The sequence below is a fragment of the Epilithonimonas zeae genome, from assembly GCF_023278365.1.
GTDB classification, from domain to species: domain Bacteria; phylum Bacteroidota; class Bacteroidia; order Flavobacteriales; family Weeksellaceae; genus Epilithonimonas; species Epilithonimonas zeae_A.
In genome coordinates, this window is record NZ_CP075338.1 from 2,594,308 (window position 1) to 2,651,978 (window position 57,671).

Genomic DNA, 57,671 nt, shown 5'->3' on the forward strand with positions numbered 1-57,671 from the left:
CCCAATCCGACCTTACTTTGCCCTATAAATGGCTAAATATCGAAACCGGTTTGAAATATACTTTGCTTGACAACAAATCGGATGTCGGATATTTTGACTTCGATGGAACCGGCTACGTTCTAAATCCCGATAACACCAATGTTTTTCATTACAAAGAACATAATTATGCCGCTTATGTCAGCTTCCAAAAAGATTTTGGTGAAAAATGGTCGGCAAAGGCAGGACTGCGCTATGAATATACTTCTCTTCAAGGATTTACACCAAATGATGAAAGCAGCAAAATCGAAAAGCAATACGGTAAAATTTTCCCGACCGCCTACATCAGCTACAAGCCAAATAGCAATCATTCGTTAACACTGAACTACTCGAAAAGAATTGACCGCCCCGATTTTCAGTCACTGAATCCATTTCGCTGGTATACAAATCCGTATATGTATTATACAGGAAATCCAGCTTTGCAACCTTCATTTAACGATAATGTAGAACTGAATTATTCCTACAAAGGAAAACTGACTTTTGGACTTTACAACCAATACACCCAAAACAAAACTTCCAATATTGCCCGATTCTCAAATGGAATTTACAGTAACCTTACAGAAAACGGCTACGACCAGAACAGGACAGGAATAAACATTGGTTATTACAATACCTTCTTCAAAATCTGGGAAACATCTGTAAACGCCAATGGTTCTTATACTAAAACAAAACCAACAATTCCTGAATTGGAAAAACTGAAAGTATATTCAATGTCCTATTCTTTCTATAACACCATCACATTGAACGAGAACAAGACCTGGTTTCTGATGCTGAATTTCTGGCATTCGCTTCCTTTTACCTATGCCAACATAAAGCTAAAAGACCAATTAGAATTTTCACCGGGAATAAAAACCTCATTGTTTGATAAAAAATTGCAGGTAAATTTTGTTATCAGTGATGTGTTCAAAACACTCAAAAACAATGGATACTCATACAATGGCAACTTTCGTTCGGAGTTTAACCAATATAATGATTATCGAGGTTTCAAGCTGAGCTTAACTTATTCTTTCGGAAATAAAAAAGTAAAAGGAGTAAATAAAAATATTGATTTTAAAGAGCAAAGCAGGGCGAATTAATTTATTGTAACCTTCATCCATCCGCAATAAATTCTGTGGTTTAATTTTAAGTATATAAAGTAATAATTACTTATTTTTACCATCAGAATGGCTTTCAAATTACCAAACTCCAAACTTCCTGATGTGAAAACGACAATTTTCACAGAGATGAGCTTATTAGCACAACAGGAAAATGCAGTCAATCTTTCACAGGGATTTCCGGATTATCAGCCTGATGAAAACCTCATCCGATATCTCGGAGACTTTGCAAAGCAAGGTCATAACCAATATGCACCTTTGTTTGGAATCAAGGAACTGCGGGAAGAGATTTCCAGGAAATTCAGTATTCAATATCAGGTTGATTATCATCCTGATTCTGAGATTAATGTAACTGCTGGAGCGACACAAGGGATTTTTACCGTCATTTCTTCATTCGTGGAAAAAGGCGATGAAGTCATTATTTTTGAACCGGCTTACGATTGTTACGAGCCTGCAATTATCCTGAATGATGGAATTGTAAAAAGTGTCAAAATGCTTTATCCAGATTATGAAATCAACTGGAATGAAGTTAAAAATCTGGTTTCCGAAAAAACCAAGATGATTATCATCAACAATCCAAATAATCCTTCCGGGAAAACCCTAAAACAGAAAGATATTGATCAATTAATTTCGATTGTAAAAAATACAGATATCATTATTTTAAGTGATGAAGTTTATGAAAGTATCACCTTCGACGAAAAACCTCATCTGACATTAGCCAGATATCCTGAACTGAAAGAAAGAACATTCGTAGTTGGCTCTTTTGGAAAATTATTGCACATCACAGGCTGGAAAATCGGTTATGTTTGTGCGCCTTCGGAATTGATGAATGAGTTTAGGAAAGTTCACCAGTTTAATGTGTTTTGTGTGAATACACCGGCACAATTTGCAATTTCTAAATATTTACAGAATATTGATGATTTCAAATCCATCTCAACATTTTTCCAAGCCAAAAGAGATTATCTTAAAAATGCTTTGAAAGAAACACCTTTCCAATTATTGGATTGTGAAGGAACTTATTTTTTGTCTGCTAATTTTGGCGCAATTTCTGATAAGCAAGACAAGGATTTTTGCTACTGGTTAACTAAAGAACACAAAGTCGCAACCATCCCGTTTTCTGCATTTTACAAAGACAAAACCGATGAAAAAGTGATTCGTTTTTGTTTTGCTAAAGAACAGAAAACTTTGGATAAAGCTATAGAACAATTATTAAAAATAAAATAAATCTTAATGAAAAAATTAATTTTAGTCGCTTCATTATTAGTTGGAGTTAGCGCATTTTCACAAGCGAAAATCGACCCAACCAAACTGAATTATATGCCAGTTGACGTGAGTCCAATGGATGCAGTTTACTATCCGCTTCAGGTGGCTTCATCCAAAACGGAAACGCCGAAAGTGAAAGTAGAATATTCCCGTCCGCAGAAAAAAAACAGAGTCGTTTTCGGGAACCTTATCAAATACGGAGAAATCTGGAGATTTGGGGCAAATGAAAATTCTGAAATCAAATTTTACACGCCTGTGAAAATTGGTGGAAAAGAAATTCCTGCTGGAACTTACAGTATTTTCGCAATCCCATTTGAAAAAGAATGGACAATTGTTCTTAATTCTGATACAGATAAATGGGGAGCATATTTCTACGACAAAAGTAAAGATGTTGTGAGGTTCAATGTTCCGGTTGAGAAAACAACTTCTCCAATTGAGTATTTTTCCGTGACTTTTGTACAAACAAAAACGGGAGCAGATTTGTACGCTGGCTGGGATAGTACACAGGTTAAATTCCCGATTGAGTTTAAATAATTTTATACTTGATTTTAAAATCAAAAAAACCTCCTCAAATTTTTGAGGAGGTTTTTTTGTACACTAAAGTTCTAATAAATCTTCGAATTTTTCTATCTGTTGCTCGGAATTTTCTACGTTTCCAAAACCGTAAGCAGCATAAATAAAGTCAACGCCAGCTTTTTCGGAAGATTCTTTGTCCCAAATAGTGTCGCCAACATAAACTGGATTTTGTAGATTATTTCGTTCAACAATGAGCCGTATATTCTTGTCCTTTGGTAAACCGTCGTTGCCAAAACATTCGAAATCTTGAAACAAATCTTCAAAACTAAAAAACCCGATGAAATTCTCGATGTAACCTTTCATACAATTGCTGACAATGAAAAGTCTATGATTTTCTGCTAATTTTTCAAGTGTTTCTTTGACTTTTGGAAACAATTCTCCACCATATTTTTTAAGATATTGGCTTTCTTTCTTTGCATAAATTGTTTCAAATTCCTTTAGCTTTTCTTTCGGAACAAAACTGAAATGTTGCGCAAAAATATCGTCCATTTTCATCCCAGAAAAATCTCTCACGGTTTGAGACGTAATATTGATATCAAATCCAATTGCCTGAATGCTGTCGTTAAAAGCTCTGACAACGGTTTCCGAAGCATTCCAGAGTGTTCCGTCTAAGTCAAAAATAATGCTATCTCTCTTCATAATCTAAATCATAAACCATTCATTTACAAGACTTGCGGCTAATCTTGCGGTTCTTTCCTGTATATCAAAATTGGGGTTGACTTCTGCCACATCCAATGCTTTTGTTTTCTTTGATGATAAAATATGATGGTAAATCTGCATAAATTGACGGTCAGCAAAAATCCCATTATAAGCAGGCGCACTGACACCTGGCGCAATAGACGCATTGAAAACATCCATACAAACCGTGACGTAAATAACATTCACATCTTCTAAAAACGAGTTGATTGTAAACATTAAATTCGGAAGATTTTCGGAGTAAATTTCGTCAGCCAAAATATATTTCATCCCAAAATCATCTGCAATCTCGAACAATTTTCTAGTGTTACTATCTTTCTGAATCCCAATATGCAAAGAATGAATCTCGCCTTCCTTTGCAATTTGCCAAAAACCGGTTCCAGAACTTGCCAATCCGTTTTCTGGTTCACGATTATCAAAGTGAGCATCGAAGTTGATGATTCCTATTTTTTGATTGGGAAAAGCTTTTTTAATTCCTGAATAATGAGCAAAAGTGACTTCGTGTCCACCTCCTAAAACAACAGATTTCCCTTGTTTTGATAACACTTTCGAAACTTTTTCGGCTAATAAATTCTGAGTTGCTTCGAGGTCATTATTTTCACATTTGATATTTCCGAAATCTTTCAGTGAAAATTCGAAATTAACAACAGGAAAGTTGGACATATTTTTTCTAATCAAATCTGGTGCTTCCTGGGCTCCTACTCTACCTTTATTACGTTTCACGCCTTCATCTACAGCAAAACCGTGTAAAACGAAATCATTAGGATTAATAGTTTCATAACCCGTTTCTCTTTTCACTCGTTGGAAAATTCTGTGATACGATTCTTCTTCGCCATCAAAACGGCCTGTCCATTCAAACATAATTTAGATTTTTTCTCCGTTGATATAAACACTTTTCGGCTTCAAACTTCCTTGGTGATAAAGGATGTTCTGGAAATTATCTGTTTCGTAAGTGATAAAATCTGCCTTTTTCCCTTCTGCTAAAATCCCTCTGTCCTCTAAACCCAAAGCATAAGCTGCTCGGAAAGTTATTGCAGCTAAAACTTCCGCTGTAGTCAACTTCTGATATGTCGCCAAAATCGAGGCTTGAGTAACGAGATTTCCCATTGGCGCTGAACCCGGATTCCAGTCGGTTGCAATTGCTAAAATCCCTCCTTTATCCAGAATTTCTCTTGCCGGAGCAAATGGTTCGCCTAAACCTAAACTTGCACCTGGCAAAGCAATCGCCACCGTATTTGAATTAGCAAGAAACTCAATATCTTCATCGATAGTCGCTTCCAAATGGTCAGCAGATTTTGCACCAACTTCCACAGCAATTCGTGAACTTCCAGCCGTAAACTGGTCGGCGTGAACTGTGATTTGAAAGCCTAATTCTTTAGCTTTCAAAAGGAAAGTCTTGCTTTCTTCCGGCTGAAATGCTGATTTTTCAATAAAAATATCAACACGGCTAGCAAGGTTTTCTTCTTTTACTTTTGGTAGAATTTCATCCAAAATATAATTAAGATAATCTTCCGATGAACCTTCGAAATCTCTTGGTTTTAAATGAGCGGAAAGGCAAGTGGGAACCAAGGTTGCTTTGGTTTTTGCCTGAGCTTTTTTTATAGCTCTCAACATTTTCAGTTCTTCTTCCACATTCAATCCATAACCACTTTTTATTTCAATTGTTGTGATGCCTTGATTTAACAAAATATTGACACGTTCAAGGATTCCATCAACCAAATTATCTTCCGAAGCTTGTCTTGTATGCTGAACGGAACTCCAGATTCCACCACCAGATTCTGCAATCTCAAGATAAGTTTTACCTGCATTTCTCATCGCAAAATCATTCGCCCGATTTCCTCCAAAACAGATATGCGTATGTGCATCTACAAAAGCTGGAAGTGCGATTTGCTCATTATCAATAAAATTGATTTCAGAATCAGGAAACTTTTGTTTCAGAAAATCGAAATCGTTGACGTCTAAAATTTTTCCATTTTCTGTTAAAATTCCGCCATTGGGAATTATTTCTAAAGATTCGTCTTGTAATTTTCCTTTGAGTGGAAGATTATTGAGTGTAATGATTTGCTTGAATGGACCAATTAGTTTCATATATAATCTTGAATCGTAAAATTAAAAAAAGAGATGCAATTGACATCTCTTTTCTTTTTAAAATATTTCTCTTCCTATCTTGAGAATATTATCACTTTTTCCCATTGAATAAAAATGCAGAACAGGAATTCCAAAATCTAAAAGTTCCTTGCTCTGGTTAATCGCCCATTCTATTCCAACTTCGCGAACATCATTATTGGTTTTGCATTTTAAAACTTCATTAATGAGAGTTTCTGGTAAATCGATTTTGAAAACCTGTGGCAACATTTGCAAATGTGTTTTGGTAGCAATCGGTTTGATTCCCGGAATAATCGGAACGTCAATCCCAATTTCTCTGGCTTGCTTTACAAAATCGAAGAATTTCTGGTTATCAAAGAACATTTGAGTTACAATATAATCTGCGCCTGCTTCTACTTTTTTCTTCAACATCTGAAGGTCATAATTCATAGAAGGTGCTTCAATATGTTTTTCAGGATAACCCGCAACACCAATGCAAAAACTGTTATCAACGTCCGATTCTATCTTGCCGTGAAGATATTCTCCGATTCCCAAATCGTGAATCTGTTTTACCAAATCCGAAGCATATTTGTGTCCGCCTTTTGAAGGTTCAAAATATTTTTCCCCTTTCATCGCATCACCTCGCAAAGCAACAATGTTATTGATTCCCAAATACATACAATCCACCAAAAGATATTCGGTTTCTTCTTTAGTAAATCCACCACAAAGTACGTGTGGAACGGTATCAACATTATATTTATTCTGAATTGCCGAACAAATCCCTAAAGTTCCGGGACGCATTCTTGTGATTTTTCGCTCCATCAAACCGTTTCCTCTTTCCAGAAAAATATATTCTTCTCGGGAAGTTGTAACATCTATAAATGGCGGTTTGAATTCCATCAACGGGTCGATATTCTTATACAAATCGGCGATTCCAACACCTTTTTGAGGCGGAACAATTTCAAAAGAAAAAAGCGTTTTGCCGTTGGCGTTTTTTATATGATCAGTAATTTTCATTTAATAATTTTAAATAGTATTAATCTGCTAAGTTTGGAGCCAGCCATTTTCTAGCATAATCTAACTCAACATCTTTTCTTTCAGCAAAATCTTTTAATTGGTCTTCATCAATTTTTCCTACTCCGAAATATTTAGATTTTGGATTCCCAAAATAATAACCTGAAACTGCAGCAGTTGGCCACATTGCCAAACTTTCGGTTAAAGTCACGCCGATATTTTCTTCAACTTTAAGTAAATCCCAAATGGTCAGTTTTTCTAAATGATCGGGACAAGCTGGATAACCTGGAGCCGGACGAATTCCGAGATATTTTTCTTTGATTAATTCCTCGTTATCCAGCGTTTCATTTTCAGAATAACCCCAGTATTCGGTTCTGACTTTTTTGTGAAGATATTCGGCGAAGGCTTCTGCAAAACGGTCTGCCAAAGCTTTTACCATAATGGCGTTGTAATCATCATTTTGGTCTTCATATTTTTTTGACAACTCATCAGCTCCGAAACCTGTACAAACACAGAAAGTCCCAATATAATCCTGTTTTCCGGAATTTTCAGGCGCAATAAAATCACTTAAAGCAAAATACTCTTTCCCTTCGGATTTCTTATGTTGTTGTCGCAGAGTTCTAAAAGTCGAAATCACATTCTGATTTTCATCATAAACCAAAATATCGTCCTGTTCATTTGCATTCGCTGGAAAAATTCCGAAAATCCCTTTGGCTTTGAAACTCTTTTCTTTCAGGATTTTTTTGAGCATTATCTTAGCTTCATTGAACAAAATCGTCGCTTGTTCACCCACAACATTATCAGTCAAAATCTCAGGGAATTTTCCAAACAATTGCCAGCTTCTGAAAAACGGTGACCAGTCAATAAACTCAACTAATTCATCCAGATTTTGGTCTTCGATAATAGTAACTCCCAATTTTTTAGGTGTTGGAATATTTTCGTTTTTCCAATCGATTTTGAATTTTTTCTCACGAGCTTCTGCAATCGGAACATACTCTTTATCAACTTGTCGGTTCAGGAATTTTTCACGGAATTCATCATAATCTTTTCTGATTTCCAAAGCATAAGCATTGGATTTATCTCGATTCAAAAGAGAACTCACAACACCAACCGCTCTGGAAGCGTCATTCACGTGAACAACTGTACTGGAATATTTTGGCGAAATTTTTACCGCTGTATGTGCTTTGGAAGTGGTTGCACCTCCAATCAATAAAGGGAAATTAAGATTCTTACGTTCCAGTTCGTCTGCAATATGAACCATCTCGTCCAGACTTGGTGTAATCAATCCGCTTAATCCAATCACGTCCACTTTTTCATCAATGGCCGTCTGAATGATTTTTTCTGCCGGAACCATCACGCCCAAATCCACAATCTCATAATTATTACAACCCAAAACCACGCTTACAATATTTTTCCCGATATCGTGAACATCGCCTTTCACTGTTGCCATAAGAACTTTTCCGTTGGATTTTTGAGTCTGGTCTTTTTCTGCTTCGATGAAAGGCTGAAGATAAGCCACCGCTTTTTTCATTACTCTCGCCGATTTTACAACCTGAGGCAAGAACATTTTTCCGCTTCCGAAAAGGTCGCCGACAACGCCCATTCCTGTCATCAGATTTATCTCAATCACATCAAGCGGTCGTTTTGAAGTTTTTCTAGCTTCCTCTGTATCTTCTTCTATAAAACGATCAATTCCTTTGACTAAAGCGTGTGTAATTCTCGATTGTAAATCCTGTTCTCTCCAAGCGAGGTCTTCTGTTTTTTCTTTTTTAGTTGATTTATGTTTTTCCGAGTAATCCAGAAGTTTTTCTGTCGCATCGTCTTTTCTGTCTAGCATTACATCTTCAACCAATTCCAATAAATCTTTCGGAATTTCGTCATAAACTTCCAGCATTGTCGGGTTCACGATTCCCATATTCATCCCAGCTTTTATGGCATGGTAAAGGAAAACAGAGTGCATTGCTTCTCTCACAGAATCATTTCCACGAAAGGAAAATGAAACATTGGAAACGCCTCCACTTACTGAAGCATTTGGAAGATTGGTGCGAACCCAACGTGTTGCTTCGATAAAGTCAATCGCATTTCTGCGGTGCTCATCCATTCCGGTTGCAACAGGGAAAATATTGAGATCGAAAATAATATCTTCGGAAGGAAAACCAACCTGATTCACCAAAATATCATAAGACCTTTTGGAAATTTCGATTCTTCTTTCGTAATTATCGGCTTGTCCAACCTCATCAAAAGCCATAATAATGGCCGCTGCGCCATATCTTTTAATCGCTTTTGCCTGCTTGATGAATTCTTCTTCTCCACCTTTCAAACTAATGGAATTCACAACTGGCTTTCCCTGAACAACCTGTAATCCGGCTTCCAGAATTTCCCATTTTGAAGAGTCAATCATAATCGGGATTCTGGCAATGTCTGGTTCGGAGGCAATCAGATTCAGGAATCTGACCATTGCGGTTTTGCCGTCCAAAAGCCCGTCATCCATATTAACATCAAGAATCTGAGCACCGCCTTCTACTTGGTTTCTTGCAATATCCAGAGCTTCGGCATATTTTTCTTCTTTAATGAGACGAAGAAATTTTTTGGAACCGGCAACATTGGTTCTTTCCCCAACGTTGATAAAGTTGGATTCGGGTGTTATAATTAAAGGCTCGAGACCTGATAATTTCAGATATTTTCTTTTACAATCTGTTTCCATAATTTAATTTACAATGTAAAAATTACCAACAATAAAATGAGATTCTTCACTTCGTTCAGAATGACACTCTGTCTGATAATCGGTAAATAGATACATTGTTATGCTGTTATATTAAGTTTTCTCGGATGGTAAGCTTGTGCCAAATCCGCAATCGCTTTGATATGGTCCGGCGTTGTTCCGCAGCAACCACCAATAATATTGATTAGACCTTTCTCCAAATATTCCTTCACCTGCTCTGCCATTTGACCGGCTGTTTCGTCGTATTGGCCGAAAGCGTTTGGTAAACCTGCGTTTGGATAAGCCGAGATTCCGAAATCTGTGTGATTGGCAAGAATTTCCAGGTAAGGCGTCAATTGTTTTGCTCCTAAAGCACAGTTGAAACCAACACTTATCAAATCCATATGTGAAACAGAAATCAAAAATGCATCAGCCGTTTGCCCACTCAAAGTTCTTCCAGAAGCATCGGTAATCGTTCCTGAAACCATAATTGGAATAGTGATATTGCGTTCTTCTCTTATTTCATCAATGGCAAAAAGTGCCGCTTTTGCATTCAAAGTATCGAAGATTGTTTCAACCAAAAGGATGTCTGAACCTCCATCGAGCAAAGCTTCTGCCTGTTGTTTGTAAGCGATTCTGAGTTCGTCAAAAGTGATAGCTCTGTAACCTGGGTCATTGACGTCCGGACTAAGGCTTGCCGTTCTGTTGGTTGGTCCGATTGAACCTGCAACAAATCTTGATTTGTCGGGATTCTGAGCGGTAAATTCATCACAGACTTTTTTAGCAATTTTGGCAGATTCATAGTTAAGTTCGTAAACCAGATCTTCCATATGATAATCCGCCATTGCAATGGTTGTTCCGGAAAATGTATTGGTTTCGATGATATCTGCGCCTGCCAAAAGATATTTTCTATGAATTTCTTCAATAGCTTCAGGTTGCGTGAGAGACAGCAAATCATTGTTTCCTTTCAATGGCGATTTCCAGTCTTTGAATCGCTCGCCTCGGTAATCTTCCTCGGTGAAATTGTAGCGCTGAATCATCGTTCCCATTGCTCCATCGAGAATGAGAATTCTGTTTTTCAGTGCGTTGTATAGTTGTTCTGAATTATTCATTTTTTAATTTAATTTTTATCGTCGATTGAAAGACCAATCTTCAACATAGCCCCGATAGGAACGGCATCCTTTTTTGTTTTTCTGAAAATTTTCTATTGATGACAAAACGTCGTAAACAAAAAAGATATAGTGGATAGCGGGTTGGGAACTTGTTTCGAAGACGAAAACTTGTTGCTCCTAATTCCTTCGATTCCTTTAGTCTAAAGCTTGTTTTAAATCATTAATTATATCATCAATATTTTCTAAACCAACGGAGCATCTCACCAATCCGGTAGTAATTCCAACTTCACTTCTTTCCTCATCGGAAAGTTTGGAATGCGTTGTGGAAGCAGGATGTGTAACAATCGTCCTTGTGTCTCCCAAGTTGGCGGAAAGGGAACACATCTTAATTCTGTTCAGGAAATTTCTACCGCCCTCGGTACCGCCTTTGATTTCGAAAGCAACGATATTTCCACCTAATTTCATTTGTTTTTTGGCGATTTCATAGCTCGGATGAGATTTCAGGAACGGATATTTTACCAATTCTACATTGGGATGATTTTCCAGAAACTCAGCCACTTTCAATGCGTTTTCGCAATGTTTCTCTACCCGAATCGCCAAAGTTTCCAAACTTTTGCTCAAAACCCAGGCATTGAATGGCGACATCGCCGGACCAGTGTTCCTTGCAAACAGATAAATCTCACGAATTAAATCTGCTTTTCCAACCGCAACACCGCCTAACACTCGCCCTTGACCGTCAATCAATTTCGTTGCTGAATGAACCACCAAATCTGCCCCGTATTTAATCGGTTGCTGCAAGTAAGGTGTTGCAAAACAATTGTCAACTATGAAAATCAGATTGTGTTTTTTAGCAATCTGTCCGAAAAACTCCAAATCCAACACTTCGATTGCGGGGTTCGTCGGCGTTTCCAGATACAAGATTTTTGTATTTGGTTTGATGTATTGTTCTACGTTTTCCGCATCTTCTGCTTTGAAATAAGATGTTTCGATATTCCACTTCGTGAAATATTTTGTGAATAATGTGTGAGTAGAACCAAATACCGACTGACAACTCACAATATGGTCGCCCGCATCAAGCAACGCTGCAAATGTTGAATAAATCGCCGCCATTCCTGTTGCAAAAGCGTAACCGGATTCCGCACCTTCCATTTTCGTGATTTTATCAACAAATTCTGTGACGTTTGGGTTGCTGAAACGGCTGTAAAGATTCTTGTCTTTTTCTTCTGCAAAACTTGCACGCATATCTTCCGCATCTTCAAATACGAAGCTTGACGTGAGATATAACGGCGTGGAATGTTCGTCAAACTGAGTTCTTTCGGTTTGAGTCCTTATGGCTTGTGTTTCAAAATTTTCCATAAAATTTTAATTTACCAATGCAATAATCTACCAATGTAACAATGAGATTCTTCACTTCGTTCAGAATGACACTGCTTATAAGAATTGGTAAATTGCTACACTTTTATATTGTTACATTGATTTTATTTTGTTTCGCTAAGTCTTAAAATATCTCCGAAAACGCCTCTTGCAGTCACCTTGGCTCCGGCTCCGGCTCCCATAATGACAATTGGATTCTCGCCATAACTTTCTGTGTAGATTTCGAAAATAGAATCGGAACCTTTAAGTTGTCCTAATGCCGAATTGGCTGGCACAGAAATTAATTTGACATCCAACTCTCCTTTTTCTTTTTGTAAATCGCCGTGCAAATCGCCGACATATCTTAACACGTGGTCTGGTTGCTGATTTTCTTTGATGTTCTGGTATTCTGAATCCAGTTCTTGCAATCTTGAAAGGAATTCTTCTTTGGAAACTGACAATAGAGTTTCCGGAACAAGATTCTGAATATTGATGTCATCAAATTCATTAATCAAATCCAGCTCTCTTGCCAGAATCAACAATTTTCTTGCAACATCATTTCCAGATAAATCTTCGCGTGGATCCGGTTCGGTGTACCCTTTTTCCAAAGCTTCGTTGATAATGGTTGAGAATTTATCGTTACGAAGCGAAAAATTATTGAAAACATAACTTAATGTTCCGGAAAAAACACCTTTGATTCTTGTAATATTTTCTCCTGAAAGATGCAATAATTTAATGGTGTCAATTAGAGGTAAACCAGCACCAACATTGGTTTCATAGAGGTATTTCTTTTTATTTTTTTCTAATAATTTCCTGAAATTCCGATATTCTGAGATGGGTAATGTGTTGTAGATTTTGTTAGAGCCAACGACATCAAATCCGTTCTCTACAAACACAGGATAATTTTTAACAAAATCTTTGCTCGCCGTGTTATCTACCATCACCAAATTTTCCAAATGATGTTCATTTACAAAATCTACCAAAGACTGGACACTGGATTCTGTTTGAGAATATTTAATTTTCTGTCTCCAATCGCTTCCGAAACCGGCTTTGTTGAAAGCTACTTTTCTGGAATTGGCAATTGCAACGATTTTCAAATCCACTCTTTTACGATTCAGAATATCGTAAGCTGAATCCAAAATCTGCTCAACCAAAGTCCCGCCAACATTACCGTGACCAATCAAAGCGAGATGAACGGTTTTCGGTTTTCCGTAGATTTCGGTTTCGATGATATTTTTTGTGATTTCGGTTTGGTTATCGGTTACGACGATATTCACTCTTCCAGCAGAAGCGATTTGACTCAACAACAATGGGAAAATTTTATTACGCTGAAGTTCTGATAAAATCTTATTGTAATTTTCCGAAACAAATCCGATCACACTTAGGTTTTCGATGCTATAAATATTGCTGACTTGTCCATTGTTTTTTTCTTTTTCGAATTCTTTATTCAGAAAATCAACTGCATCAGAAGCATCATTCTCATCTACAAGAACAGAAATTCCATTTTCAATCGCTTGTTGGGAAATAACGCCCACACTGATTCCTCCTCCATTCAAAACCTGAAATATGCGTGAATCAACGCCAATCTGTCCAAGAAAGTCTTTCCCTTCGAAATTCACCAAAGCTTTGTTTCTATAAATATTAATTGCATTCTTGTCTGTCATCAGTTCAAAAAAATAGGTTTTAAAATGGTGTTCAGTTGCTCATATTCCATTAGAAAAGCGTCGTGGCCGTGGATGGAATTAATCTCGTGATACTGAACGTTTTTGTTTTTATTTTGTAAAAATTGGTAAGTATTTTTAATTTCAAAAGCCGGATAAAAAAGGTCCGAATCTACTGCTACTAAATGAATCTCTGCATTGATATTTTCCAATTCATTTTCCTTTCCATTAATGTTCATCAGAAGATGATTAACAAGCTTGTAAGCCTTTAAACTAAACCTTTCGTTTAATCGTTTTCCGTGGAAATTGAGCCAGTCGTGAGACTTTAAAATCTGCTTTTCAGAATCTATTTCTCTATTGAATCTTGAATTAAGAGATTCCGGCGTTCTGTAGCATAACATTGCGTGAACTCTGGCTTTCTCAAGCGGTTTCTCCTCTGATTCCAAAAGAAATTTCTGAACCAGACATTGAGAATGTAACCAATCCGACGTTTTGAAATCTGTTGCAATCGGGATGAATCTTTCTGCTAAATCATTCTGCAAAGTCAACATTTCCCAACCGATAGAACCGCCAACAGAACCGCCAACTAAAGCAAATAGTTTTTTAATATTCAGGTTCTTTAATCCTTGCAGAAAAATAGATGCAATATCCTTCGTTGTGAAATCTTCGTAATTCTCAATGAAAAATCCGTCAAAACCATTACCCGGAATATTGAAACAAATTATTGTGAATCGATTTGTATCAATTACTTTCCCTTCTCCAACCAGAGATTTCCACCAGCCGTTTTCTCCGGCAACATCAGAGTTTCCTGTCAAAGCGTGATTAATCAAAACAATGGGAGCAGAATACAATTCTTTTCCAAAAAGCTGGTAGCTTAATTGGATATCGAGAACTTTTCCGTTCTTAGTTTCGAAATGTCGAATGTTGATATGTTGTAGCCTGTTTTCCAATTTTGTCTTATAAAAATTGAAAATGCTACGGGAAATGTAGAATAAATGTCTAGGTTATCTTTTCCGCCATTGCGGATAGAATTTAGCACCTTCTTCGTTCCCGAAGGGTTGCCAAGGTTTCACAGAGTCTAATCTCTCCACCTTTCTCGATAACATTTTCAATATGTGAATGAACAAATTCGACTGCAAATATAGATAACAAATTGCTGTTTTTCCAAATAAACTGAAAAAAGTCAGTATAAATTTTTTATTAACAATCCAATTTAAGAAATTTATAACAGCAATTGTGTACAATATTTGCTTAACCAACTTCATCAAAAAATAAACAATGAACATTAATCTTAATAAACAAGTGGCCATTGTAACTGGTTCCAGCAGCGGGATAGGGAAAGGAATTGCTATCAGTTTGGCAAAATCCGGAGCAATCGTTATTGTAAACCATTCATCCGAACATTCCAGACCGGAAGCTGAAGAAACACTAAAAACCATTGAAGAAAACGGTGGCGAAGGTTTGATTATCCAATGTGATGTGAGTAAGGAAGACCAAGTTTTGGCGATGTTTCAAACCACAATTGACAAATACGGAACTGTAGATATTCTCATCAACAATGCAGGCTTGCAACAAGACGCTGCTTTTATTGATATGACTCTCGAACAATGGCAAAAAGTAATCGATGTGAATCTTACGGGGCAATTTTTATGTTCAAGAGAAGCAATTAAAGAATTCCTGAAGCGTGGAATGACCGAAAAGTCCAAAGCGCTTGGAAAAATCATCAATATCAGCAGTGTTCACGAGACGATTCCGTGGGCTGGGCACGCCAATTACGCTTCCAGTAAAGGTGCGCTCAGAATGCTGATGCAAACGCTGGCTCAGGAATATGGAAAACAAAAAATCCGTGTGAATAATATTTGTCCGGGCGCCATCCAAACACCAATCAACAAATCCGCTTGGGATAACAAGGAATCTTTTGATTCTCTGATGACCTTGATTCCGTATGACAGAATCGGGCAGCCGGAAGATATTGGAAATTTAGCCGTATTTTTGGCGAGTGATTATTCGGATTATATTACCGGAGCGAGCATCTATGTGGATGGTGGGATGACGACGTTGGAAAGTTTTGCAGACAACGGATAATAATTATTAATGATGAATTATATAATTATTAATGATTTTTTGTTGAATGTTAATGCAAAGATTTTGAAGGGCTAAGGATTTTAATAAGGCTGAAAATCGATATATTTTTATTTTGTCATTTATCTATTTCGCCAATTATTTATGGTTGAAAGAATGGAAAATCGTCAACATAGCCCCGATGGGAACGGCATCCTTTTTTGTTTTTTTAGATTCCTGACTTTGTTCGGAATGACAAAGCGCCTGAAAAACAAAAAAGATATAGTGGACAGCGGGTTGGAATGTTCTAACAAATGTACAACCGTGTTGCTCCTAATAAAAAAGAATAATTATTCTTGAAAAATAATTATAAAAATGAATGAAGAAGAAAAATTAAAAAATCCAAATTGGAAAAAGTGGGGACCTTACGTGAGCCACCGTCAATGGGGAAATGTACGTGAAGATTACAGTACCAACGGTGATGCTTGGGGATTTACCGGTCACGATACAGCGGAAGCGTGGACTTACCGCTGGGCTGAGGAAGGCATCGCAGGAATCTCGGATGAGAAGCAACAGATGTGTTTTGCACTTTCTTTTTGGAATAAAAACGATTGCAGAGTCAAGGAACGTTTTTTCGGACTGAGCAATTATCAGGGAAATCACGGCGAAGATATCAAGGAGATTTTTTATTATCTGGACAATACGCCGTCTCATAGCTATATGAAGATGGTTTACAAATACCCCATCAATGCATTTCCGTACGATGACCTCATCAATACGAATGCGCAGCGCTCCAATAAAGATCCCGAATACGAAATCATTGATACAGGAATCTTTGATAACGATGAATATTTTGACATTTTCATTGAATATGCAAAAGCTGGCGAGGATGATTTTTTAATCAGAATTGATGTTCATAACAGAAGCAATCAACCCGCTCCAATAGTAGTATTGCCAACACTGTGGTATAGAAATAACTGGATGTGGGGTTATAATGATTACAAAGCGAAACTTGGCTTTTCTAAGCCGGGCGAAATTGATGTTCATCACGATAGTCTGAGCATCAAAAAATTATATTCCAGAAACAGAAATGTGGATGCTTTGTTTTGTGAGAATGAAACGAATAGAGCAAGGTTATTCAATCTTCCGAAAACAGAAGGTTTTTTCAAAGATGGAATCAATCAATATATTACAAAAGGTTTAGATACTATTAATCCATCTAAAACCGGAACAAAAGCGTCTCTTCATTGTGAAGAAATCATAGAAGCAAATAGCAACAAGGTTTTCGAATTCCGATTGTCACCTCATATTATGGATGATGCGTTTTGGGATTTCGATGAAATCGTTTCGAGACGAAAGCAGGAAGCCGACGAGTTCTATGCGAATATCCAAAAAGATATTGAAAATGAGGATGAGAAGAATGTCCAGAGACAAGCGTTTGCGGGTTTGCTTTGGAACAAACAATTCTATCATTACAATATCGGGAAATGGCTAAAAGGTGACCCTAATTTTCCAATCCAAAGAAAAGGTTTTGTACGAAACAGCAACTGGGAACATCTTCATAACAAAGATATTATCTCGATGCCCGACAAATGGGAATATCCTTGGTATGCGACTTGGGATTTGGCGTTCCATTGTGTGAGTTTTTCTGTAATTGACTCAGAATTCGCTAAGAATCAATTGATTACTTTGACGAAAGAATGGTATATGCATCCGAACGGACAAGTTCCGGCTTACGAATGGAATTTTGACGATGTTAATCCGCCGGTTCACGCCTGGGCAACTTTCCGAGTTTTCAAAATCGATGAAAAAAACAATGGAAAACCTGACTTGGCTTTCCTTGAAAGGGTTTTCCAAAAATTACTACTGAATTTCACCTGGTGGGTTAACCGAAAAGATTACAACGGGAAAAATCTTTTTGGAGGCGGATTCCTTGGTCTGGATAACATTGGAGCGTTCGATAGGAATATGGAATTCAATGAAGGTGAACATCTCGAACAGGCCGACGGAACCAGCTGGATGGCAATGTACGCCCTGAATATGATGCGTATCGCAATGGAACTTGCGACTTACAATCCGGTTTATGAAGATATGGCGATTAAATTCTTTGAGCATTATCTTTATATCGCCGAAGCAATGGAAAACATTGGGGAAGACAAGCAAGGACTTTGGAATGAAGAGGACGGATTTTTCTACGATTTGCTCCAATTGTCTAACGGCGACAGTGTGAATCTGAAACTGAGAAGTATTGTTGGACTGATTCCGATGTTTGCCGTAGAAGTGGTGGAACATAGTATGTTGGAAAAACTTCCGGAATTCAAGAAAAGAATGGAATGGGTTCTGAAAAATAAACAGGATTTGACCAAATTGGTTTCTCAATGGTATGTTGAAGGCGAAGGCAACAAACATCTTTTAAGTATTCTAAGAAAAACAAGATTAGCGAAAGTTCTGACCAGATTGGTGGACGAATCTGAATTCTTGAGTGATTACGGAATCCGTGCGATGTCTAAAGTTTATGAGGAAAATCCTTTCAGATTTACCGTTCACGACCAAGAACACGTAGTTTATTACACGCCTGCAGAAAGTGATAGCCGCATGTTTGGTGGCAACAGTAACTGGCGCGGACCAATTTGGTTTCCGATTAATTTCCTGATTGTAGAAAGTCTGCAACGTTTTCATTTCTTTTTTGGCGATGCTTTGACGATTGAATATCCAAAAGGAAGTGGTGTTCAGAAGAATCTGGAAGAAGTTTCAAAAGATATCAGCGACAGACTTTGTAATATTTTTCTGAAAGACGAAAACGGAAACAGAGCCTTCAATGGTGGTGTAGAGAAATTTAACCAAGACCCGCATTTCAAAGATTATATTATGTTCTTCGAATATTTCCACGGTGACAATGGTCGCGGTGTCGGCGCTTCCCATCAAACCGGATGGACTTCTACGGTGGCGAAGTTGATTCAGCCGAGACTTTCTAGTCGATAAAATAAAAACCTTATCAAAATCGGATAAGGTTTTTTCATTTATTCTACAACTTGTCCATTGACGCTGACTTCATAAGTGATTTCAACATTTGGCTCAAGCGTTTTTGAAACAGAACAATATTTTTCAAAAGATAATTCTGCTGCTTTTTTTGCTTTTTTTGGATCGATTTCACCTTCTAGGAAAAATTTCACTTTGATAGATTTGAAAGGCTTTGCTTCATCTACCTGAACTCTTTCGCCTTCTACTTCCGCTTTGAAATCTGTAATCGTCTGACGTTGTTTTTTCAAAATCGAAACCACATCTATTCCGCTACAACCGGCAACCGCCATCAAAACAGATTGCATTGGAGAAACTCCTTTTGCATTTGGTAAAGTCGTATTGTCTAATAAAATAGAATTTCCTTGTTCGTTGGAACATTCAAACAAAAAATCATCATTGATTCTATTAAGTGTAATTTTCATTATGTTAAATTAAAATCAAAATTACAAAATCATAAAACAGCATCGGTTAATTTCATTCGCTATTTTAATATATTTGACAAAACTTTTAATCCTATAAAATGAGAGCTTTCTTATTGATAATTGCTTTATTGAGTAGCAATGTCGCTTTTTCACAATCCGAAGCAACCAAAACATCAACATTAGCAGATTCCAAAGCAGAATTTCCTGGCGGACAAGAAGCCTTCCGAAAAGAATTTATGAAAATGGTTCACGCTTATGTTGATATTACGGCTTACGCTGTGAACGGAAAATTTTCTTTTATCATTACGATTGACGAAAAAGGGAAAATGAGCGAGATGAAAATCTATCCAAAAGTCAGAAACGATGAAGAATTCAAACAGGATATGAATTTTGCGATGAAACGTATTAAGAAAAAATGGAAACCCGCAATCACAAATGGCGTTCCTGTAAGCTCTAATATTATTTTTGATATCAATTTCACCTCAGAACATTCTGATGAGGAATTTTAATTTTTTGACATCAATAGAATTAATCTGTTTATATTATTGACTGCCATTCTGTCACAATATTTTGTATCTTTGCAGACTTAAACAGTTCAAAGTTTTAGGTTCAAAGCTCATTTAGCATTGGATTTTAAATACTGAGCTTTAAATATATATGTAGTGCAGGAAAAATATATAGACGAGACCAAACAAGGAGAAGCCTTCGCCATAGCAGAAAGACCAGAAAATGGTAAAAAACTGTTTTTGGAAAGTTATGGTTGCCAGATGAATTTCTCTGATTCCGAGATTGTTGCATCCATTCTCAACGAGCAAGGTTATAACACGACTCTGAAACAGGAAGAGGCAGATTTGATTTTGCTTAACACTTGTTCTATCCGTGAGAAAGCAGAGCAGACGGTTCGTATGCGTCTCGCTCAATTCAAAAATCTTAAAAAAGAAAAACCCAATCTTACTGTTGGTGTTCTTGGCTGTATGGCTGAGCGACTGAAAACCAAATTCTTAGAAGAAGAACAATTGGTTGACTTGGTTGTTGGACCGGATGCTTACAGAGATCTTCCAAATCTTTTGAAAGAAACCGATGACGGAAGAGACGCCATCAACGTAATTCTTTCAAAAGAAGAAACTTACGCAGACATCAACCCTGTTCGTCTTGGCGGAAATGGTGTTACAGCTTTTGTTACGATTACAAGAGGTTGTGATAATATGTGTACTTTCTGTGTCGTGCCTTTTACAAGAGGAAGGGAAAGAAGCCGCGACCCACATTCTATCATAGAGGAATGTCTTGACCTTTGGAATAATGGCTACAAAGAAATCACACTTCTTGGACAAAATGTTGACTCTTATCTTTGGTACGGCGGCGGACCTAAGAAAGACTTCGCAAAAGCAACTGAAATGCAAAAATTAACTGCGGTAAATTTTGCACAATTGATGGAAATGGTTGCAACTGCAGTTCCGAATATGAGAATAAGATTCTCAACTTCTAATCCTCAGGATATGAGCTTGGATGTTTTCCGAGTGATGGCAAAATACAATAACATTTGCAAATATGTTCACCTTCCTGTTCAAAGTGGAAGTGACAGAATTCTTGATTTGATGAATCGTCAGCACACACGCCAGGAATATTTGGACTTAATTAAAAAGGCTAAAGAAATTGTTCCGGACATTTCTTTTTCACAAGATATGATTGTCGGATTCTGTACGGAAACTGAGGAAGACCATCAAGATACATTATCATTAATGAGAGAAGTGGAATACGATTACGGATATATGTTCGCTTATTCTGAAAGACCTGGAACGCCTGCTCACAAAAAGATGGAAGACGATATTCCTGCAGATGTTAAACAAAGACGTTTGGCAGAAGTGATTGCTCTACAAGGTGAATTATCCAAAAAGAGAATGGCTTCTTACGTTGGAAGAGTTCACGAAATTTTGATTGAAGGCATTTCCAAAAAGAATAAAACCCAATGGAAAGGAAGAAATTCTCAGAATGCGGTTTGTGTTTTCGATATGTTGGAAGGACAAAAAATTGGTGACATTGTTTCAGTTTTCGTTCACGGGAATACGCAAGGAACACTTTTGGGGGAAACAGTTTCGTAAATTCATCAAGCACAAATGAAAAAACAGATTCTTATTATTTTTCTTCTACTTTCTTTGGGGATTTCTGCCCAAATGGATAAAGAGAAGTGGACTGAAGATATAAAATATCTGCAAAGTAATCTGACCAATAAACATTACAATCTTTTTGCACTCCGTTCGGAAGCGGATTTCACGAAAGACATTAATAATATCATTTCTAAAACGGATGAACTTAGTGATTTCCAAATCGCATTGAAACTACAACAAGCGCTTGCAAAACAAGGCGACACACACACCAATTTATCATTAAAAAAGTTCATCGATAAAAATCAAGTTTTGCCATTGAGCTCTTATTTCTATGGCAATGACTTGTATGTTACCTTGACCAATTCTGAAAACAAAGAATTATTAGGTGGAAAGATTTTAGCCATTAATGGTTTTGATATTAAAACAATAACAGACAGCTTATCTACTTTGTTCCCAAATGAAAATTTGGGTATTTTCAGAACCCGAATTCCTGAGATTTTGCCTTTTAATCAAGCTCTCAAGAATTTTGGTTTTTCTAAGACTGATGATGTAAAGATAAAATATGAAAAGGATGGAAAAATATCAGAGAAAACAGTTATTCCATCGGTTATAACCAAAGAAAACAGAGTAAAGATCACTCTAAAAGCGTTGACTTTTCCACAGGAAAACAAGCGTAAATATTTCGAGAAAAAATATTTTGACCAAGAGAAAATCCTATACATTCTTTACAATGTTTGCACGACCAACGAAAAAAATAATCCAGCTTCTGATAATCCTTTAAATTTTGGAGAATTTGAGGATTCAGTTTTCAAAATTATCAAGGACAATAAAGTTGACAAGTTGATTTTCGATATGCGATATAATGGTGGTGGAAGTTCCAAACAAGGCAGAGAATTTGTTGAAAAGCTTGCAGCCAATAAAGAAATCAATAAAAAAGGTCATCTTTTTGTCGTTTTAGGGCGTGATACTTTTTCTTCCGCAATCCTGAATGCCTCAGATTTTCAAGACGAAACCAAAGCTATATTTGTGGGAGAAGAAACATCCGGAAAGCCTAATCATTATGGGGAACTTCAGAGTCTTGAGTTACCTAATTCAAAATTAAAATTGACCTATTCCACATTTTATTTCGTAAGAACTAAAAAGAAAAACGTCAATACTATAAAACCAGATTATCTGGTAGAAACATCTTTTAATGATTATGTTAATGGCATAGACCCCGTTTTTGAATTTATAAAAAATTATCATTGATGAGTGTTCAACGACAATTATTTGACGAAATCTCCCAATTATTAGAATTGGCAAGAAAACGTGTTGTGACCAGCGTAAATCAAACGATGGTCATTACCTATTTCGAGATTGGAAGAATGATTGTAGAAGATGAGCAAAATGGAGAAAATCGTGCAGAATACGGAAAAGCGATTTTAAAAGATTTGTCTTTGCATCTGACAGAGAGATTCGGGAAAGGTTTTTCTCAAAGAAATTTGGAGCAAATGAGACAATTCTATTTGTCTTATTCAATTCCGCAAACACCTTCTGCGCAATTGAAAATTTCAACGAATACAAATCCGCAGACAGTGTCTGCGGAATTACAAAAACCTAATAATCAATCTTTTGAAATTTCAGAAACAACTTCCCGAAATTTTTCTTCAAAATTAAATCTTTCTTGGTCTCATTATCTAAAATTAATGAGAATCAAAGATTTAAATGAGAGGAAATTCTACGAAATCGAGGCATATAAAAATAATTGGAGCTTACGAGAATTACAAAGACAATATTGATGTTGAAAATTTTCTACATATTATTTCTTCTACCTGTATTTTTCAGTTGCCAATCTGGGAAAAGTGTAACCATATATCCGAATAAAGTTGGGAATATTGTTTTTGATAAAAACATAGACAGTCCGGATTTCAAAAGATGTATGGACAAAGATTATGGAATCCAGTATTATAGTGTCAACGATTCAAACGGTCTTCTATACAAAGGCGAAAAATTTGCAATCATTCAGGAATTAGAAAAATTAAATTTGTCTTCTTCAAAAAAAACAAATGGCTACATCACAATCCGCTTTGTAGTTAATTGTGAAGGAAAAACAGGATTTTTCCGTGTTCAGCAGATGAATGATAATTATTTGGAAGAAAATTGGGACAAGGACTTTTCCGTGAAGCTTTTAAACTTCACCAAGTCTTTAAATGGTTGGATTGCCAAAGAAAGTCGAGGAACAAAATTAGATTATTACCAATATTTAACCTACAAAATTACCGATGGAAAGGTTTCAGAAATATTACCTTAGTTTAATTTTCCTTGCGATATATTCACAAATTTCCGCACAGGCTAATTGCAGTGTTTTCAAAGAAGAAAATTGCAGGAAAGCTTGCGAAATTTCTAATCAGGCCAGTGAATATCAAGGTCTTTCTTTGTCGCAATTAGCATTTGACAAAGCCATAGAAATTTGTCCAACTTACGATAATGCTTATTTTGAAAAAGCTGTTCCTTATCTCAAAAATGGGGATTTTGTTACTTGGAAAGTTCTGATTGACAAAGCAGTTGAACTTAACCCTAAAGAACATTTGGGATATCGTGCTTGGTGTAGATATCAGTTTCTGAGAGATTACAAAGGTGCAATTGAAGATGTTGAAGCTTTAGAAAAAATCTATCCAACTGGATATTTGGGATATTCTGCCAACGGCGATTACGAATTGCATATTGCAAAAGCGATTTGCTACTCAGCGATCGGACAAAAAGAGAAAGCGGTTTCTATCATAGAAAATCAGCTGGCAAAAAAAGACCATAATGTTGGACTATATGACCATTATCAATTAGGCGTCACTTATTTTGAATTAAATCAATACGACAAAGCCTTAGAAAATTTTGAAAAACAAAGCAAAGTTTACGATTTTGCAGAAAATATATATTTTAGAGCTAAGGTTTCTAAAATCAGGAACAAAGATTATTTGGATTTGAAAAGTTTAGCCCAGAAGTCTTACGACGAAGGAAAAATAATGTTGGAAGGCTATACGCATCATTTCAACAAAGTTTACAGAAAGCAGATTGCCGAACTGTAAATTAATTTAAAATCAAAATCCAAAAATCTCCGATTCAAAATAAAAATCGGACAAAAAAATTAAAAAAATGGCAGACTTACAATCTATAAAAACACGCTTCGGAATCATTGGAAATTTTCCGGCACTTAATCGTGCTTTGGAGAAATCGATTCAAGTTGCTCCTACAGATATTTCGGTTCTCGTAATTGGAGAAAGTGGTGTGGGAAAAGAATTTATCCCGAAAATTATCCACTCAGAATCTAGAAGAAAACATCAGCCTTACATCGTTGTAAATTGTGGAGCAATCCCAGAAGGAACCATTGATTCAGAATTATTTGGCCACGAAAAAGGAGCGTTCACTGGCGCAACTTCTACAAGAAAAGGTTATTTTGAAGTGGCTGATGGGGGAACAATTTTCCTGGATGAAGTTGGTGAATTACCTTTACAAACTCAGGTTCGTCTTTTGAGAGTTTTGGAAAGTGGAGAATTTATGAAAGTTGGTTCTTCTCAAGTTCAAAAAACAAACGTCAGAATAGTTGCTGCAACAAATGTCAATATGATGAAAGCCATTCAGGATGGACGTTTTCGTGAAGATTTGTATTATCGTTTGAACACGGTTCAGATTGATATGCCAGCTTTGCGAGAAAGAAAAGGCGACATCCATTTGTTATTCAGAAAGTTTGCGATAGATTTTGCTGAGAAATACAGAATGCCGGAATTGAGATTGACAGACGATGCCGTTGCTTATCTAGAAAATTATGCATTTCCAGGAAACGTTCGTCAACTTAGAAATTTGGTAGAGCAAATGACCGTTGTGGAACAAAATCGCGAAATCAATTCTGTAAAATTAGCCGAATACATTCCGATGAATGCAAATCTTCCGGCTGTTGTTCAAAAAGGTGGCGGCGGAAGCTCCAGCTCAGATTTCGGTTCGGAGCGGGAAATTATGTACAAAGTTCTCTTCGATATGAGAAACGACATCAATGATTTAAAATCCTTAACTTCGGAGCTTATTAAAAGTAGAGGAAGTTCTGACCTTAGCTCTCAGGAAAAAAATCTGATTAACAGAATTTATACGCCGGAATCAGCTCAGAGCGCAAACCCAAATTCTTTGCTTTACTTCGAAAATAATAACAATAATCAAAGTCAGGTTCATCATCCAACGATTATTTCTGAGGACGAAGACCATCATTATAACGATGTAGAAGATATTGAAATCGAGGAAGCAAGACCAGAATCTTTATCACTTCAAAATAATGAAAAAGATTTGATTATCAAAGCTTTGGAAAAACACAAAGGTAGAAGAAATAAAGCTGCGGACGAGTTGGGAATTTCGCAAAGAACACTTTACAGAAAAATAAAACAATATAATCTTGAGGAATAAAAAGACTCAAGAAAAAAGGCAAAAGATTCAGAAAATGATTCCAAAATATAATCGCAATTCATTGTTGAGCACATTCAAAACTTGTATATTTTTACTTGTTTCTTGTTTCTTGATTTCCTGTTATAGCTTTTCAGGTTCTTCTTTGAGAGAAGATATGAAAACTATAAAAATCAATATGTTTCCAAACAATGCTGCCAATAATCTCCCGAGTCTAAGTCAGGATTTTACGGTAGCTTTGCAAAATCGTTTTCTTCAAAGGTCTGGTTTGAAAGGCGCTTTGGAAAACCCGGATTTGTTGATAGAAGGTGAAATAACAGATTACAATATCACGCCGACAAGTATTGGTGCCGCAACCACTTCTACAACCGGAAATGTAGTGCAGGCGCAACAAAACAAGTTAACGATTACTGTAAAAGTACATTACGAAAACAGCAAAGATCCGACATTAAGTTTTGACAGAACTTACAGTGATGAAGCGGTTTTCAACAGTGATTTGGACTTGAACACAATAGAAACCTCACAGGTAAAAATTGTGAACGAGAGAATCATCGTCAAAATTTTCAATGATATTGTAGCCAATTGGTAAAATAATGAATACTAGAGTTTTAGAGTTAATAAAGAATCCAAAAATAATCACTGAATCTGATTTGCAAATTTTGCAGTCAGAGTCGGAAAAAACGCCTTATGCACAAAGTATAAGAGCACTTTATCTTTACGGAATCAATCTTTACAAACCAGAGAATTATAAAGAAAACCTTTCTAAAACAGCGGCTTATACGACAGATAAAAAAATACTTTATCACTTCATTAATTCTGAGAAAATTTCTAAAAAAGAATTGACGTCAACATCAATTGCACAAGAAGAAAAAACTGAAAATCAATCAACTAGCGACAAAGTAACGGAAGAAACAAAACCTGCAGAATCTGAAATTGTAACTGAAATTGAAAATACAGAAACGCATTCTGTTCTGAATAAATTTGATGTTGAGAAAATCATCGAAACTGAAAATGCAGAAAATTCGGAATTCATAGTTGTAGATGGCGAAAAGAATCGTTTGCTTTATGATGGTGAGGAAAATTTCTTGGAAGAAAAATCTTCGCAAGTTGATTTGGAAGCTTCGAAAGAATCTGGACAACTGGTTTTAAAAGAAGAAACTGAAACTGTTAGCACTCAAATTATCATCGATGAAAATCCTGCGGAAGAATCGATTTCTGAGCCGGAACATATTGAAGATATTTTGACTTTAGAAGAAACAAAAGTTGAGGAAATTGCTGTAGAACAAGAATCAGAACCGGAAGTTTCTTCTAATGACATCAGTTTTGGTGGCGCTCAGGAGTTTCTCCCCAATGTAAAATTCTCGATTCCAAAAAATCATTTAGATTACTTAAATCCTCCGAAAAAAGAAAAGCAAGAGGAGAAAATAATCGAAGAAAAACCTGTTATTAAATCTGACTTTAAGGAGACCTTTGTAGAAAATATTTCGGAAGATGATATTGATGACAGTCAAATCAGTTTTGAGAACACACAATCTTTTGAAGTCGCTGAACCGAAAAAAGCAGAGGAAACAGAAATAAAAGCAGAAAACCCAATCCAGGAAGAGAGGAAAGAAAATGAAATTAATTTTGAAAAAAATCAAACTTTCGAAATTAATGAAACGGAAGCTCCAAAAGTAGAAATCAAACCAGAAATTACTGAATCAAAAGTTGAAGAACCAGTTTCTGAATGGAAACCAATGTCATTCTCTGCCAATATTCCAGATGCTTTGATTGGTAAAAGTAAACCTGAAGAAAGAGAAATTCCGAAAATCATAACAAAAGTTGACATTGCTCCAGCTGAAGAAGTTGTGATTCAACCGGAAATCATTGCAGAAAAAACTCAAGAAGAAGAAGAAAATAAAATTGAGATTTCTGAAGAAGAAAGACCAATTCTAAACGTTTCGTTCTTTGGAAATGATGTTTCTAAAATCGAGGAGAAAAAAGAAATTATTCCAATTCCTGAAACAATTGAAACAAAAGAAGTTCCTGCAAGCAATGTCGGAACATTCATCAATACTTGGCAAAGTTGGTTGAAAATCGAGAGACCTGCACAAACAGAAGAAATTGCTAAAGTCAAAGAAAAGATCATCGATAATTTCATAGAAACTAATCCAAAAATCTCGCAACTAAAAGAGGAAAGCAACTACGTTGTGAAAGAAAAGAAAGACGATATTTCTCATTTGATGACGGAAACTCTGGCAAAGTTATATACAGAGCAAAAATTATATTCTAAAGCTATAAAAGCTTACGAAATACTTTCTGAGAAACATCCGGATAGAAAAGATTACTTCGAAGAAAAAATTGAAGAGATAAAAGAAATCAGAAAATCATAAAACCAAAAGTCCCGAAAATTCGGGACTTTTTTTATTTCAATTCAATAGGATTATTTCGGCTTTTGATTTCAGCTTCCATTCGTTTTTGTCTTGCCTGCATTTCTTTTGGATCCATTCCTGGTCGGTTTCCACCACCTCGGCCGCCAGTATTTCTTTGAGCATTCACGAAACTAGCTGGGTCTTTTTGCATTTTTTTCTCCATATCGGTATATTTAGATTTGGAAAGTGAGATAATTTGCCCTCGATTCAAAGGCTGATAGATTTCTGCAATCTTCTTAGTTTGCATCAAATCGAAAGAATAATCACCTTTTGTATCCTGAACTTTTACAATCAGTCCCGGCAAGCCAGAGAATTTGTAAGGCCCGTCCTGGAAAGGAATTTCTTGCGTAAACCAAGCGTACCAAGTCCTGCCACCAAATTTTGTTTCTGCTTTTTGTGTTTGGTAATCTCCGATTTTCACAGTTTCTGGTAAGATTTTCCATTCAAAAACGGGTGTTTCCGGATAAGAATAATTATCTCTACCAATTCTTGATTTATAAACCAAGCTTTGATTAGTAAGGTCCTTTTCTATAGTAAATTGGAGATTGCTTCTCAAATTCTGCATTTGTTCTCTGTCAAAATTATTGGTCGCACGCATCCTTTCCATCAAAGAATCTCTTTTCATAGAATTTTCTGCATAGAACACAGATTTTTTCCCATCTGTATCCAAATAAGCAGATTCTGTTTTTTTCTCAACATTGGTAGAATCTGGCGACAACGTTACCTGATAAACAAAGCGCGTATTTTGCTGCGCCATAACAAACGGCATTGCCAACACGCTTAATATTTTTAATAATTTCATATCTTATTTGTTACTTAATTCAATTGGGTTTGTATTTCCAAAACTCATCATATTACCATTTCCGGAAGAGCTTCTTGGCGTATTTCCTATTTGCACATCCGGAGCTCCCATTTCGCCATTTGGCATTCCACCATTCATTCCTTGTCCGGGTTGGCCACCAAATCCGTTGTTCATTCCACCTCTTTGATACATCCCTCTTCCACCACCTGGATTGAAATTATCCAAATCAATTTCCGAATCTTTACTCTTTGCCATTTCCATTTTTACAGAAGCTTTATCGCCTTGGAAATTAATTCTTGTAGATTTTCTCGCGTCTGCTTTTATATCTTCCGTAAAAGTATTCGGGATTGATAATTTTTTGACAAAATTAAATTTGTAATCGCCTTTATCATCTTCCAGCTTCAAAATCAATCCTGGTAATCCTGATAGTTTGTAAGGCCCATCAGAGATTTTAATTTCCGGAGCAAACCAAGCCGTCCAAGTTCTTCCTCCAAAATTTACAGTTGCTTTCTGAACTTTATAACCATTAAGATTTGAAGTCTGTTGAGAAACATCCCAATTCATTTTTCGGTCTTCCTGATAATAAACCTGTCTCGAGCCAATATTTTCTACAAGATTTATCGCTCTGTTTTCATAATTTTTTTTGATGAAATATTCAAAAAAAGTAGGCTGGATTGATTTTCCGTTAGCTAATTTTGGGAATTCCTGCTTATTCTTTTTTGATTTTTTCACATCCAGATTTCCTTGACTTTTCAAAACTGCAACCAAAGAATCTCTCAACAATTTACTTTCACTAATGAATAACGATTGATTATTTTTCACATCCAGAAAAGTCGTCTCTACCTTCATATCTACAAGATTTATCGTATCAGGATTCACTTCCGTACGATAAACATATCTTTCGGTCTGGCTAATCATTTCTCCAAAAAAGAAAAACAGCATCATCAAAATAAAAATCTTCTTCATAAACTAATTGTTTGATTAACAAATCTCAGCAAAGTTAATTATAAGAACAATCAGAATTAATAATTGTTTCTTTTTTGATAAGAATTTAACATTAACAAACTGTTTTTCATTATAAAACGAAATGATAAAGTCTATTTAAAATCGTTAAAATAGATGCTGTCGATTTGAGATTGCGGAAATTAGTTCGTACTTTTGTAGACTAAAATCAGTCTAAATAAAAACAATGATACAAGTAAGCGACCAGGCAAAATCCAAAGCAGCTCAGTTGATGACTGAAGAAGGCTTCAACCCTGAGACTGACTATATAAGAGTGGGCGTAAAAAGTGGCGGATGTTCCGGACTAGAATACGTCCTGAAGTTTGATAATGTAAAAAATGAAACCGACCAAATCTTTGAAGATAATGGTGTACGCGTAATCATCGAGAAAAAATCGATTCTTTATCTTGCCGGTACAACTCTAGAATATTCAGGAGGTTTGAATGGAAAAGGTTTTATTTTTAATAATCCGAATGCTGCAAGAACTTGCGGTTGTGGAGAATCTTTTAGTTTATAAAATATGTCTAAATACACCGAAGACGACCTAAGAGTCGATCTCGAAAATCAAAAGTACGAATTCGGATTTGAAACCGACATTGAATATGAGGATTTCCCGATTGGTCTGAATGAAGACATCATTCGTGCTATTTCTGCCAAAAAAGAAGAACCACAATGGATGACCGATTGGCGTCTGGAGTCTTATAGAATTTGGTTGAAAATGGAAGAGCCCAATTGGGCCAACATCAAATATCAAAAACCCGACTTTCAAGCCATCAGATATTACGCTGCTCCAAAGGCAAAACCGGAATTGGCAAGTCTTGATGAAGTTGACCCGGAATTGTTGAAGACTTTCGCAAAATTGGGAATCAATATCGAGGAACAAAAACGTTTAGCGAATGTTGCAGTTGATATTGTAGTGGATTCAGTATCTGTAAAAACGACTTTTCAGGAAACCTTGAAGGAGAAAGGGATTATCTTTTGCTCTATTTCTGAAGCAATTAAAGAACATCCGGATTTGGTAAAACAATATATCGGGAAAGTTGTTCCAAGAGGCGATAATTTTTACGCCGCTTTGAACTCCGCAGTTTTTTCTGACGGAAGTTTCTGTTACATCCCAAAAGGTGTAAGATGCCCGATGGAATTATCAACTTATTTCCGTATCAATCAGTCTGGAACAGGACAATTCGAAAGAACTTTGGTCATTGCTGATGAAGGAAGTTACGTTTCATATTTGGAAGGTTGTACAGCTCCATCTAGAGATGAGAATCAGCTTCACGCTGCGGTTGTTGAATTGATTGCCTTGGATGATGCTGAAATCAAATATTCGACTGTTCAAAACTGGTATCCTGGCGATGAAGAAGGAAAAGGCGGGGTTTTCAATTTTGTGACGAAGAGAGGACTTTGCGAAAGAAATGCAAAAATCTCCTGGACTCAGGTCGAAACTGGTTCTGCTGTAACTTGGAAATATCCTAGCTGCATTTTGAAAGGCGATAATTCGGTTGGTGAATTTTATTCAATCGCGGTTACCAATATGCACCAATATGCAGATACAGGAACGAAGATGATTCACATCGGGAAGAATACCAAATCAACCATTATTTCCAAAGGAATTTCTGCCGGAAAATCTAATAACTCTTATCGTGGATTGGTAAAAGTAATGCCGACTGCAAAAGGAGCAAGAAACTTTTCTCAGTGTGATTCTTTGTTGATGGGTAATGAATGTGGTGCACATACTTTTCCTTATATCGAAATCAAAGATCCGACGGCGCAGTTGGAACACGAAGCAACAACTTCGAAAATCGGGGAAGACCAGATTTTTTACTGTAACCAAAGAGGAATCGACACAGAAAGAGCAATTGCTTTGATTGTCAACGGATTCAGCAAAGAAGTTTTGAATAAACTTCCAATGGAATTTGCTATTGAAGCTCAGAAATTACTTGAGATTTCCCTGGAAGGTTCGGTTGGGTAATTTATAAACATTAAGAAGTTAAATTTTTTCTTAAATTCTCAATGTTAAAGAATTAAGGAATTGATAAATCAATTCTTTTGAAGAAAATTAAATATGACCAAAACAGAAGTAACACAGCTCTCTTACGATATTGTAGGATGTGCAATCAAGGTTCATAAAGAATTAGGACCAGGATTGTTGGAAAGTGTTTACGAATTATGTTTGGCTTATGAATTAAATGAAAAAGGATATTTAGTTAATCAACAGGTTACTACAAAAATCAATTACGGAAAGATTGAAATTGAAACTCCGCTAAAGATTGATTTACTTGTCAATGATACAATCATTGTAGAAATTAAAACTGTTGAAAAATTATTACCTGTTCATCAAGCTCAATTGATGACTTATATGAAAATTTTGAAAAAGCCTCAAGGACTTTTGATTAATTTTTATACAGATAATATTACTAAGTCAATGATTCCATTAGTGAATGAATATTTTTCAAAACTGCCGGAATGAATTTTAAAATATTAAGGAGTTTAAGATAAATAGTAAAACTTAAAACCCTTAATTTAAATCAATTTATTGATTTACTTAAAAAGAAATAGAAATTTAGAATCAACTTAAATTCTTAATGTTAAAAATAAAAAACAAGTTTTAAACATATATAATGCTTAATATCAAAAACTTACACGCCAAAATTGAAGATGGCGACAAAGAAATTTTAAAAGGAATCAATCTTGAAATAAAACCAGGCGAAGTTCACGCTATTATGGGACCGAACGGCGCCGGAAAATCGACTCTTTCTTCTGTGATTGCAGGAAAAGAGGATTACGAAGTAACAGATGGAGAAATCCTTTTCGAAGGAGAAGAAATCGGTGAAGATGCACCTGAAGAAAGAGCACACAAAGGCATTTTCCTTTCTTTCCAATATCCTGTGGAAATCCCAGGAGTTACTGTTACCAATTTCATCAAAGCTGCTCTTAATGAAACAAGAAAAGCCAACGGATTGGAAGAAATGGGCGCTAAAGAAATGCTTGGTTTGATTCGTGAAAACTCTGAAAAATTAGGCATCAGAAAAGATTTCCTTTCCCGTTCTTTGAACGAAGGTTTCTCCGGTGGTGAAAAGAAAAGAAACGAGATTTTCCAAATGATGATGCTAAACCCGAAATTGGCAATTCTTGACGAAACTGATTCTGGATTGGATATCGATGCATTGAGAATTGTTGCTGATGGTGTCAACAAATTTAGAAGTGAAGGCAATGCAGTCCTTCTGATCACACATTACCAAAGATTATTGAATTATATTCAGCCAGATTTCGTTCACGTTTTGGCAGATGGAAAAATCATCAAAACAGGAGACAAGTCTCTTGCATTGGAACTGGAAGAAAAAGGTTACGATTGGTTGTTGAATTAATCAAATGAACAAAGTAAATTTAGCAGAAAAGTTTCAGCTGTTTTCAGAATACTGGTCGCCAAAAATAGTAGGAGAACTTAATGGGCAACAAGTAAAGCTGGCAAAATTCAAAGGCGAATTTGTCTGGCATAAACACGATAATGAAGACGAAATGTTTTTCATTGCTGAAGGAACTTTGAATATTGAATTTCGTGATAAAACAATCACACTGAATAAAGGAGAATTTTTAATCATTCCGAAAGGAGTAGAACACAAACCTGTTGCTGAAAACGAGGTTTTGGTAATGTTGTTTGAGCCTGCGACAACACTTAATACAGGAAATACAGAAAACGACTTGACTAAACATCAGTTGAATTGGATATAAATAAAAAATGAGTTTACAAGAACAAACTATAAATAATCACACTTCATTTTTAGAAACGCTTCGTCATTCTTTTTTGAACGAAGAGAGAAAAACTGCGCTTCAGAAATTCGAAGCGAAAGGTTTTCCTACCAAAAAAGATGAAGAATACAAATACACGAATCTGAAGGAAATCACGGAAAAAAATTACAATTTTTTCCCTTCAGAAGCTCATCATATTACCAAAGAGCAATTGGATGAATTGCATTTGGGCGAAGAACATTTTGATTGGATTGTGTTCATCAATGGGAAACTTCACAAAGAATATTCTAACATTTCGATTGAAAATGCAGAATTCTTAACCTTGAACGAAGCTCTCAATGATTCAGCCAAAAAAGAAACTTTCAACCAATATTTCAATACGATTGCGAGCCAGGATTTAGCGTTTACCAACCTGAATCTAGCTTATTTCAACGAAGGTTTTTTCTTGAAAGTACCTAAAAACATTGTTATCGAAAAACCGATTCACGTTTTTTATATCTCTGACAGTCAGGAAGAAAACACTTTCTACAACACAAGAAATCTTCTGATTGTAGAAGCTGGTGCAAAAGTAGAAGTGATTGAAAGCCATCACAATTTTGACGATTCTTTCGTTTTCACTAATTCTGTGACGGAGATTTTCACTTACCAAAATGCAAAAGCAGACTGGCACAAATTACAGAATGACAGTGATACATCTTACCTTGTAGACCACACATTTGCGAAACAGGAAAGAGACAGTTTAACGACTGTGAACACATTCTCTTTCGGAGGGAAATTGGTTCGTAACAATCTGGATTTCATCCACAACGGAGAAAATATCAATTCCTTTATGAACGGTATCACGATTATTGGGAAAGACCAATTGGTAGACCACCACACCGCTGTTCATCACAATACACCAAACTGCGAATCTTACCAGAATTATAAAGGAATTTTCAAGGACAAATCACACGGTGTTTTCAATGGAAAAGTGTTTGTGAACAAGATTGCTCAGAAAACCAACGCTTATCAGCAGAACAACAACATTTTGCTGGACGAAGGCGCAACGATTGATACAAAACCTCAGCTGGAGATTTTCGCAGATGATGTCAAATGTTCGCACGGCTGTACCGTTGGACAGCTGAACGAAGATGCGATGTTCTACCTTAGAGCTCGTGGAATTTCCAAGAAAGAAGCAAGAGCATTATTGCTTTATGCTTTCGCCAACGATGCGATGCAGAATATTGACATTGAGCCACTCAAAGTAAAAGTTTCCAAACTTCTGGCAGAAAAACTGGAAGTCCAAATGGAATTCTAAATAAAGTAAATCGCATCTCAATCAGGTGCGATTTTTTATGGGCGGACATTTCGCGCTATCCACTCATACTCCTCACTCGGCGGCTCCACTGCGTTCCGCCGCCTCGCTGCGGGGTAACCGTTACTATCACGGCCGCAGATACAACTTCTTTTGAAATATTTGTCGTTAAATTGTAAATTTGAATCATCGCATAACAATTATATTTCAACACAAATGAACAACGAACAATTACAATTCAATCTCAACGCTTACAAAGAAACCGGCGAAATCTTGGACGCCGCAAGATTCCTCATTCACGAATTTGATTTGGATGACGAGAACTTTTTAGGATTTGGTTTTCGGGAAGAATTAGAAAAGAATTCGGTTTTATTAACTGCCAATGGCGAAATCGGGGAAATGCAGGAAGTTTTGATCCCAAGAAATCTTTTCGATTTTGATTTGATATTAGTTCTTAATCTGCTTGCTCACGAGATGCTGCACGTTCGTCAGAAATCACCAAAAATGATGATTATGGATAAAAACGAACGTGAATGGCAAGCTTACTACGAAATGTTATTTCATAACAATTTTCCCCAGATTCCGGAACTTTCCGATTATTACAAAACCTTCTTCGGCGAGAAGGCTTTGATTTATTACGGAAGAATGGGCGAAGGGAGTGAATTGCAACAGAAATATGCTGAGCAGAAAATTCAATTAGAAGCACTTTTGCAAGACATTAAAAATAAAACCAATCAACAATGACAAAACCTGAAATATCCTGGAACGATTTTGAGAAAATCGACATTAGAGTTGGAACCATTATTTCCGTGAATGATTTAGAAAAAGCCAGAAATCCTTCTTATCAATTGGAAATCGATTTTGGAGATTTAGGTATTAGAAAATCTTCTGCACAAATCACTGCTTTATATCAAAAAGAAGATTTAATCGGAAAACAGATTCTCGCTGTAGTTAATTTCCCAAAGAAACAAATCGCCAACTTTTTTAGCGAATGTCTTGTTCTGGGAGTTTATGGCGACAATAAGAGTGAAGTGACTTTATTGAGTCCGAGTTTGCCTGTTAAGAACGGATTGGAAGTCGGGTAAAATTCAATTAAAATCAAAAATTTATTTGATATAAGTCTTCACTTCATCAAGAATATTGAATATCAATTCCATTGGTAAATCTTCGTCCATGTTCAGGAGCAAAATTTTGAACTTTTTCCGGCCTTCGGATAAGAGTTCAGGATAATCGACTCTGTCGCCGTGATAAAAACTGAGATAATGCTTCTGATGCTGTTTGCTGTAATAGAAATAGCAGAGCATTTTCTTTTTGTATTTCAAGAAAGGAAGTCCAAAACTGAACGTTTCGGTTATCAATTCATCAGAATTTAAAATCTTCTCTCGGATAAACAAAAGCGCACTTCTCGCAGGTTCATCAATCCGATAAAAATATTCCTGAATTGGATTCATTAATCAAAATTCTGAAGCTCAACCAGCTTTCTATAAGTGCCGTCTTTTTCCATCAATTCATGGTGAGAACCTTGCTCTATGATATCGCCTTTTTCCATCACAACAATATGATCAGCCTTCTGAATGGTCGATAATCTGTGAGCAATAACCAAAGATGTTCTGTTCTCCATCATTTTTTCCAATGCGTCCTGAACATATCTTTCAGATTCTGTATCTAGGGCAGAAGTTGCTTCGTCCAGAATCATAATTGGCGGATTTTTCAGAACTGCTCTTGCGATGGAAACACGTTGTTTTTGACCACCCGAAAGTTTGTTTCCATCATCGCCAATATTGGTATAATAACCTTCCGGAAGTTGAGAGATAAAATCGTGAGCATTGGCAATTTTAGCTGCCTCTATGATTTCTTCTTCAGTAGCATTTGGATTACCCATCAGGATATTGTTGTAAACCGAATCGTTGAACAAAACAGATTCTTGAGTTACCATTCCCAGAAGTTTCCGATAATCTGTCAGTTTTAGATTTTTGATGTTGTGACCGTCGATTAAAATTTCGCCTTCGGAAACGTCATAGAATCTTGCTAATAGATTAGCAATCGTAGTTTTTCCACTGCCGGATTGTCCAACTAAAGCTACTGTTTTTCCTTTTGGCAACGTAATCGAAACGTTTTTTAGAATTAGATTTGATTTCTCGTAATAGAAACCAATATTTTTAAATTCAATTTTATCATTTAATTCAGAAATAGATGTAGGGTTTGGAACTTCATCAACCTTCAAGTCGTAATCTAAAACTTCAGAAACCCTTTCTAAACTAGCCATTCCACCCTGGATTGCAGAAATAGCATTCGACAATCGTTTCGCAGGGTCCAAAACCTGAAAGAAAACTCCGATGAATGCTAGAAAAGTTGCAGGATCTTTGTTGGTTCCATTAATAATCTCAGTTCCTGCATAATAGGTGATAATCAACATTGTTACAGACCCAAGAAATTCACTCATTGGGGAAGCTAATTCTCTTCTTCTGCTCATAGAAACAGCGTGGTGTTGCCATTGATCGGTTGTTTTATTGAATCGGTTTTTCAGGATTTTATCGGCATTGAAAATCTTAATCACTTTTGAAGATTTCAAGGTTTCATCAACCAAAGAAAAAAGATTTCCCAATTCTTCCTGAGCAAATCTCGCCTGTTTTTTCAAGCTCTTTCCAACCCAAGAAATAATCCATCCCATTATTGGAAATACTACTAATGAGAATAAAGTCAATTTTGGAGATAAAAGAAATAATGCTGTCAATGAAGAAATAATCATAAAAGGCGAATTCACGATATCCACCAAAGATCCCATAATTCCACCTTCTACCGCGCCGATGTCATTGGAGATTCTCGACATCATATCCCCTTTTCTCTGTTCTGTGAAAAAAGAAACAGGTAATTTCAGGAACTTATCGTACATCAAAGTCCGAAGGTCTCTAGTAATTCCCACACGGTAATTCACTAAAAGATAAGAACCTAAATATCTGAAAATATTTCTCAGCAAAAAGGCAACTGCAGTAATAGAACACAGAACTGCCAGAACTTTGATTCCGCCATGTTCATCCATATTAATTTGAATGGTGTAATACGCCCAGTCTTTGACATAACCGAAATAATCTGCAATTCTGCCACTCCAAACTGGTACTTTCGAAGTATCCACTCTGTCCACTGTACCGAACATCACACTAAGAATAGGAAGCAAAGTTCCAATGGAAGCAATCTGAAGAAGAGAATAAAGAATATTGAAAAACATACTGCCCCACAGGAATTTTTGATGTGGTTTGGCAATACTGATGATGCGTTGAAATGGTTTCATTCAAAAAAATTGGAAATGCAAAATTACGGAAAATAAATAGCTTAGCTTATGAAGACGTTAGAAATCGTATTTTACTTTGTCATTGTATTTGGGGATGAAGTTTTTGGTATTCAGTTTTTCGATTGTTTTTGCGAAGTTGTTGATGATATTCGTCAAATTATCGGCATCTACAATATTAATATCGTCATTCACAGCGTGATAATGAAAAGCCTTGTTCATATCAACGGTTGAAATAGAATGTGCAATGATTTTCTTTTTGACGAAATTCACATTGTCTGAACGGTAAAACAATTGCTGACCTTGATATGGGTCAGGATAAACTTTCAAACCGTTGACTGCATTAGTATTAATCAATTCATCAAAATCTGAAAACTCGTCGCCCGTCATGAAAACTGCATTCTTACCAAATTGAGATTCCGTTGCCAACATTTCAAAATTGAAAAGTGCTTTGATATTATTGAAAACTGGATTCAATTTTTCATTTTCCGCCAAAGCTTTTGAACCAATCAATCCAATCTCTTCTGCATTGAAAGCCATAAAAACCATTGAATAATCTGTCTTTTTATCTTTGAAATAATCTGCCAAACCGATTACTGTAGCTACTCCACTTGCATCGTCATCAGCGCCGTTATAGATGTTATCACCTGCTTTATTATTGGTCCCAATATGATCAAAATGAGCCGAATAAGCCAAACTTTGTTCCGATTTTCCTTTCTTAACTCCACAAACATTATAACCTTTTTGTCCTTTATATTCGAATTGAATCAGATAAGAATCGCCAACACAATAATCTAAATTATTTTTTTTGAATTCCTGAGCGATGTATTCTGCCGCTTTATCATTTTCTGGTGTTCCGAACTTTCTGCCTTTCATTTCGTCTGAAGCTAAAGTCGAAACAATATTTACAATTCTTTCTTTGGAAATATCCTGAGCAAAAGACAGAAACGATTGAGCAATTAAAACAATGGAGATCACTTTTTTCATAGTTAAATTGATTTATTAAGAATTATAAGTACCATAATTATACTTTTTGTTACTAATGCTCTAAAGTTAAAGATATAATTCTTACCAATAAAAAACAGCTTCCAAAAGGAAGCTGTTCTCACTCAAAAAAATCGTCGTAAGCCTATCGAAGTCTGTCTACAGATTTTACGAGCCTCTCATCTTTTCTGATGTAAACATTTGCTAAAAGCAAACATATCACCGAAATAAATGGAAAAATTGGCTCAATACCCTTCTCAGGAAACTGAATTCCTCCGGATAAATTTAGTAACCAGTAAATCAAAAGACCAACCAACAAAGCGTTTATAATAAGGCTGAGGTTATTCAGCAATATTTGTCTTTTTCTGTTTTTGAAACTAAAAACACTTAGCAATCCTATTAATATCAATATAACAGTAGAAACATTGATTGTCAGGCTGCCACCCAATATATCCAAATCCTGCGCTGTAAGATTAAGGAACACTGCTCCTAGAACAGACAAGATAATCCAGATGGTTTGTATTCTTTGTAACATATTTATTATAAATCCTTTATAAAAAAGGTTAAAATAGATTGCAAAAATAAAATAATTTTTGCGTAATTCAAAAATTAATGTAGATTTGCATTGTAATCACTCAATAAAAATGATAACCTCCTGGTTTTCATTCTTACTTATACACAAATAAAAATTACCTTTTACGTATTTATATGTTTAATATTGAAACGCTACGGTCAAAATCCGATGAGGAATTGGCTCAACTTTCTAAAGATTTAGGCGTTAAATTGGCAAAGAAAAGCTCTCCGGAAGACACTGTTTTCGCAATTCTGGACTATCAGGCTTCTAATCCAAAAATCATTAAAGATTATCTTAACGCTACTCAAGAGAATATGACGAAAAAAACAGAAGAGAATTCTACGGAAAACGCAGCTCCTGCAAAGAAAAGAGGCAGGAAGCCCGCAGAGAAACCGAAAGAAGAAAACTCAGTTCCAGCAGAAACTCCTGTTATTGCTGTCACAGAGGAAGCTCCTGCGGCGGTTGTGAAGGAAGAAGCGAAAGCTCCCAATCCTCCAAAGAAAAAGACACCTAGAGCGAGAATCACTCCAGCGCAGACAGAAGAACAAGTTTCTACAACTCCAGTTTCGACTGACGAAACAACCCCAAAGACTGATGAAAAGCCTGAGCAAGAGGAAAGAAAGCCTCAACAAAAGCAACAGCCTAAGCAGCAAAACAATCCGCAGCATCAGCAAAAGACCAATAATAACAGAGGTCAGCAAAAAACACAAAATCCCAATTCCCAACAACACAACAATCATAAAGAACAATCTGAGGCACAACAGCACGAAGCTCCAGCTCCAAAGAAGGAATTTAACTTTGATGGAATTGTAACGATAGAAGGTGTTTTGGAAATTCTTCCGGATAACTACGGATTCCTTCGTTCTTCAGATTTCAGTTATATCTCTTCTCCAGACGACGTTTACGTTTCTACCAATCAAATCAGAAATTATGGTTTGAAGACCGGAGACACCGTAAAAGGAATCGTGAGACTGCCAAAAGAAGGCGAAAAATATTTCTCGCTTCAGAAACCTACAGAAGTTAACGGAAGAGATTTAGCTTTCATCAAAGACAGAGTTGCCTTTGAATATCTGACACCGCTTTTCCCTCAGGAAAAATTCAATCTGGCGGGTAAAAACTCTACACTTTCTACAAGAATTGTAGACTTGTTTGCGCCAATCGGAAAAGGACAAAGAGCAATGATTGTTGCACAACCAAAAACCGGTAAAACAATTTTACTAAAAGATATCGCCAACGCCATTTCTGCCAATCATCCAGAAGCTTATATGATGGTTCTTCTAATCGATGAAAGACCGGAGGAAGTTACGGATATGCAGAGAAGCGTAAATGCGGAGGTTATTGCTTCGACTTTTGATGAAGCGGCTGATAAGCACGTAAAAGTTGCTAATTTGGTTTTATCAAAAGCGCAAAGAATGGTAGAATGTGGTCACGATGTTGTCATTCTTTTGGACTCTATCACACGTTTGGCAAGAGCTTATAATACGGTAACGCCGGCTTCTGGAAAAATCCTTTCCGGAGGTGTGGATGCAAACGCCCTTCATAGACCAAAACGTTTCTTCGGAGCGGCTAGAAAAATCGAAAATGGAGGTTCTTTAACAATTATCGCAACTGCTTTGATTGATACAGGTTCCAAAATGGACGAAGTAATCTTCGAAGAGTTCAAAGGAACCGGAAATATGGAATTGCAATTGGATAGAAAGATTGCTAATAAACGTATTTATCCGGCTGTAGATTTAGTGGCTTCCAGTACTAGAAGAGATGATCTTTTGATGGACGAAGCGACACAGCAACGTATGTGGATTATGAGAAAATATCTGGCTGATATGAATCCTTTGGAAGCTATGGAATTTGTTCAAAAACAAATCAAAGGCACTAGAAATAATGAGGAATTCCTGATGTCTATGAACAGATAATTTGGATTAAATAAAAAAAGCTCGGCTCGCAATTGCGAGCCGTAACTTTAGTATTACCAAGGTAATAAATTTATCTTTAAGCGACGAAGACGTCTTCTACATCTGGTTTTCTGCTTAGAACTGCGTGGGCATAAGAGCAATGCGCTTTTATCGTCCATCCATTTTTTCTGGCAAATTCTACCGATTTCTCTACCAAAGTTTTTCCCAATCCTTTTCCTTCAAATTTTGGAAAAACCATAACATAACTCACGATTAATTTTTTAAGTTCAGGAACAATAGTATAGGTCAACCTTCCGATCTCTTCCTGATGATTTTTCATTGTAATAAATCCACCATTCCCAGACTTTTTATTTTCGAAAAGAAGTTCCATAAAAATTTGTTTTGAAGTTATTAGCTAAAATTATTCCAAAAAATCTGAATTAATAATAAACAGAATGTTAAATTATTTTAGTTTCAAAATATTTCAATACAATCGAAATCATAAAAGCAATCAGTATCAAAGCAAGGTTTCTTTTCCTTGTATTGGTTTTAAATAATTCTTCAAATATTTTTTTGACTTTATTATAATCAAAGATTAATATGATAAAAACCAAAGCCTGATAATATATTGCTGAATTCAAGGCTACTATATCATAAATATAATCCTGAATAATGATATTCGAAAGAATTATCGTTAACAAAATACATCCGAAAATCCTAGTCCGATTCATCAATAAACAAACGCCACCTAAAACTTCGAAAACACCAATGACTATTGGATAAACTAGTGAATAAGAATAGAACGACCACATTAATTTGTGACCTTCTGATAAATTAGGATTATCATCACCGTCAATGCGTTGAAATTGAAGTGGTTTAGCTACTCCATAAACAATCATTGAACCAGCTACGATAAAGATAATTATCCAATAAAAGAGATAGCTAAGATTTTCTCTTGAGATTTTCATTAATTCAGAAAAATTATCTTACAGGAGTTCGGAATTCTCCATAACCAATCAAGCCATCAAAATTTCTACCAAAAGGTGTGTAGTATAAGAATGCCTGGTAAAGGTTTTCTGTTTGCCAAAAATTCCCGTTCACTTCGCCATAATTCAGTTTTCCGTCTGCTCCTTTTGTTGCGATGATGTAACTGTAAAAACCTTGCTTCAGATAAATTTTAGCAATATATTTTTGAGCTTTTTCGTCATATTGCATTTGGCTGGTTTTATCGGCTTTATAATCATTAAACATCCCAAGAACGTAGAATTCCTTATCCGATTTCTGACTATCTAAAGCAAAATAAACCCAGGAATAATCCGCTTCTCTGTCCGCATTTCTTTCGATTCCCAAATCATTTCTACGGAAATAAAAAGCACCATTCACGTCCGGCTGGTACTGATAATCTCCCGGATAAGCCCAAACCGGATGAAGATAAGTGTAATTTCTTCCATCGATATTTTCCGTATTAGCAACCATATCGAGAGCTTGGTTTATCACTTTATTATCAAAATAATAGAATTCATTATTTCCCGGAAAAGCTAAATTCAATTGTTGAAATAAAAGTTGGTTTCCCATTGTAGAACTTGGACGAAGATTTTTCAAAGCAATATCCCAATTGTTATTCTGAATAACACTTAATGAAAGCGATGACAGATTATTGGTAATTCCGGAACCATTACCGATCGCCTGAATTTCAATCCTTTGTTTCAGGTTGGGATTTTTAGCATCAATAAATCTTGTAACATTGATTCCCAAATTCGCTCCGTCTTCATAGATACAAAATCGTTTTGTAAACAAAGGTTTTTCCTGAGAATCTTTGTAAACGATAATCTCATAATTTCCAGAGATTTTTGGCTGAATTTTCTCATTCGGGAAAGCTAGTTCGTAGTGCGTATATTTCTGATAAGTATTGAAAGAATATTGAAAATTCTCAATTAAAGCATTCATACTTCCATTCGCAAATTCGGTAAAAAACAAACCGTCTTCTTCCCAATTCTTGTTGTAATGTTTGTAAGTGTATCTGTACAACTGGCTGCTGTTGGACAAATCATCAAATCTTAAAATCAATTGTCCACCTTGAGCAATAACCGGCGTTTCATCATTGGTTTTAGGATTAAAGATTTGGATACTTTTGATTTCCTGTCCAAAAGAAATTGCACTTAAAAAAAGAAAAAATAGTTTAATTACCTTCATCTTGCTAAGTTAATGTTTTATATTTTTACATCTAAAATAAAAAGAATGTTGCATGTAAAATCCTTTGCATTTAACCCGTTTTCTGAGAATACATACGTTATTTATAACGATGAAAAGGAGGCTTTTCTTATAGATCCGGGAAATATGCCCGAAGCCGAAACCGAAACTTTGCACAGTTTCATCAAAACAAATGAACTCAACATCAAAAATATTCTGTTGACGCACGCTCATATTGATCATATTATTGGCTTGCAATGGGCTTATGATACTTTTGATGTTCCGGTTTTTATTCATTCTGATGAGATGGAAATTCTTGACAGAGCTTCTTTCACTGCTAAAAATTATGGCTTTTTCTTTCCTGCTTTCAAAGGGGAAATTCAGCATATTAAAGAAGGTGATAAATTAAACTTAGGTTCTGAAACCATTGAAATTTTCGACGTTCCGGGACATTCGCCGGGAACTGTTGCATTTTATAATGAAAATAATGGATTTGTAATTTCTGGCGATGCGCTTTTTATGATGAGCATTGGAAGAACCGACCTTCACAAAGGCGATTATAACCAATTAATTTCAAGTATTAAAAGTAAATTACTGACTTTGCAAGAAAATACAAAAGTTTACAGCGGACACGGAGAACCGACATCGATTGGTTTTGAAAAAGAGCATAATCCTTTTCTTAAATAAATTTGATTAGTTATGAAATACAAGATTTTATTTTTCTTTTTATTGATTTCCAGTGTTGTATTTTCTCAAAACGAAAAGCTGGATAAAACTAAAACAGAGAACATTCAGAAAGTAATTAAGTTATTTCAGACTAAAAATATTGACGGAATTACTAAAATCGTTAATTATCCTCTGAGACGAGAATATCCAATTCCTGATGTCAAAAACGAGGCTGATTTCAAGAAGAGATTCAATCAGATTTTTGATGCGAAAATCATTAATAAAATTTCAAATTCCAAAATTGAGCAATGGTCAGAAGTTGGCTGGCGAGGAATAATGCTTGATAATGGAGATTTGTGGATTGATACAAATGGAAGAATTACAGCACTGAATTATCAAAGTCCATTCGAAACAAATCAAAAAAATACCATTATTGTTAACGAAAAGAAAAATCTATTTTCCACTTTGAGACAATATAAATCGCCAGTTTATAAATTGACAACTAAAAGTTATTTGATTAGAATTGATGAATTGAGCAATGGGAAATACCGTTATGCCTCTTGGAAATCAGGCAAAAAAGAATCTACAAAACCCGATTTGATTCTGACTAATGGTGAAATCAGAATGGAAGGAAGCGGCGGTAATCATACCATTACTTTCAAAAAAGGCGAGTTCAGTTACATTATTTACAGAGGAATTATTGGCGAAAAAGATGCACCGGAAATCGATTTGACCGTTGAACAAAACAATAAAGTTATCCTACAACAAGACGGAAAATTGATACAATAGTTTATGTTGTCAGGCTGAGGCTCTCGAAGCCCATTAATAAAAAAACGCTTCCAAAATTGGAAGCGTTTCTATTTTTAATCCTGATGAACCTTTGATAAAATCGGTCCCGAAGAAACCAATTCCAGAGCTTCGTCATTATCTGTAAATTGCTCAAAATACTTGATATATCTCGCCGCTAAATCTTTAGCCTTAGCTTCCCAATCAGAATTATTCTCATAAGTATCTCTTGGATCCAAGATGTTTTCAGAAACATTTGGTAATGCAACAGGGAATTCCAAATTCATTACAGGTACTTTATTAGTTGCTGCTTTATCAATGCTTCCATCAATAATAGCATCGATAATCGCTCTGGTATCTTTAAGAGAAATTCTCTTTCCAGTTCCGTTCCAGCCTGTATTTACCAAATAAGCTTTCGCGCCGTGCTCCTTCATTTTTCCAATCAACGTTTTGGAATACATCGTTGGATGCAATGTCAAAAATGCTTCTCCAAATGCCGGTGAAAAAGAAGGTGTCGGTTCTGTGATACCGCGTTCTGTTCCTGCTAATTTTGATGTATATCCGCAAAGGAAATGGTATTGCGCTTGTTGGTCTGTCAGGATAGAAACCGGAGGCAAAACACCGAATGCATCAGCCGACAAATAAATGATTTTACTCGCGTGACCAGCTTTGGAAGGCAGAACAATTTTGCTGATATGATAAATTGGATAGGAAACTCTTGTATTTTCCGTAATCGAACCATCAGCATAATCTACATTCCCTTCGTCGTCCGTAACCACATTTTCCAATAATGCATCTCTTCTGATTGCACCATAGATATCCGGTTCTTTTTCTTTACTCAAGTCAATTACTTTTGCGTAGCAACCACCTTCGTAATTGAAAACACCGTTGTTATCCCAACCGTGCTCGTCATCACCAATCAGATAACGTTTTGGGTCTGCAGAAAGCGTTGTTTTACCTGTTCCGGAAAGTCCAAAGAAAACCGCTACATCGCCGTCCTCACCTACGTTTGCTGAACAATGCATAGAAGCCATTCCTTTCAAAGGAAGGTAATAATTCATTATTGCAAACATCCCTTTTTTCATTTCTCCGCCGTACCAAGTTCCACCGATAATCTGCATTTTCTTAGTCAAATCGAACATTACAAAAACTTCAGAATTAAGTCCGTGTTGTTCCCAATTTGGATTGACAGATTCGGAAGAATTAATCACTACAAAATCCGGCTCGCCATAATTTTGAAGGTCATAATGAGAAGGACGAATAAACATATTCATCACAAAATGAGCTTGCCAGGCCACTTTTGTCACGAACCTCACTTTCAGTCTTGTATCCTCATTAGAACCACAAAATGTATCAATAACGTAGATTCTGTCGCCGGAAAGGTCTTTGGTAACGATGTCTTTTAACTCATCAAAAACTTCGACTGTAGTTGGACGATTGATATTGCCGTCCCACCAAATCGTATCCTGAGTGATATTGTCTTTTACAATATATCTGTCTTTTGGAGACCTGCCGGTAAAAATTCCCGTTTTTACAGCCACAGCTCCCGACTTTGTCAAAACGCCTTTAGCAAATCCGGAATTATTCGGATCCATTTCCGCCTGAAAAATTTCTTCGTAAGTTGGATTGTGGATGATTTCTTTCGGATTGAAAATACCTTGACGTTCAAGATAAGATTTTAACTTGTCCATTTTTAATTTTTTTTGAAGATTAAAGGTGTTGCGACAAATGTAAAAATATCAGCGAATTATCAAAGTTTTTATAAACTGACATTCATCAGTTAAAATAAAATTTATAATTAGTTAATAATCAATTAATTAAATCTGACCAAGGAAATATTTTGGAGAAACCTTGCTTTTTGAAATAGCTTTCATAATCTCCAAATTTGGACGCAAGAACGAAATCTCCACCCCAAGCTCCCAAACTTTTGACAAAGCTCAGGCAATTTTGGAAATATTTTTCTTTTACAGTTGGGATTCCGAGAAAATCAGACAGTTTTTGCTCGTGAATTGTCATTAATTCTGAAAATTCTTCCAAATTTTGACTATTGACAATCATTTTGGTTAATTTAGAATAGTCATTGATTAATTCCGTTGAAGTTGGCTTAGACTTGTAATGAGAAATCCCTTCTCTCGTATCTTGTTTTTGATTGAGATGAATGAAAATCAGTTCATTTTTAAAACTCGGATTGAAATCAATTTTATGATAAGTCCTTTCCGGAAAACGGCTGTAGAGAACTGCAGATTTTTCTTTGGCAACAGCAACGTCATAACCACTTCCGCCTAAACTGATTTCGTTCAGAATAAAAGCATCGATATTTGCCCACTCTGCAAGATTATTCATCAAGGTAGAACTGCTTCCTAAGCCGAAGTCTGAAGGAAACTGGAGATTGGTTTTGATGTGATAAGAAGTATCACTTTTTAGTTTGGTATCAGAAAGATTCTGAACATTTTTGAGTGTTTTAAGAATGAACTCCGAAGCTTTGGAATCATTGGTTTCGAAGATTTCCCAATTTTTATAATTGATAACAGCTTTGAGCCATAATTGATTCTGATGATAAGCTTCCCAAACAATCAATGACTTCTGGTTTTCATTCTCTGTATAAAAAAGCTCTTGTCCCAGCTTTGTTGGAACAGCCAAGACAAGAGCGCCATCAACAGCAACATATTCTGAGGTAAGCATTAACTTGCCTGGTGAAAATATCCTGTTCATTTGTTGATTATTTTAATTTATTTTAAACGTAGAATCTTATGCAGCCCGACTTGAGCGGAAATCCTTTTTGCTTTTTTGCTAAAAATTAAAAAGATTGGGAGCCCTTCGACTTCGCTCAGGATAAACTACAGGCGGATTAAGCTGCTCTAAAAATTCTATTCTTAGATTGCAGAAGCAACCGTTACTTCCGGATTGATTTTCTTAATCAAACCTTGAAGTGTTTTTCCGGGTCCAACTTCTATAAAATTAGTTGCACCGTCTTTTATCATATTTTGAACACTCTGAGTCCATTTTACAGGACCAGTCAACTGAGCAATCAAATTTTTCTTGATTTCTTCTGGGTCAGAAACTGCAGTTGTCGTGATATTCTGATAAACCGGAATTGTTGCTTTACGGAAATTCGTTTTTTCAATCGCCGCTGCCAATCTCTCTTGAGCAGGCATCATCAATGGCGAATGGAAAGCGCCGTTAACAGGCAATAATAAAGCTCTCTTTGCGCCAGCCGCTTTCAAAGCTTCACAAGCTTTTTCTACAGACGCTGTTTCTCCGGAAATTACCAATTGTCCAGGACAGTTATAATTGGCAGGAACTACGATTCCCTCGATTTCTGCACAGATTTCTTCAACCTTTGCATCTTCCAGACCAAGAATTGCAGCCATAGAACTTGGGTTGATATCACAAGCCATCTGCATTGCTTGTGCTCTTTCAGAAACTAACCTCAGTCCGTCTTCGAAAGATAAAACGCCGTTGGCAACCAAAGCAGAAAATTCTCCTAAAGAATGTCCGGCAACCATTTCTGCGCCCAAACCGTTAGCTACTTTTACAGCAGCAACCGAGTGCAGGAAAATAGCTGGTTGAGTTACGCTGGTTTTTTTAAGGTCTTCGTCTGTCCCATTGAACATTACTGAGACAATATCAAAACCAAGAATATCATTGGCAGAATCCATCAGATCTTTCACGTCTTTTCGGGAATCGTACAATTCTTTTCCCATCCCGACAAACTGTGAACCCTGCCCAGGAAATACAAGTGCTTTCATATATTTATAAATGATAATTGATGAATTATAAATAATTGATTCATCAATGTTTTAAAAATTTTATTCTAATACTAATATTTTGAATGCTTGAGCTACAAAATAATTGAAATAGCGAATCTTGAATCAATTATCATTCATCGCTTATCAACTATATTACTGCATCAATCTCACAACTCTGTAGCCGTTGTTGATATAAGCGCCGTTTGGTTTTGCTTTTACAAACTCGAATTTTGTAGCGAGTTGCGTTTGCGATTTGCCAATTTGTTTGAAAATTTCTCCTTTTTTATTTTCTCTCGTTAGCATATCATTCATCACATCGAAACCGATTACCGCATATTTTGAAGGTGTTTTGCAGTATTTTGCTTTGTAGGCAGCAAGAATTTCTTTTTCGAAATCTCCGTCATAATTGATTTTTCTATCCATCAGATAAACCAAACTCGCTTTTGAAAGGTCATCCACATTTTTCTCAAAACTTGGACTGTAGAACATACTGAATGCTTTTACACCTTCTGTCTGTTTTCCAAGATTAATGATTTTGGAAGCAAAAGCCGCACCTGCAGACTCGTCATCGTCCGCAAGAATGGCAATCACAGGAACCGATTGTCCAGTCATCATATTATTTTCCAGCTGAATTTCTGATGAAGAATTAACGATAACTACATTTGGTTTTGATAACGATTTTTCCAATCCGGCTTTAATTGCATTGGCGTTTGCTTTGGAATTATCTGAAACAATGTAGATTTTTTGGTCTTGATAAACCTGACCAACTTCTTTCACGATTCTGTCCGAATAAACTGAATTTTCAGTTTCGATGATAATCAAATTGCTGTAATCAAAAAGGTCCTCTGAATTTGCGAATGGCGCAACGACAGGAATTTTTTTATCATTGACGAATCTTAAAACTTCAAGAACACTTGATTTGAAAAAAGGTCCGACAATCAAATCCGTATTATCAGGATTCAGTTGAGAAAGACTGTTTTTGAAAGTCGTTTCATTTCCGGCGTCTACAACTTTGATGTCCAGTTTTTGTCCGTTGGTTGCATTTCTCTCAGCTGCTAATTTGGCGCCTGTCAAGAAATCCATAGACATTGTTCTGTACTTTGCATCATTAGCATCAAACCCGAAAGGCAACATCAAAACAACACTCAAAACATCACCTGCTTTTTTAGAATACATCGGATCTTGCTTCTTGATTTTCAAAGTCATCCCGGCTTTCAAACCATCGGCAAGATTTGGATTAAGGCTAATCAATTGGTCCAACGTTACATTGAATCTGTTCATAATACTGAACATTGTATCGCCATTTTGAACTGTGTAAGTTACATAATCATCTTCTGAAAAAGCTGTGTTTGACGAGTTTTTCACAGGTTCGGAAACCGTAGTCTGTCTTGTTGTTTCCGTCACCGGAGCCGATGTAGTATTACTTTGAAAGTTATCTTCAACCTTGATAGAATTATTAGAAGAAGTTGCAACAGAATCTGAACCAGAAACTCTAATCGCTTCGCCTGGTTTCAAACCTGTTGTTTCCAATCCTGGATTCAAAGCAAATAATTGCTTTTGTGTTAGGTTGAATTGTCTCGATATTTTATAATAATTATCTTTTGCCTGAACAACGTATAAACCTTTATCTGGAGAAGTAGTTTCAGTTTTAGTTACTGTTTTTACTTCAGCCGGTTTTTCTGTTGTGGTTGTTGTAGTCTGAACAACTGCTGCTGCAGGCACAGAACCACCAAATTTCTGGATATTATCTAATGGCAAAGTAATTTTGTCCCCGATTTTCATATGAGAATCTAATTCAGGGTTTAGTTTTCTAAGGTCTGCCTCAGAAATCTGATACTGTTTTGTGATTCCGTAAATTGTTTGCTTTGGCTGTAAGGTAATGGTTCCTGTTTTTTCTGTTTTAGACACAGAAGTTGCAGTTGCTGGCGTTGAAGATACAGCTTTTGTACCGCTGCCTCCTTTTGAAACAACGATAACATCGCCGATTTTCAGCCCATTATCTTTTGCGGAAGGATTCATCCGATACAATTCATCTACCGTCAAACCATATTGTTTGGAAATCCCATAAGGCGTTTCCTTAGCTAAAACGGTGTGGGTTTTCTGCGCAGAAAGCCCCAAAAAGCTGATAAGTCCCGATAAAATGAAAATCTTTTTAATCATCCTTTTCTTTATATGGTTACAAAAATAATGCTTTCATTTTAAATGGGCGAAATAATCAATTCCGATTTTTGAACATCCATTTGTTGATAACTATCAGCAATCCATTGTTTTCCCAAATCCGCATAGAACACACTGAAATTCAACACTCTTTCCTGCCAGATTCCTCCCGGATGAACTTTCAAAAACAAATTCTGCATCTGTTCAAATTTCTCAGATTGCTTTATTTTCTCAGCTTTCAAAAGACGTTTTTGCATTCTTTTGAAAGATTTTAATTGTCGAGTTTCCTCTGCATTCACAAGGTTTACAAACGTTTTGTCCGTTTGTTCTGCCTTTGTTTTTATTTCTGAAAACGAATTAATCAAATCTTGTTCTTTCTGTTGAAGAAGCACTTTGATTTCGTTATTATCTAATATTTTTTGATTGATGACTTCCGCAAAGTTTCCGAAGAAATCTTCAACTCCCAATCCTGAATTTTCGATTTTTCTAAAGGTTTTTTCCTCCAAAAACAACATTGAGTTTCTTGGAATCAGAATAGGAAAAGGAAGATTGATGGATGTAAAATAATCTTTTAACTCTATCCAATACATAATCTCAGCGTTTCCGCCAACATAAGCCAGATTCGGCATAATCGTTTCCTGATAAGCAGGACGAAGCACCGCATTAGGACTAAATTTTTCGGGATGATTTTCCAATTCGTTGAGAATCTCTTCCTGAGAAAACTTCAAATCTGTGTCAAGAATGAAATAATCATTGTTGATTTTTTCGATTCGGTTTCTGGTTTCCGTCAAATAGAAAAGATTGATTTCTCTCGGATTGACTTGGACTTTGCCATAATTATCTTCCAGAAATTGTCTTTGATTTTTAGTGGTCTCGAAAAGCTGATTGGATAATAATTCTTTCTTGAAAATATCTTTAACCTGATTTTTAAGTTCTTTTTCATTTCCATCAATGGTCAACAATCCAAAATCTGAAAATAATTGATTCACCAAATATCGTATAGCTTGTGTATGCGTTTTACCTTTTTGATAGGCTTTTTTAATCCAAAGAATCAATTCGGTTCCGTAAAGATTGTCTTTGAATTCTTTCTCAAACTCCTGAATAAAAAAAGTTTCATCGATTTTGATATTCCCAACATCGCCGCCAGCACTCCTTTTGATTTCGTAATAATGTTCACGCGTTTTGAAATGATTGATTTCATCAAAATCGTGGTCTTCCGTCGCCATCCAAAAAACCGGAACAAAATTATATTCCGGAAAATTGGACTTTAAAAACTCTGCAGTTTTGATGGTCTGCAAAATTTTATAAACAAAGAAAACCGGACCTGTAAATAGATTGAGCTGATGCCCAGTTGTAACGGTGAAAGTATTTTTATCTTTCAGAGAAAACAGATAATCCAATTGTTTTGGAGACATTTGCTCTTCTTGATTCTGAGAAAAAATTGCATTGTAAAGGATTTCTCTTTTGTCATCAGAGTAGGAATTTTGTTTTTCCATAATCTGATTTTTGAAGTTCCCCAAGTCAAAAACTTTTTCCTGAAATCCGTCCACTTTTTTTCCTAAAAAATCTTTTACAAGTTTTGGAATACTACTAATATGTTCGAAACCGATGGTCATTTGGTTGTCTGTTGTTGGTTAGTTGTTGTTGGCTCGCAGCCTCACTTGAGCGGGAATCCTTTTTGCTTTTTTGCTAAAAAGATTGACTTGTCGAACCACTTCGTTAGGTTTGAAGCGGAAGGCGGATAAAGCTGCCATAATTATTCTAACAAAATTAATGGAAAAGATACCAAACCACGCCCAAATTCAATCGAAAATCATAAATAGGGTAATTGGGCGCCGTGAAAGATTTGTTCTGCATAAAGGTTTGGTTGATGTGCTGACCTTCTACGTAAAAAAACATACGCTTCACTCTCATATTGATGTAAACATCGGCAATCGGCTGCCCACCAATGGAATAAGGGTTGGTTCCCGGCAAAATGTATTCGTTCAGAATTGGTGAAAATTCTCGAGAAGCAAATTTGGTGAAGTAATACAATTTCACACCAGCCTGAATTTCTGCCGCTTTTTTGAATGCCGGCGCCTGATAATAAATATTCAATCTTCCAATGAAATCAGGCATTGGCAACAAATTGTCATTGGTCAAAGCTTTTTGGAAAAGCACTCTTCCGTTGAAATTGAATCTGTGATATTTCAAAGTTGTTTCACCTCCAATCTGCGAAATATTGAGTGAAGAAGAACTTTGTTGTGGTTTTGCTGAATTATCAAAATAAGTGTAATTATCGATTCTGAAATAATCTACAAAAAGCTGCGTGTTAAACCATTTTGCCAATTTCAAAGTTCCTCCAATTTGAGTTACAGCTTCGTTATTCGGGTTTTGCAGATAATAGTTGTAGTTGAGATAATGTGATGAATTGACCAGATAATTGAAGCTTGGATAAGCCGATTGGAAGTTAACTCTACCTTCCACCAAATAGTCTTTAATTGGTTCAAAAATCAATTCGTTGGTAGTTTTAACATAATCTCCGAATTCTGACCCTTTGGAAATTTCTAAGAATGATTTCAGTTGGATTTTATCTAACAATTTGATTTGTAAATTTCCCACTGCGCCAAATCTTTGTTCCTTGAAATAACCAGGAATATTGAGAAGAGGAAAGGCATTCTTGTTTCCGAAAGTGATATATTGATGACGGAAGCCCGCATCTAACTTAAACTTCTCATTATCCCAAACCAAGCTAAAAGTGTTACTGAGATTGTTGGAGAACTTTTTATTGGTTAATGGAAATGCTGTATTATCTATGCCTCCAAAGAAATCTAGATCCGAAGCCGTTTCTGAGAAGTAGTATTTATTACCTTGATGGTAAATTGTATGTCTTAACTTGAATGGATATTTTGCCGGATCAAAAGGTGCAAACTCCTGGCTGAAATAATATCTCCTGTAAGCATATCTAGATTCGGCACCAGATAAGTTGGTTTCAAGGTTTTGTCTATTATTGAACCTAGAATCGCCACCTAAGAAAACATCCAGATCTGCAATTCCACCATTTTCCTGATTGTTGACATTCTGATGGATGTAATGAGCGTAAGCTTCATATTTGTTATTCTTAGAAATATAATGTCCACTGAAAATGGTATTATTACTTGAAGCTAAACTATTTGTATAGAGACCCTGAGACCTTAGCCCCATATATTCTATAGCAAAATTGAAATTCTTTCCAACATTTTGAGTATAGGTCGTATGCAATTGCCCTCCATTTTTCATTGCATTGTTATAGAAAAATGTGGTAGTTGGTGTTTTTACATCATAGTAATTGATTTCATTTTCACCTAAAAGGTAGAATGATTTGTTTTCCGGAAGAAGTGTGAGATTTTGCTCCGCATTTTTTTCATAAACCAAATTCTGAAATCCCGAACCAATATTAGCATACTGGATTTTTCCGAAATTATCTTTTTTGTTGTACTGTGTTACAATGTACGATCTCTCAATAGCAAACATAGTATCATAGATTTTCTTCTCAGAAAATCTTTTCTTGACCTGATAATCATAAATGGTTGGTTTATAAATTTCTAATGAGTCTTGTTCTCCAGAATCCACTTTTAGTGTATCCGAAGGTAGTTTATTAGAATCTGTTTTGTTGACTTGCTGTGCATTAATCAAAACGCTAAAAACAAGGAACAGTATTGATAAATATTTCATCAAGGAAATTTGAATACAAAAGTACTAATTATCCGTAAATAAAAAACCCCGCAGATTGCGGGGTTTGATTATGTGGAATATATTAAAGCTCTAAATGCTTAGCAATGAAAAACAAAGATGAACAGATAAAAAATAATAAAAAAAGACCGTCTAAAAGACAGTCTTTAAATTCGAATATTGCGAATTATTATTTAACAATAATCTTCTTACTAAGTTTAGTTTGGTCTCCAGTTACATTTACAATATAAGTTCCTGGTACAAGTTTAGACGTATTTACTTCAACTGAAGTTGCATTTGGAGCTAATTTCAATACCTGCTGACCTGCAATGTTATAAACTTCTACACTTGAAATTTTTGATTTTCCTGAAACATTAAACACTTGATTGCTAACAAGTGTAGGATAAATAGAGAAAGAATTTGCCGTTACCTCTGTAGTAGCCAAATCTCCTTCACCATACACAAAGTCATCAATATACCATTCACAAGGATCATTTGTACTTGTAGATCCAGTTATAAATATATTTCCTGTATTAAATTTCCAAAGATCAGCACCTCCTACCGCCAATCCTGGAGCAGTGTAATCTGTTTCTATAACTTTTGTCCCGTTTATATATAAGGAAACAATAGCGCTGTCCAAATCAAAAACCACCTTATAAGTTGCCCACTGTCCGATTGGGTATGTAATTGGGGGGGATAATGAAACCGATGACTCATCCGCATAAAGCGATACATACATCTTGTTATCATAATTATCAGTTCCAATCGTAGTATTCGTATTGAAGTTCAATTTAAATGGCATTGAATCAGTACCATAATTAGCTGGATTTGAAGTATCTTCCATAAATGCCATCCAAGCAGATCTGTTTGCCGGAACCAGCATTTTCCACTGAAAAGTGTGTACTCCTATGAAAGCAGTTGGCACTTTCATTATAACATCTTGCCCATCTGCATTGATAGCGCCAGATTTTGTACCACTCGCTGCTTGCGCAGTTGTAACTTGTAAATTTTCAGCACCTGAAGCACCAGACCAATTTGACCAATGTCCTCCAAAATAAGATCCAACAGGATAGCTTTCAAAATTGTCATTAATAGAAACCTGTGCATTTGCAGCAGCCATTACCATAATGCTTGCTAAAAGATAGATTTTTCTCATAATAAATAAGTTTAAAGTTTTAAATATTGACTAAATTATAATTTTTTTTTTAAATAATTAAAAAAAAAGTGTTAAATCTTAAAAAACACCCTCGGATGAAAAATATTTTTTTTAATTTATAAAATTCTAATGGGAGTTTGATTTCAAATTAAGCTGCCCCATTATTGAGACAGCTTAATAATAATAATTACCATCCAGGATATTGGGTTATGTTTGGATTGATATTTATTTCATAGTATGGTATTGGTATTACCAATAGTCTATCACTCGCTGCTACATTACAATTAGTTGAACAATTACTATCTTTTATAACAGAAAATCCATTCCTTTTTAAATCAAAATACCTATGTCCTTCTGCAAAAAATTCTTTACGCCTTTCATCCAGTATTTTTTCAATAGTAATATTGGAACTAATATTTTCTCCTCTGCTCTGCTCAAATTGATTTAAATATGACAAAGCTGCTGAAGTTTGTCCTGATTTAAACAAAGCTTCTATCCTATTAAGGTAAGCTTCGGAAAATCTTAATAATCTAATATTGGAGACGTAATTTCCTTCATTAGTCCCCCTAACCCACTTTTTACCAAAATAACCTTGCGGCGTATCTTGATTGGAACCTAAGGTTCCAATCAGCGCCACTCTCCAATCGTTTGTATTCGTATTGATTAAGTTAATAAAACTTCTTCTAAACAGAATGCTCTTATGCGCTCCATTACTTGCATAAAATGACGATGGATGTGCATTTCCACCATTATTGAAGACAGGCGTTTGTTCAATCTCAAAAATAGTTTCTTTTTGATCATCTATATTAGCTGAACTGGTACTGATAAAATAATTTGTATAAGTTGTTTTATCTGTAATTGGAGCAAAAACATCAGAAGGAGAATTATTAATAACTTCATTAGCATAACTAACAGCTTTTTGATAATCTCCAGCAGCACCTCTGGTAAGATAGACTCTGGACAACAGCAATTTAGCTGCAGTAGGAGTTAATACGGATCTTTTAGTTCCTGTAGTACCACTCAATCCGGCAATAGCGTTTTCTAAATCACTAATAATATAGTTGTAAATATCGTTAACACTTGATCTACTTAATTTATTATCTGGATTATAATCTTCAGGCTGAATAGGAACACCAAATTCTTGGTTGGTCCCAGACTTCGGATCTGGCGAATAGAAGCTTACCAGATAGAAATATGACATTGCTCTAGCTATTTTCGCCTCAGCTTTATATCTCAATACCGTTTGTGATTCCTTTAATTTCTTATCTCCAATTACCATATTGGCTTGTTGGATTACGTTGTAAAAAGAATCATACATGCTAAAATCAGAAATTTCCGGGCTATATGACATTCTAGAAGTATTCAAGAAATAACCATCATTCGCTGTACTGACAAATGCGTTGTCAGATAGCAAATCGCCAAAAATCGAAACTGCCGCACCAAACCCTGTAGAGGCACTCATCTGATTATATACACCATTCAATACCAATCTCATATCATTTTCGGTATTGATGGCTTCTTCGAGAGGAGAGCCTATCTCTGGCAATAATTGTAACCTTTCTTCACTACATGATGCCGTAAATAGGAAAGCACCAAGTGATAATATATATATAATTTTCTTTGTCATATTATTTTTTTTTAAAAATCTATAATTGTACCTATA

At 35.9% G+C, this 57,671-nt stretch carries 53 protein-coding genes and 1 riboswitch (2 of these 54 only partly in view); of the genes, 25 read left to right on the forward strand and 28 right to left on the reverse strand.

The window, feature by feature from the left end; all coding sequences use genetic code 11:
• From KI430_RS11660 to KI430_RS11670, 3 genes are all read left to right on the forward strand, one after another.
• Positions 1-1,112, forward strand: partial view of an outer membrane beta-barrel family protein gene (locus KI430_RS11660; protein WP_248874984.1) — the 3' portion only. 466 nt of this gene lie to the left of the window's left edge; only the last 1,112 of its 1,578 coding nucleotides appear in the window; its start codon lies off the left edge, out of view; it ends in the stop codon at positions 1,110-1,112.
• 87 nt (positions 1,113-1,199) lie between these two features.
• Positions 1,200-2,354 carry a methionine aminotransferase gene (locus KI430_RS11665; protein ID WP_248874986.1) on the forward strand — a complete coding sequence of 385 codons (1,155 nt, stop codon included), beginning with the start codon at positions 1,200-1,202 and terminating at the stop codon, positions 2,352-2,354.
• A 6-nt stretch (positions 2,355-2,360) separates the two neighbouring features.
• Entirely contained in the window at positions 2,361-2,927 is a 567-nt protein-coding gene (locus tag KI430_RS11670) for a DUF2911 domain-containing protein (protein WP_248874988.1), read from the forward strand.
• 63 nt (positions 2,928-2,990) lie between these two features.
• Here the strand turns inward: KI430_RS11670 and KI430_RS11675 are convergent, their stop codons facing one another.
• From KI430_RS11675 to KI430_RS11715, 9 genes are all read right to left on the reverse strand, one after another.
• Positions 2,991-3,608 carry an HAD family hydrolase gene (locus tag KI430_RS11675; protein WP_248874990.1) on the reverse strand — a complete coding sequence of 206 codons (618 nt, stop codon included), beginning with the start codon at positions 3,606-3,608 and terminating at the stop codon, positions 2,991-2,993.
• A gap of 3 nt (positions 3,609-3,611) precedes the next feature.
• A complete protein-coding gene (gene hutG / locus KI430_RS11680; protein WP_410744657.1) occupies positions 3,612-4,526 on the reverse strand; it encodes a formimidoylglutamase in 915 nt (304 codons plus the stop codon).
• A gap of 3 nt (positions 4,527-4,529) precedes the next feature.
• A complete protein-coding gene (gene hutI, locus KI430_RS11685; protein WP_248874992.1) occupies positions 4,530-5,753 on the reverse strand; it encodes an imidazolonepropionase in 1,224 nt (407 codons plus the stop codon).
• 57 nt (positions 5,754-5,810) lie between these two features.
• Positions 5,811-6,767, reverse strand: a complete 957-nt coding sequence (gene metF, locus KI430_RS11690) for a methylenetetrahydrofolate reductase [NAD(P)H] (protein ID WP_248874994.1) — start codon at positions 6,765-6,767, stop codon at positions 5,811-5,813.
• Between the two features lie 19 nt (positions 6,768-6,786).
• Positions 6,787-9,468: a methionine synthase gene (metH, locus tag KI430_RS11695; protein ID WP_248874996.1), complete on the reverse strand. Its 2,682-nt coding sequence runs from the start codon at positions 9,466-9,468 to the stop codon at positions 6,787-6,789.
• A 98-nt stretch (positions 9,469-9,566) separates the two neighbouring features.
• Positions 9,567-10,577 carry a homocysteine S-methyltransferase family protein gene (locus tag KI430_RS11700; protein WP_248874998.1) on the reverse strand — a complete coding sequence of 337 codons (1,011 nt, stop codon included), beginning with the start codon at positions 10,575-10,577 and terminating at the stop codon, positions 9,567-9,569.
• A 195-nt stretch (positions 10,578-10,772) separates the two neighbouring features.
• Positions 10,773-11,933 carry an O-succinylhomoserine sulfhydrylase gene (locus KI430_RS11705; RefSeq protein WP_248875000.1) on the reverse strand — a complete coding sequence of 387 codons (1,161 nt, stop codon included), beginning with the start codon at positions 11,931-11,933 and terminating at the stop codon, positions 10,773-10,775.
• Between the two features lie 122 nt (positions 11,934-12,055).
• Positions 12,056-13,594 (reverse strand): ACT domain-containing protein, encoded by a 1,539-nt coding sequence (locus KI430_RS11710; protein WP_248875001.1) that lies wholly within the window; start codon positions 13,592-13,594, stop codon positions 12,056-12,058.
• Complete coding sequence (locus KI430_RS11715; RefSeq protein WP_248875003.1) at positions 13,594-14,541, reverse strand: alpha/beta fold hydrolase; 948 nt, start codon at positions 14,539-14,541, stop codon at positions 13,594-13,596. Before KI430_RS11715 ends, KI430_RS11710 begins: the two co-directional genes overlap by 1 nt.
• 51 nt (positions 14,542-14,592) lie before the next feature.
• Positions 14,593-14,697, reverse strand: a riboswitch (SAM riboswitch).
• 172 nt (positions 14,698-14,869) lie between these two features.
• On the opposite strand from KI430_RS11715, the gene KI430_RS11720 reads away from it, so the two are divergent.
• Both KI430_RS11720 and KI430_RS11725 read left to right on the forward strand, forming a co-directional pair.
• Entirely contained in the window at positions 14,870-15,676 is an 807-nt protein-coding gene (locus KI430_RS11720) for a glucose 1-dehydrogenase (protein WP_248875005.1), read from the forward strand.
• A gap of 351 nt (positions 15,677-16,027) precedes the next feature.
• Positions 16,028-18,634: an MGH1-like glycoside hydrolase domain-containing protein gene (locus KI430_RS11725; protein WP_248875007.1), complete on the forward strand. Its 2,607-nt coding sequence runs from the start codon at positions 16,028-16,030 to the stop codon at positions 18,632-18,634.
• Between the two features lie 38 nt (positions 18,635-18,672).
• On the opposite strand, the gene KI430_RS11730 is transcribed toward KI430_RS11725, so the two are convergent.
• The gene (locus KI430_RS11730; protein ID WP_248875009.1) at positions 18,673-19,095 is read right to left on the reverse strand and encodes an OsmC family protein; all 423 of its coding nucleotides are present in this window, start codon (positions 19,093-19,095) and stop codon (positions 18,673-18,675) included.
• A gap of 98 nt (positions 19,096-19,193) precedes the next feature.
• On the opposite strand from KI430_RS11730, the gene KI430_RS11735 reads away from it, so the two are divergent.
• The 9 genes from KI430_RS11735 (at position 19,194) to KI430_RS11775 (ending at position 27,994) form a co-directional block, all read left to right on the forward strand.
• Positions 19,194-19,604, forward strand: coding sequence for an energy transducer TonB (locus KI430_RS11735; RefSeq protein WP_248875011.1), 411 nt, complete (start codon positions 19,194-19,196; stop codon positions 19,602-19,604).
• 153 nt (positions 19,605-19,757) lie between these two features.
• Positions 19,758-21,194, forward strand: coding sequence for a tRNA (N6-isopentenyl adenosine(37)-C2)-methylthiotransferase MiaB (gene miaB, locus KI430_RS11740; RefSeq protein ID WP_248875013.1), 1,437 nt, complete (start codon positions 19,758-19,760; stop codon positions 21,192-21,194).
• 15 nt (positions 21,195-21,209) lie between these two features.
• Positions 21,210-22,448 carry a S41 family peptidase gene (locus KI430_RS11745; RefSeq protein WP_248875015.1) on the forward strand — a complete coding sequence of 413 codons (1,239 nt, stop codon included), beginning with the start codon at positions 21,210-21,212 and terminating at the stop codon, positions 22,446-22,448.
• Positions 22,448-22,978 (forward strand): DUF1016 N-terminal domain-containing protein, encoded by a 531-nt coding sequence (locus tag KI430_RS11750; protein ID WP_248875017.1) that lies wholly within the window; start codon positions 22,448-22,450, stop codon positions 22,976-22,978. Before KI430_RS11745 ends, KI430_RS11750 begins: the two co-directional genes overlap by 1 nt.
• A complete protein-coding gene (locus KI430_RS11755) occupies positions 22,978-23,490 on the forward strand; it encodes a hypothetical protein (protein WP_248875019.1) in 513 nt (170 codons plus the stop codon). Before KI430_RS11750 ends, KI430_RS11755 begins: the two co-directional genes overlap by 1 nt.
• Positions 23,462-24,262, forward strand: a complete 801-nt coding sequence (locus KI430_RS11760) for a tetratricopeptide repeat protein (RefSeq protein WP_248875021.1) — start codon at positions 23,462-23,464, stop codon at positions 24,260-24,262. Before KI430_RS11755 ends, KI430_RS11760 begins: the two co-directional genes overlap by 29 nt.
• Positions 24,263-24,329: 67 nt before the next feature.
• On the forward strand, positions 24,330-25,625 hold the full coding sequence (locus KI430_RS11765) for a sigma-54 interaction domain-containing protein (protein ID WP_248875023.1): 1,296 nt from the start codon (positions 24,330-24,332) through the stop codon (positions 25,623-25,625).
• Between the two features lie 34 nt (positions 25,626-25,659).
• Positions 25,660-26,211 (forward strand): LptE family protein, encoded by a 552-nt coding sequence (locus KI430_RS11770; RefSeq protein WP_248875025.1) that lies wholly within the window; start codon positions 25,660-25,662, stop codon positions 26,209-26,211.
• A gap of 4 nt (positions 26,212-26,215) precedes the next feature.
• Positions 26,216-27,994, forward strand: coding sequence for a hypothetical protein (locus KI430_RS11775; protein WP_248875026.1), 1,779 nt, complete (start codon positions 26,216-26,218; stop codon positions 27,992-27,994).
• Positions 27,995-28,025: 31 nt separating this feature from the next.
• Here the strand turns inward: KI430_RS11775 and KI430_RS11780 are convergent, their stop codons facing one another.
• Entirely contained in the window at positions 28,026-28,835 is an 810-nt protein-coding gene (locus tag KI430_RS11780) for a GLPGLI family protein (RefSeq protein ID WP_248875028.1), read from the reverse strand.
• Positions 28,836-28,838: 3 nt separating this feature from the next.
• Positions 28,839-29,801, reverse strand: coding sequence for a GLPGLI family protein (locus KI430_RS11785; protein WP_248875030.1), 963 nt, complete (start codon positions 29,799-29,801; stop codon positions 28,839-28,841).
• Between the two features lie 223 nt (positions 29,802-30,024).
• Here KI430_RS11785 and KI430_RS11790 point away from each other — a divergent pair, with 223 nt between their 5' ends.
• The 8 genes from KI430_RS11790 to KI430_RS11825 all read left to right on the forward strand — a co-directional run bounded on the left by KI430_RS11790 (position 30,025) and on the right by KI430_RS11825 (position 35,963).
• Positions 30,025-30,354 (forward strand): HesB/IscA family protein, encoded by a 330-nt coding sequence (locus KI430_RS11790; protein ID WP_074236152.1) that lies wholly within the window; start codon positions 30,025-30,027, stop codon positions 30,352-30,354.
• Positions 30,355-30,357: 3 nt separating this feature from the next.
• Positions 30,358-31,806 (forward strand): Fe-S cluster assembly protein SufB, encoded by a 1,449-nt coding sequence (gene sufB / locus KI430_RS11795; RefSeq protein WP_248875031.1) that lies wholly within the window; start codon positions 30,358-30,360, stop codon positions 31,804-31,806.
• A 93-nt stretch (positions 31,807-31,899) separates the two neighbouring features.
• Positions 31,900-32,304 (forward strand): GxxExxY protein, encoded by a 405-nt coding sequence (locus KI430_RS11800; RefSeq protein WP_248875033.1) that lies wholly within the window; start codon positions 31,900-31,902, stop codon positions 32,302-32,304.
• A 151-nt stretch (positions 32,305-32,455) separates the two neighbouring features.
• Positions 32,456-33,202, forward strand: a complete 747-nt coding sequence (gene sufC / locus KI430_RS11805; RefSeq protein ID WP_248875035.1) for a Fe-S cluster assembly ATPase SufC — start codon at positions 32,456-32,458, stop codon at positions 33,200-33,202.
• A 4-nt stretch (positions 33,203-33,206) separates the two neighbouring features.
• A complete protein-coding gene (locus KI430_RS11810) occupies positions 33,207-33,566 on the forward strand; it encodes a cupin domain-containing protein (RefSeq protein ID WP_248875037.1) in 360 nt (119 codons plus the stop codon).
• A gap of 7 nt (positions 33,567-33,573) precedes the next feature.
• Positions 33,574-34,881 (forward strand): Fe-S cluster assembly protein SufD, encoded by a 1,308-nt coding sequence (gene sufD, locus KI430_RS11815; protein ID WP_248875038.1) that lies wholly within the window; start codon positions 33,574-33,576, stop codon positions 34,879-34,881.
• 213 nt (positions 34,882-35,094) lie between these two features.
• Positions 35,095-35,622, forward strand: coding sequence for a hypothetical protein (locus KI430_RS11820; protein ID WP_248875040.1), 528 nt, complete (start codon positions 35,095-35,097; stop codon positions 35,620-35,622).
• Positions 35,619-35,963 (forward strand): tRNA-binding protein, encoded by a 345-nt coding sequence (locus tag KI430_RS11825; RefSeq protein WP_248875042.1) that lies wholly within the window; start codon positions 35,619-35,621, stop codon positions 35,961-35,963. Before KI430_RS11820 ends, KI430_RS11825 begins: the two co-directional genes overlap by 4 nt.
• 21 nt (positions 35,964-35,984) lie before the next feature.
• Here KI430_RS11825 and KI430_RS11830 read toward each other — a convergent pair whose 3' ends face one another.
• The 4 genes from KI430_RS11830 to KI430_RS11845 form a co-directional block, all read right to left on the reverse strand.
• Positions 35,985-36,329 carry a DUF1801 domain-containing protein gene (locus tag KI430_RS11830; protein WP_248875044.1) on the reverse strand — a complete coding sequence of 115 codons (345 nt, stop codon included), beginning with the start codon at positions 36,327-36,329 and terminating at the stop codon, positions 35,985-35,987.
• Positions 36,329-38,167, reverse strand: coding sequence for an ABC transporter ATP-binding protein (locus KI430_RS11835; protein ID WP_248875046.1), 1,839 nt, complete (start codon positions 38,165-38,167; stop codon positions 36,329-36,331). The genes KI430_RS11830 and KI430_RS11835 overlap by 1 nt, the downstream gene beginning before the upstream one ends.
• 57 nt (positions 38,168-38,224) lie before the next feature.
• Positions 38,225-39,151 carry a M28 family metallopeptidase gene (locus KI430_RS11840; protein WP_248875048.1) on the reverse strand — a complete coding sequence of 309 codons (927 nt, stop codon included), beginning with the start codon at positions 39,149-39,151 and terminating at the stop codon, positions 38,225-38,227.
• A 142-nt stretch (positions 39,152-39,293) separates the two neighbouring features.
• Positions 39,294-39,683, reverse strand: coding sequence for a DUF4293 family protein (locus KI430_RS11845; protein ID WP_248875050.1), 390 nt, complete (start codon positions 39,681-39,683; stop codon positions 39,294-39,296).
• A 173-nt stretch (positions 39,684-39,856) separates the two neighbouring features.
• Between KI430_RS11845 and rho the strand changes: the two genes are divergently transcribed.
• The gene (gene rho, locus KI430_RS11850) at positions 39,857-41,635 is read left to right on the forward strand and encodes a transcription termination factor Rho (RefSeq protein WP_248875052.1); all 1,779 of its coding nucleotides are present in this window, start codon (positions 39,857-39,859) and stop codon (positions 41,633-41,635) included.
• Positions 41,636-41,711: 76 nt separating this feature from the next.
• Here rho and KI430_RS11855 read toward each other — a convergent pair whose 3' ends face one another.
• From KI430_RS11855 to KI430_RS11865, 3 genes are all read right to left on the reverse strand, one after another.
• Positions 41,712-42,005: a GNAT family N-acetyltransferase gene (locus KI430_RS11855; protein ID WP_248875054.1), complete on the reverse strand. Its 294-nt coding sequence runs from the start codon at positions 42,003-42,005 to the stop codon at positions 41,712-41,714.
• Positions 42,006-42,072: 67 nt separating this feature from the next.
• Complete coding sequence (locus KI430_RS11860; protein WP_248875056.1) at positions 42,073-42,582, reverse strand: hypothetical protein; 510 nt, start codon at positions 42,580-42,582, stop codon at positions 42,073-42,075.
• Positions 42,583-42,595: 13 nt separating this feature from the next.
• Positions 42,596-43,807: a DUF5103 domain-containing protein gene (locus KI430_RS11865; RefSeq protein WP_248875058.1), complete on the reverse strand. Its 1,212-nt coding sequence runs from the start codon at positions 43,805-43,807 to the stop codon at positions 42,596-42,598.
• A 45-nt stretch (positions 43,808-43,852) separates the two neighbouring features.
• On the opposite strand from KI430_RS11865, the gene KI430_RS11870 reads away from it, so the two are divergent.
• Positions 43,853-44,491, forward strand: coding sequence for an MBL fold metallo-hydrolase (locus KI430_RS11870; protein WP_248875059.1), 639 nt, complete (start codon positions 43,853-43,855; stop codon positions 44,489-44,491).
• A 12-nt stretch (positions 44,492-44,503) separates the two neighbouring features.
• Positions 44,504-45,259: a hypothetical protein gene (locus tag KI430_RS11875; protein ID WP_248875061.1), complete on the forward strand. Its 756-nt coding sequence runs from the start codon at positions 44,504-44,506 to the stop codon at positions 45,257-45,259.
• Positions 45,260-45,333: 74 nt separating this feature from the next.
• On the opposite strand, the gene pckA is transcribed toward KI430_RS11875, so the two are convergent.
• From pckA to KI430_RS11920, 9 genes are all read right to left on the reverse strand, one after another.
• Positions 45,334-46,947: a phosphoenolpyruvate carboxykinase (ATP) gene (gene pckA, locus KI430_RS11880; RefSeq protein WP_248875063.1), complete on the reverse strand. Its 1,614-nt coding sequence runs from the start codon at positions 46,945-46,947 to the stop codon at positions 45,334-45,336.
• A gap of 118 nt (positions 46,948-47,065) precedes the next feature.
• Complete coding sequence (locus KI430_RS11885) at positions 47,066-47,968, reverse strand: GYDIA family GHMP kinase (protein ID WP_248875065.1); 903 nt, start codon at positions 47,966-47,968, stop codon at positions 47,066-47,068.
• 161 nt (positions 47,969-48,129) lie between these two features.
• The gene (fabD, locus tag KI430_RS11890; protein WP_248875067.1) at positions 48,130-49,005 is read right to left on the reverse strand and encodes an ACP S-malonyltransferase; all 876 of its coding nucleotides are present in this window, start codon (positions 49,003-49,005) and stop codon (positions 48,130-48,132) included.
• 153 nt (positions 49,006-49,158) lie between these two features.
• Entirely contained in the window at positions 49,159-51,165 is a 2,007-nt protein-coding gene (locus KI430_RS11895; protein WP_248875069.1) for a LysM peptidoglycan-binding domain-containing protein, read from the reverse strand.
• Positions 51,166-51,203: 38 nt separating this feature from the next.
• A complete protein-coding gene (bshC, locus tag KI430_RS11900; RefSeq protein ID WP_248875071.1) occupies positions 51,204-52,778 on the reverse strand; it encodes a bacillithiol biosynthesis cysteine-adding enzyme BshC in 1,575 nt (524 codons plus the stop codon).
• Between the two features lie 154 nt (positions 52,779-52,932).
• Positions 52,933-54,855, reverse strand: coding sequence for a putative porin (locus KI430_RS11905; protein ID WP_248875073.1), 1,923 nt, complete (start codon positions 54,853-54,855; stop codon positions 52,933-52,935).
• A 187-nt stretch (positions 54,856-55,042) separates the two neighbouring features.
• Complete coding sequence (locus KI430_RS11910; RefSeq protein WP_248875075.1) at positions 55,043-56,008, reverse strand: T9SS type A sorting domain-containing protein; 966 nt, start codon at positions 56,006-56,008, stop codon at positions 55,043-55,045.
• 187 nt (positions 56,009-56,195) lie between these two features.
• Positions 56,196-57,554 (reverse strand): RagB/SusD family nutrient uptake outer membrane protein, encoded by a 1,359-nt coding sequence (locus tag KI430_RS11915; RefSeq protein ID WP_248875077.1) that lies wholly within the window; start codon positions 57,552-57,554, stop codon positions 56,196-56,198.
• A gap of 92 nt (positions 57,555-57,646) precedes the next feature.
• A protein-coding gene (locus KI430_RS11920; protein WP_248875079.1) for a SusC/RagA family TonB-linked outer membrane protein crosses the window boundary here: on the reverse strand, positions 57,647-57,671 show its end. It continues 2,888 nt past the right edge of the window; 25 of the gene's 2,913 nt are visible here — the last part of the coding sequence; its start codon lies off the right edge, out of view — the gene reads right to left on this strand; the stop codon is at positions 57,647-57,649.

Bases quoted from the DNA above. Each gene is read 5' to 3' on its own strand.
- KI430_RS11855 (WP_248875054.1), bottom strand. From the start codon at position 42,005: ATGGAACTTCTTTTCGAAAATAAAAAGTCTGGGAATGGTGGATTTATT.
- sufD (WP_248875038.1), top strand. From the start codon at position 33,574: ATGAGTTTACAAGAACAAACTATAAATAATCACACTTCATTTTTAGAA.
- KI430_RS11760 (WP_248875021.1), top strand. From the start codon at position 23,462: ATGGAAAGGTTTCAGAAATATTACCTTAGTTTAATTTTCCTTGCGATA.
- metH (WP_248874996.1), bottom strand. From the start codon at position 9,468: ATGGAAACAGATTGTAAAAGAAAATATCTGAAATTATCAGGTCTCGAG.
- KI430_RS11750 (WP_248875017.1), top strand. From the start codon at position 22,448: ATGAGTGTTCAACGACAATTATTTGACGAAATCTCCCAATTATTAGAA.
- KI430_RS11670 (WP_248874988.1), top strand. From the start codon at position 2,361: ATGAAAAAATTAATTTTAGTCGCTTCATTATTAGTTGGAGTTAGCGCA.
- KI430_RS11870 (WP_248875059.1), top strand. From the start codon at position 43,853: ATGTTGCATGTAAAATCCTTTGCATTTAACCCGTTTTCTGAGAATACA.
- KI430_RS11840 (WP_248875048.1), bottom strand. From the start codon at position 39,151: ATGAAAAAAGTGATCTCCATTGTTTTAATTGCTCAATCGTTTCTGTCT.
- KI430_RS11845 (WP_248875050.1), bottom strand. From the start codon at position 39,683: ATGTTACAAAGAATACAAACCATCTGGATTATCTTGTCTGTTCTAGGA.
- KI430_RS11820 (WP_248875040.1), top strand. From the start codon at position 35,095: ATGAACAACGAACAATTACAATTCAATCTCAACGCTTACAAAGAAACC.
- KI430_RS11790 (WP_074236152.1), top strand. From the start codon at position 30,025: ATGATACAAGTAAGCGACCAGGCAAAATCCAAAGCAGCTCAGTTGATG.
- hutI (WP_248874992.1), bottom strand. From the start codon at position 5,753: ATGAAACTAATTGGTCCATTCAAGCAAATCATTACACTCAATAATCTT.
- KI430_RS11705 (WP_248875000.1), bottom strand. From the start codon at position 11,933: ATGGAAAATTTTGAAACACAAGCCATAAGGACTCAAACCGAAAGAACT.
- KI430_RS11770 (WP_248875025.1), top strand. From the start codon at position 25,660: ATGATTCCAAAATATAATCGCAATTCATTGTTGAGCACATTCAAAACT.
- KI430_RS11905 (WP_248875073.1), bottom strand. From the start codon at position 54,855: ATGAAATATTTATCAATACTGTTCCTTGTTTTTAGCGTTTTGATTAAT.
- KI430_RS11830 (WP_248875044.1), bottom strand. From the start codon at position 36,329: ATGAATCCAATTCAGGAATATTTTTATCGGATTGATGAACCTGCGAGA.
- KI430_RS11745 (WP_248875015.1), top strand. From the start codon at position 21,210: ATGAAAAAACAGATTCTTATTATTTTTCTTCTACTTTCTTTGGGGATT.
- KI430_RS11885 (WP_248875065.1), bottom strand. From the start codon at position 47,968: ATGAACAGGATATTTTCACCAGGCAAGTTAATGCTTACCTCAGAATAT.
- KI430_RS11720 (WP_248875005.1), top strand. From the start codon at position 14,870: ATGAACATTAATCTTAATAAACAAGTGGCCATTGTAACTGGTTCCAGC.
- KI430_RS11810 (WP_248875037.1), top strand. From the start codon at position 33,207: ATGAACAAAGTAAATTTAGCAGAAAAGTTTCAGCTGTTTTCAGAATAC.
- sufB (WP_248875031.1), top strand. From the start codon at position 30,358: ATGTCTAAATACACCGAAGACGACCTAAGAGTCGATCTCGAAAATCAA.
- KI430_RS11865 (WP_248875058.1), bottom strand. From the start codon at position 43,807: ATGAAGGTAATTAAACTATTTTTTCTTTTTTTAAGTGCAATTTCTTTT.
- KI430_RS11910 (WP_248875075.1), bottom strand. From the start codon at position 56,008: ATGAGAAAAATCTATCTTTTAGCAAGCATTATGGTAATGGCTGCTGCA.
- bshC (WP_248875071.1), bottom strand. From the start codon at position 52,778: ATGACCATCGGTTTCGAACATATTAGTAGTATTCCAAAACTTGTAAAA.
- KI430_RS11730 (WP_248875009.1), bottom strand. From the start codon at position 19,095: ATGAAAATTACACTTAATAGAATCAATGATGATTTTTTGTTTGAATGT.
- KI430_RS11780 (WP_248875028.1), bottom strand. From the start codon at position 28,835: ATGAAATTATTAAAAATATTAAGCGTGTTGGCAATGCCGTTTGTTATG.
- KI430_RS11875 (WP_248875061.1), top strand. From the start codon at position 44,504: ATGAAATACAAGATTTTATTTTTCTTTTTATTGATTTCCAGTGTTGTA.
- sufC (WP_248875035.1), top strand. From the start codon at position 32,456: ATGCTTAATATCAAAAACTTACACGCCAAAATTGAAGATGGCGACAAA.
- KI430_RS11710 (WP_248875001.1), bottom strand. From the start codon at position 13,594: ATGACAGACAAGAATGCAATTAATATTTATAGAAACAAAGCTTTGGTG.
- metF (WP_248874994.1), bottom strand. From the start codon at position 6,767: ATGAAAATTACTGATCATATAAAAAACGCCAACGGCAAAACGCTTTTT.
- KI430_RS11700 (WP_248874998.1), bottom strand. From the start codon at position 10,577: ATGAATAATTCAGAACAACTATACAACGCACTGAAAAACAGAATTCTC.
- rho (WP_248875052.1), top strand. From the start codon at position 39,857: ATGTTTAATATTGAAACGCTACGGTCAAAATCCGATGAGGAATTGGCT.
- KI430_RS11735 (WP_248875011.1), top strand. From the start codon at position 19,194: ATGAGAGCTTTCTTATTGATAATTGCTTTATTGAGTAGCAATGTCGCT.
- KI430_RS11675 (WP_248874990.1), bottom strand. From the start codon at position 3,608: ATGAAGAGAGATAGCATTATTTTTGACTTAGACGGAACACTCTGGAAT.
- KI430_RS11800 (WP_248875033.1), top strand. From the start codon at position 31,900: ATGACCAAAACAGAAGTAACACAGCTCTCTTACGATATTGTAGGATGT.
- pckA (WP_248875063.1), bottom strand. From the start codon at position 46,947: ATGGACAAGTTAAAATCTTATCTTGAACGTCAAGGTATTTTCAATCCG.
- KI430_RS11825 (WP_248875042.1), top strand. From the start codon at position 35,619: ATGACAAAACCTGAAATATCCTGGAACGATTTTGAGAAAATCGACATT.
- KI430_RS11765 (WP_248875023.1), top strand. From the start codon at position 24,330: ATGGCAGACTTACAATCTATAAAAACACGCTTCGGAATCATTGGAAAT.
- KI430_RS11725 (WP_248875007.1), top strand. From the start codon at position 16,028: ATGAATGAAGAAGAAAAATTAAAAAATCCAAATTGGAAAAAGTGGGGA.
- KI430_RS11775 (WP_248875026.1), top strand. From the start codon at position 26,216: ATGAATACTAGAGTTTTAGAGTTAATAAAGAATCCAAAAATAATCACT.
- KI430_RS11860 (WP_248875056.1), bottom strand. From the start codon at position 42,582: ATGAAAATCTCAAGAGAAAATCTTAGCTATCTCTTTTATTGGATAATT.
- KI430_RS11785 (WP_248875030.1), bottom strand. From the start codon at position 29,801: ATGAAGAAGATTTTTATTTTGATGATGCTGTTTTTCTTTTTTGGAGAA.
- KI430_RS11895 (WP_248875069.1), bottom strand. From the start codon at position 51,165: ATGATTAAAAAGATTTTCATTTTATCGGGACTTATCAGCTTTTTGGGG.
- KI430_RS11665 (WP_248874986.1), top strand. From the start codon at position 1,200: ATGGCTTTCAAATTACCAAACTCCAAACTTCCTGATGTGAAAACGACA.
- fabD (WP_248875067.1), bottom strand. From the start codon at position 49,005: ATGAAAGCACTTGTATTTCCTGGGCAGGGTTCACAGTTTGTCGGGATG.
- KI430_RS11755 (WP_248875019.1), top strand. From the start codon at position 22,978: ATGTTGAAAATTTTCTACATATTATTTCTTCTACCTGTATTTTTCAGT.
- KI430_RS11835 (WP_248875046.1), bottom strand. From the start codon at position 38,167: ATGAAACCATTTCAACGCATCATCAGTATTGCCAAACCACATCAAAAA.
- hutG (WP_410744657.1), bottom strand. From the start codon at position 4,526: ATGTTTGAATGGACAGGCCGTTTTGATGGCGAAGAAGAATCGTATCAC.